This is a genomic window from Bacteroides caecicola, from assembly GCF_023337095.1.
GTDB lineage: Bacteria > Bacteroidota > Bacteroidia > Bacteroidales > Bacteroidaceae > Phocaeicola > Phocaeicola gallinarum.
The window spans coordinates 57,672-115,342 of the sequence record NZ_JAMBLM010000007.1 but is presented as its reverse complement, the minus strand read 5'-3'; the positions used below and the strand labels follow the sequence as shown (position 1 = coordinate 115,342).

The window sequence follows — 57,671 nt, the reverse complement described above, 5'->3', positions numbered from 1 at the left end:
ATTGTTATTTCCCGCTTGAGGTGTTTCCCTATGCGCGAACGTTGGTACACGCACTCATTCCGGAGGGGCAGACATTGAACAGAGTAAACAAGGCGTTAAGTGATATCGGTTGGAATGATGGAGAGCAAAAAATATCGGTTGAGGCTTCTCCGGTGAGCGGACAGACAGGCACGTTGCTTGCTAAATATTTGGTTCTTATTCTTGCTTCCTTGATTCTGGTATCGGGACTGATTAATTTTCTGAAATTCACATTTCAGATGTTCTATGCCCGTCAGCATGAGCTGGCTTTGCGCAAAAGTTTGGGTTCGGATATGAAAGGAGTCTTTGGGTTACTTTCTACGGAGGTGTTTTGTATGCTGTCTTTTGCATTCCTGCTATCGCTGGTATTACTGGAAAGTATGCTGCCTTTAGCTTACCGTTATTTGCCTGAAGAAACTACCGACTGGTTTATCGCGAAAGATTGTTACCTGACGCAAGCTGCACTTTATCTGATGGTTCTGTTGGTCTGTTTATGTATTGTTATCTATCCGGTGTGGCGCGTACGCGGAATCAATCTTATGAACCGAATCCGGACAAACGGACAAAAACATAGCTTCCGCGCCGTAATGATTTGCATTCAACTGTTTGTTTCAATGGGCTTTTTGGGTGCGGTAATTATCATTCATCTGTCATACGGTGAGTTGCGAGGCAGATTGTATTACCCCGAAAAGGTAGAAGAAAACAGAATTGTCTCGATAGATATGAATACGGATGCCATTCGGAAGAACTGGGACGTAATACATTCAGAGATTAACAGCATGGCAGAAATAGAAGGGCAAACTTTTGTCAATGAAGAATCCAACAATGGCTTGCTATCCTATCAGTTTACTACTTTCTTAAAACATGATAGTGCGGAAGTCAATCTTAAAGTAATGACCGGAAATCCCGACTATTTCCGTTTCTTTCACATTCCGTTGCGGGGAAAAATATTAGAGGCAGAGATGGAAGGGGTTGTTTATATAAGCCAAAGTTTTGCCGACTTGCTTCGCCATGAAAATGCAGAAGGAATGGTTAAGTTGGGCAATCGTACTTATCAGATAGCCGGGGTATATGAAGACTTGTATCGGAATATGACGGGTAACGATGAATTTGCCGGTTCTGTGTTTTTCCCTACGAGAGACTTCAAGGTATGGTTACTGAAAGTTGCTTCCGGAAAAGATGTAGATGAAGTGATGAAAAAGATTAAGGCGGTTTGTCGGAAATATGTTCCCGATACATTGCCTTTGGATGTATATAAATATGGGAAACGGACTGTGTACTCATCAATGCAAATACTGGAAACTATGATGTGGATATTGGCAGCGGTCAGTTTGTTACTGGTAGTCCTCAGTGTTTATTCCTCCATATCAATGGATAGCGTGGCTCGTCAGAAAGAGGTGGCTATCAGGAAGATAAACGGAGCTTCGCGTAAAGATATTGTTATGCTGTTTGCTCGGTCGTATATAGCAATGTTTCTTCTTATGTTTTTGTTTGTTTATCCGATACTGAGACTGACAATGATTAATGCGTTAGAGGGTTCTTCGCTGAAATCTGTTTATGGTTGGGAATGGGGCATCATTCTATTTGTTGTCATGGCACTGCTGATAACATTGGCAGTAGGATGGCAGATAATAAAACTGATGAAGGTAAATCCGGCGCAGGCGATAAAGAAAGAATAAATAATTAAACTGATAATATGATGATTAAAACAACAAATTTACAGAAAGTATTCCGCACGGATGAGGTGGAAACTTGGGCGTTGAATAATGTAAGCATTGAAGTGAAAGAGGGAGAGTTCGTGGCCATAATGGGACCTTCGGGATGCGGTAAGTCGACACTGCTGAATATCCTCGGCTTGTTAGACAATCCTACCGGCGGTGAGTATTACCTGAATGGCGTGGAAGTTTCGAAATACACCGAAGCACAGCGCACTTCGCTCCGCAAGGGCATTATCGGCTTTGTCTTTCAGAGCTTCAACCTTATTGACGAACTGAATGTGTATGAAAACATAGAACTGCCGCTGCTTTATATGGGTGTGTCTGCTTCGGAGCGCAAACGGAGGGTAGAGGAAGCGATGAACCGCATGTCGATAGTACATCGTGCGAAGCATTTCCCACAACAGCTTTCGGGCGGACAACAGCAGCGTGTGGCGATAGCGCGTGCCGTAGTGACAAATCCGAGGCTGATTCTTGCCGATGAGCCGACGGGTAACCTCGACTCGAAGAACGGTAAGGAGGTGATGGCGTTGCTCACCGAACTGAATAAGGAGGGAACTACCATCGTGATGGTTACTCACTCGCAGCACGATGCGGGGTACGCCGATCGAATCATCAACCTGTTTGACGGACAAGTAGTAACGGAAATAACCATGTAAACTTATGTCATTCTATCATTTATTACGTTTGATAATACGCGGCTGGTGGCACGACAGACTGTTTACCGTGGTTTCGTGGGGCAGTTTGGTTATCGGTATCCTGTGTGCGTCATTGCTCGGAACTTTTGTGTTGCATGAGTATAACATCCATGCCGATATACCCGACGGAAATCGTATTTTGCGCCTTACCCAATCTGTTTCGATGGGAAAGAAGGCGGAATCATCTTTTATTTACGGACCGGATGTGCCGCGGATTGTTGCCGCGTTTCCGGAAATAGAAACCGCTCTGCGCACGAGGGTAAGAGACAATGTACAGGCTGTTTACCGAAATGAAAGTCTTCCGATAGGCAAATTCGTGCAGGCCGATTCTACTTTTCTGATGTTTTTTCCCTTAGAGACCGTTGCAGGCAATCTGCATGAGACGCTGATACGTACCGATGCTTTGGCTTTGGAAGAAGCCACGGCAGTCCGGATATTCGGCTCAACTGATTGCGTAGGAGAGGTATTGAAGATAACGGCAGACGGAAATGCCTCTTTGATGGTGGTTGGTGCAGTGTTCCGCAACCCGTATCGGGGGATGCTGCCGGTCAATATGTTGGGCGGATTTGCAGATGCGTCTTTCGGCGAATCCTGTTTCATCAAGCTCCGTGAGGGGACAGATGTGGCTGCGTTCCGCCGCAAGTTTTCTGAAACTTCTCTCCCTACGGTGTTGGGTGAGGGACATTTGGGTACGCTGACTTTGCAGGAATCTTATTTTGATACCGATTTGCAGGATTTCGTATTGCTTCACCGCTCGTCTGTTGTGCTTGCTATGGGAGGAATCATCGCCTTGCTTGTGCTGTTGGTAGCTTGTTTCAACTACATCAATTTGGGACTTGCCCGCTTGCTGAGGCAGGTTCACACCCTCCATATTGAAATATTTGCCGGAGCGTCGAGGAAAGACATTTACAGACGCCTGTTTTGGGATACTTGTCTGTTGATTGGCTTTGCTTTTCTCTGTGCGTTCCTGCTGATGAACGATGTGTTACCTCTGTTTAACCGGTTAATGGCAGCCCACCTGACGATGGAATACCTGCTTTCTGCCCGTGTGTTGCCGTGGCTGCTGTCAGGCGGTGTGATACTTGCCGTTGTTCCGTCTGTTTATATCAGTGGCAGGTTGCAGTCGCTTACCGAAAGCGATTACCGCTTGTTCTATCGGGGAAAGATGCGCAGGCTGATGGTATCGTGCTTCCAAGTGGGACAACTTGTGGTTACGATGGCTTTGCTGTCTGTTTTCTTTATTATCCATAACCAACTGGATTTGGTGGAGAAAGACAATAAGCGGTTTGAGAATGTCATTGACGTGTTTGCCGAAAAAAGTTGGGGAGCGCCTGTCTCTTCATGGATGGACAAAGTAAGCGCCTGTCAGGAGGTAGAGGCTGTAACCTTGTCGGAAACCGGTCTGTTTGAGGAGTCGATGGCTGTGGTAGGAGAGTCTGGTAAGCCGGAAGATTTGGTTTGGATGGATATAGTAAGAGGTTCTAAAAGCCTGTTGGACTTTTACCGGATGGAGCTTGTTGACTCTGCTGAGACAGCCCGATTGCTCCCTACCGTTCCGCATCCGGTGATTGTCAATGAAACATTCATAAAACAGTTTGTTCCAGAGTCAGACAATCCGGTAGGCAAGCCTGTTTCCCACTATATTCCCGATGACTCCGATATGGAAGGGAAAACCATCGTAGGCGTGATTCGTGATTTCCGCAAGCGTTCGCTCGGAGAATCGGTATGGCCTTTGCTGATGCAGGTAGAAGATGTGGCGGGCAGCGATTACCAGACGCTTTCCATCCGCGTAAAAGAAGGAGAGACAGCCCGATTCCTGAAACGTTTGGAGCAGATTTGGACAGAGAACTATCCGGAACAGCCTTTCTTGTATCTGGATATCGGCATGATTCTGAAAGAGACCAATAAGGATGTGTTTATGCTGTCCGATATGCTGACTTTCTATGTCATAGTCAGCCTGCTGATGACCTTTTTCGGATTATATAGTTTGGTGCGTTACACCATACGTCTGCGTTTGCGCGAGATAGCGTTACGCAAAATTCATGGGGCTACATCCGGACATCTGCTGAAACTTTTACTGAGCCCCTATCTTATCTGTCTGGTAGCGGCATTCGTAATAACGGTTCCTAGCGTATATGCCTTTATGTTGTTTTGGCTGGAACAATTCGCATACAGCGTGCCTATCTCGGCGATGGACTTTGTATTGCCCTTGTTGGTTACGTCAGGCATTACCCTGCTGACTGTTGTGGAAAATGTGTATAAAGCGGTGAAAATGAATCCGTCAGAGGTCATTAAGATAGAATAGGGGATAATGCCTTGCCGATTGCTGCGGAAACCCGTAGGCAAGCCTTTGCAGCCCTATGATATCCCCCGAAAAACGCTTCGGTTAGAAATTTTATTTTAAGCCGAACAGTCTCCCTGTTCTATTCGGAAGACTGTTCGGCTTATCGGGTAGTATTTTCAGTCATCAAATTAATCAGAAAACAACCTGTTCGGGCAATGTGCTCTCGATACGTTTTTCGATGCTGTCGGGCACTTTCGGGAAGAAATCCAGTCCGGTTTCTTCTTCCACCTTATCCACTGTAACCATGTAATTTTTCAGGTCTTGATGGTTAGCCTTGTTCTCGAAGAGGAATCCCATAGCCATCGGATTCTTTCGGTTATATACAAGCACTACTTTAAAGAAGCGGTCGGGCACAGCCACGCGACTTTCTCCGATACGCTTAGGCGATTTAGAATCGTAGATTGGTCCGCACGCAATGTAGATAGTACCGTATTTGTCTGCCCATTTGCGGCATGACTCCTCCAAATCTCCCCAGTCGTCACGGTTCAACTTCCGGTTTTGCGGGCAAATGTTGCTCATGTAAAACGATTCTTTCATTGCCTGCTTGCTCCACTTCATATCGGCAGCCGGAGCCATGTGTCCGCGGTCGTATCCCGAATTGGTATAATCGGAAGTCACCACGCGCGGTTCCGGCAGTTCGGGGTCGGGGAGGAACTTGTTGGTACGTCCTTCATCGCCCTCCGTTTCTTTGCGAGTCAACTCCCATGCCACCCAGTTGGGCGTCTTATAGAAATTGTTGTATGATACTGTATATCCCAAGTGCTTGATTACGATTTCCTCCCGTTCTTTGATGGTTTTGGGGATTTCCAAGTTCAGGGATAAGCCCGTATCCGTTTCGGCATCCTTAGCCTCTACGCTTGCTTTCGCTTTCGTCTTGTTAGCGATAGCCTGAATCCTTTCGGGCGTGAATATCTGTTCTGCATTCTGATAGAGGTAGAGTACCCCCACGGTAAGGACAATCAGCAGGATGAATCCCCTCATTCCGCCCGTCGATTTCTTTTGTTTCCGTCGTGCCGTCATAATCAGATCAGTTTAAATCGCATACGGAAAATCCCGTCCTTATAGTCGGAACTGATAATCTTGAACGTCCCGATTTCGGCGGTATTGGCTACGTGCAACCCGATACACAAACATTCATCGTAATCGCCCACTTTGACCACCCGCACCGTATCGGAAGCGCCTTCAGGCAATCGCTTCATGTCGAAACGTTCGGATGCCTCTTGCTGAGTGATAAATTCGGTAGTCACGTCCAAGTGTCGGGCTATGGTATCATTGACTGTCGCCTCAATGCGCTCGATGTCTGCGTCTGTCGGAGCTTGCGGTAGCGCAAAATCCAGTTTGCTTTTCTTGCGCTCAATGTGAGCCGATACGGCACGCCCGCACCCGAAAAGGTTTACCATCGTGCGGTTTACGATATGCTCACACGTGTGCATGGGCGGATATTCTTGCTTGTTATGCTGGTTCAGTTGAATTTCTTGTTCCACGATACGTATTTCATTAAGTTATTCAGAATGACACCTGCCTTTGCAGGAAAGAACGCAGGCAGGTGTTCAGGGTAATTACAGTACTTTCATCAGGATTTCTTTGGCTGTTTTGCCGTCTATTAATCCGTCCTCGCCGAAATGTACGTCACGCTCGGTAAAGCGTCGCTCTATCTCATCGACAATTTCCATGCCTATATGTTCTTCTCCCAAGCGGGTGGTAAGACCTAACGAGCGGAAGAAATCCTCCGTCCGGCGGATGGTTTCATCGATACGTTCGTCATGCGTACCCTCGGTTACGCCGAATACACGTTCACCCATCTGTATGATTTTGTCTCCCTTTTCTTTACGCAAAACCTGCATAGTGCCCGGAAGCACAATGGCAAGCGTATGTCCGTGCGTCAATCCGGCGAGAGCCGTCAGCTCATGTCCTATCATGTGAGTAGACCAGTCTTGCGATACTCCCATGGCGATGAATCCGTTCAGTGCCATCGTAGCCGACATCATAAAGTCTGCCATCAGTTGATAATCTTCCTTATTCTCACGGATTTTCGGGGCGATTTCTACCAACGTCTGCAAAATACTTTCCGCCCAGCGGTCCATCAGCCGCGATTCTCCGGTCTTGGTGAGGTACTGTTCGATAACGTGAACAAACGTGTCGGCAATACCGCAGGCTATCTGGTGAGCCGGAAGCGTAAACGTTACCTGCGGGTCGAGGATAGAAAATACCGGGAAATTGGCATAGAAAGGATATTTCTCTTTCGTTTCGTGGCAAGAGATAACCGCGCCGTTGTTCATCTCTGAGCCTGTGGCGGGAAGCGTAAGCACGGTAGCCAGCGGAACAGTGAGTGCAGACGAACCTTTTTTCACCAAATCCCATGCATCCCCCTCGTACAGCAGTCCTGCGGAAATCAACTTCGTGCCGTCGATTACCGAACCTCCGCCCACTGCCAGAAGGAAGTCTACTTTTTCTTCCTTGCCCAGCGCGATGGCTTTGCGCAAAGTTTCGATGGCAGGATTAGGCTCGATGCCCCAGAACTCAACCGTCCGGAAGTCTTTCAGTGCTGCTTTGACTTGGTCATAAACGCCGTTTTTCTTCACACTTCCTCCGCCGAAGGTTATCATTACTTTTTTACTGGCAGGTATTTCTTTTCCCAGTTCGGCAATAGTGCCGCGACCCATGATTAATTTAGTGGGGTTTTGAAAGCTGAAATTATTCATCATAATCGTAAATGTTTATTCCGAAGCAAATTTAGGGAAATTTTTGAATACCGTGAGCAATTACTGTTGTTTCATTGTTTATCTTTGTCAGGAGAGGTAAGAAAGAGAAAATTACCTACAAATAGTGATTGTAAAATTTGTGACATTTCCCTTATTTTGTACTCGTAAAAAATGAAGAATTCGATACTTATGTGTAAAAATACCCGAACTTATAAGCCTACCGACAAGATGAGCGACCTTATCTGTGAAAATTACGCACTGCTGCAAGTCTTGAGTCGCTTTGGCGTATCGTTGGGTTTTGGTGACAAGTCTGTGCAGGAAGTTTGCGAAATGAATGGCGTAGACTGTAGTACATTTCTTATTGTGGTTAATTTCTTGGTCGAAGGAAATAACCTTATCCAAGATCATCCCGAAGGACTTTCCGTTCCGGCTTTGATGAGCTACCTGAAGCAAGCCCATCATTATTTCTTGGATTTTCAGTTGCCTACCATCCGACGGAAGTTGATTGAAGCAATCGACTGTTCTACCGAAAACAAGGTAGCCTTTCTGATTATCCAGTTTTTCGATGCCTACGTTCACGAGGTGCGTAAGCACATGGAATACGAAAACGAGAAAGTGTTTACGTACGTCGACCAACTGTTACGCGGAGAGCATCCTACCGAGTATAACATCGGCGTGTTTGCCCGTCATCACGACCAGATAAATGCAAAGCTCACCGAACTGAAGAATATTATCATCAAATATTATCCGGCGGGTGCCGACAATCAGTTGCTGAACGCCACGCTGTTTGATATATTTAGCTGTGAAGAAGATTTAGACTCGCATAACCGGGTAGAGGATTACTTGTTTGTGCCTGCCATTATGGAATTGGAAAAAGAAATAAAATGAAATCGCAGGAAACCATACATGTAGCCATAGCCGAAACGTCGTTGATAATCCGGGGAGGACTGGCCGTGGCATTGAAACGTTTGCCCGAACTGAATGTCCAGACCGTCGAAATTACATCGAAGGAAGGAATTTTACATTGCATGGAGGCGCATCAGCCCGATATACTGATTATCAATCCGCTGTTCGAAGGCTGGTTTGATGCGGAAGATTTTAAGGCGCAATATCCCCATTCGGAAATGAAATTAGTGTCGCTGATATCCACGGTAGTCGACGCCAACCAGTTGAAAGGCTATGATGAAAGCATCAATCTGTTCGACGACATCGACTCTTTGGAACATAAGATAGCCTCATTGATGAACGTCGATAACGAAGAGGATAATGACCAGAACTCGTTAAGCCAACGTGAAAAAGAAATCGTGGGCTGCATCGTGAAAGGAATGACGAATAAAGAAATAGCAGAAAAGCTTTTCATCTCGGTACATACCGTGATAACCCACCGGCGTAACATTACGCGCAAGTTACAGATACATTCTGCCGCAGGTCTTACTATTTATGCGATAGTAAATAAGCTGGTAGAACTGAATGAGGTGAAGCTAAATGAGTAAATACCAAGATTTAGGTATTGCGCAATACGCCCGAACCCCTTAACTTTGCAGTGTTAGTCATATAGAAATTACGTAAACCACAAAAAGTAAAAGAAGTTAGTTATTAGTTGGGTACGCCTTGCGAAGTGATTCGCGAGGCGTACGCATGTTTATCCGTTAGTTTTTTATTTTCATCCCATAGAAATACGCCGTAAAACGCTACCCGTAGCGTTGCCTGTTTCTAACGGTAGGACTTACCAATTCATGCGGTAAGACCGGGCAGTCCTACCGCATGTGTTTCTCCGCCTTTTCGCAGGCATTTTAAAAGCAAATTTTTTCCGTTTTTGATTTTAATGCCTACTTTTGTGCTACCGCATGTAATGTAAACCGAATTTAAACAAAAAAGCACATGAAACATTTATTCTTTATTCTACTATTATCCTGCTGCATCGGGTGTTGGGCAGCGCAAGAAATAACCATTATTCCGAAACCCCTCCGCCTCACCGTAGAGCAAGGTAAATTCTTGCTTCGCCCCCAAACGGTTATCAGTTACGAAAAAGAACTGTATCCGCAGGCAGCATACTTGCAAGAGGTCATCGCCGGATCTACCGGTTGGGACTTGAAATTGCAGGAAGGTACTGCTGAGGGAAGTGCCATTCATCTGGAGACGGCCGATAAGATACGCTGTGCCGAAGGTTATGAACTGACGGTACAGCCCTCCGGAGTACGGATAACGGGGGCAGACGCGGGCGGCGTGTTTTACGGAATCCAAACCCTGTTACAACTGTTCCCGTCAGAAATATACAGTCCTTTCCGCCAGAAAAACATCGTTTGGGAAGCTCCCTCAGTGAGTGTTTATGATGCTCCCTCCCATCCGTGGCGCGGGATGATGCTCGACGTGGCACGCTATTTCTTCGATAAAGATTTTGTAAAGAAATACATTGACATGATGGCGATGTATAAGATGAATAAGTTCCAATTCCACCTGATAGACGATTCCGGCTGGCGGTTGGAGATTAAGAAATATCCGAAACTAACCGAAGTAGGGGCGTGGGCTGGTAAAGACCAGAACCGTTTGGGCGGATATTATACACAAGAAGACATCAAAGAGATTATAGAATATGCCAAAGTAAGAAACGTGGAAGTCATTCCTGAAATAGAGTTTCCTGCCCACATGCTTTCGGCAGTGGCGGCTTACCCGTGGCTGAGCTGCAAGGGCGAACCGCGCGAAGTACCCACCCAGCACTTCATCAGTCGCGATTTGATTTGCGTGGGAAAAGAATCTTCTTTCCGCTTCCTGCAAGATGTGTTAGACGAAATGGTGGCGCTTTTCCCTTCTCACTACATAAACATCGGAGGCGATGAGGCGGTTTACGATAATTGGGAGAAGTGTCCCAAATGTCAAGCCGTAATGAAAGAAAACGGACTGAAAGAGGCTTCACAGCTGCAAGGCTATCTGACTAACCGTGTGCTTCAGATGATGAAAGCAAAAGAGCGTACGGTAATCGGTTGGGAAGAAATCATCAAGCGCGGCGATTTGGACGGGCAGGTGGTTGCACTGATTTGGCACAATGAAAAAGACACTGTGATGGCGGTGGAAAAGAATCACTTGGCTATTCTTACGCCTGCCACCCATGCGTATCTCGACTTTCCGGAAGGTAAAACTCCGGGAGAAGTGAAAGCTGCTACGTGGATGCCTCCTATTTCGATAGAGAAAAGCTATTCGCTGGCAGCCAAAGACTATTCGGAGGGGTCGCATGTACTGGGAGTGCAAGGCTGTATGTGGTCCGACCAGTTTATCCACGGAACCATTCTGCAAGAGATTGTGCCGATTAACGAAAACCGCTCAGAGAATTATGTGGAATACTTCACCTTCCCAAGAATGTTGGCTCTGTCGGAAGTTGGTTGGACGAAAGAAGCCAATAGGGACTACGGTGATTTTGCGCATCGCCTGACTTACCATTACGCGCGTTTAGACCGGAAGGGGTGTAACTATCGCGTCCCCGAACCGTTTATAGCGTCGATGAAAGAAACGCCTGAAGGTGTTACATTCACGCTGTCGGAAAGCGTGAAAGGAGCTTCCATCCGTTATACTACCGATGGCAGTTATCCCACCATACATTCTCCGCTTTATACATCACCGGTAACCGTTGATACAAAGAATAATTTCCACGCCATAACGGTAGTCTCTAACCGTCATTATTCGTTACCCATACATTTTGCATATAATTATGAAGACTATAAGCAGTACGGCGAGTTTGCAGCAGAATGGAAACCGGCGCTTGTATCTGTTGAGAAACCAGCTCCGTGGAAAGTAGACGTAACCGGAAAGATTTCGGGAAATGGAACTTACGAAGTTACTTTTGTTCAAACAGAAGGTAACCACGGTTTGGAGGTGAGCGGCATTAATGTATTCAAACGTGACGAACGGTTAGTGCATATTGCTCAGACGCAGACGGTAAAGAAATCGCAGGTAGCTGCCTTCCGTTTTAAAATCGATTCGTTTGAGGCAGGTACTCCATTTTATTTAGACGTGCAAATGGCAGGCGTAGGAGGTACTAACACAAATGGTGCGGTATTTATTAGAAAGATATCCGAAGAATGATGTCAAAGGATATTTAAAGAAGCGAAACAAGTTTTCATACAGTAAGAAAGCAAATCCCGCTATGCCGGGGTTTGCTTTCTTTGTAAATGAATGTCTCAACCAATAGTTTTCTTATCGTCCATAGCCAGTTCTTTAGCTATGTGTTTGGCTTGTACTTCCGCCAGTTGCTCACGGGTAAGTCGTTGTTTCCTGTTTTGCGCCGATGCTGCGCCGATGAAAGCTGTAAATGAAATAACGAACAGCAATAATCTGATGATATGTTTCATATTTCTTTTTTTATTCGTTTATGAATACGTCTTCTTGATAGACTTCAAGCAGATAGGTCTGGTCCTCATGACTGAGGTTGGCGAAAGCCTGTTCCACTTGAAGAATTGCTTTATGTTGATAATGAACTTATTATGAATTTTATCCGGCTTGTTCCGGAGGCTGAAAAACGCTTGCGGTAGAACAGGTTAACGCTATGGGAAGAAATGGTCAACACATCCGCATGGGATGAGTGACGCTAACGGTAGCGTTTTATGTTGTAAAATAGGGCATCTCAGAAAGCCTTCTGAAAAAAGTGTATTATATGTGATTTGGGTAGATTTTGCTTTGATTTGGGTAATTTCTTTTCAAAATAAAATCCCGAACTTTGCAATGTGTAATAATAATAAAATAGAGAACCGTAATGAATAATAAGTCTTTTCTTTTAACATTTATAACTGTAGCAATGTTTTCCGGCGGTGCGTCGTGGGCACAAAGTGATACAACCCGCATTACCCGTAACTTTTCGCTTGACGAAGTGGTGGTTACCGGTACACGAAATGAAACAGACGTGCGCCATTTGTCACAAACGGTATCTGTGGTCGATCGCCTGACGATTGAAAACAGTATGCAACCGTCGCTTTTGCCTGTGCTGACCGAACAAGTACCGGGGCTTTTCGTAACCGAACGCGGCGTGATGGGGTACGGTGTTTCCGATGGAGCTGCCGGAGGTATTTCTTTGCGCGGACTGAGTGGGGGAAGTGCCCGGCTGATGGTGCTGATAGACGGGCATCCGCAGTATGCCGGTATTTTCGGACATCCCATTTCGGATGCCTACCAGTCGCTGTTGGCTGACCGGGTTGAAGTCTTGCGTGGACCCGCTTCCGTTCTTTACGGTTCTAATGCGATGGGAGGCGTTATTAATATTGTAACCCGTAAGATGCACGAAGACGGGGTGCGTACCAATCTTCACGCGGGTTATGGTTCGTATAACACGTTGGAGACAGAGCTGACTAACCGTATTCGCAAAGGGCGTTTCAATAGCGTAGTGAGCGGTTCGTATAATCGTACAGACGGACACCGCGCCGACATGGGGTTTGAACAGTATGGCGGTTATGCCAAGTTGGGTTACGACATGACAGATAACTGGAATATGTATGCCGATGTGAACGTGACGCACTTTAATGCCTCTTACCCCGGACCGGTATCGGCACCGTTGGTAGACGGTGACCAGCGCATCACGCGCGGGGTGACTTCTTTTTCACTCAATAATAAATACGAGAAAACTTCCGGTGCGCTGAGTTTCTTCTACAACTGGGGAAACCACTGGATTAACGACGGCTATACGCCCAGTGCAGGCGAAACATCGCAGGACGGACGTTTCAATTCACGCGATAACATGATGGGGGTATCGCTCTATCAAAGCACACAGTTTTTTGAGGGAAACCGTATAACGTTAGGTTTCGACTGGTTTCGTTATGGCGGTAAGGCTTGGACGGACTATGTGGCAGGAGAGAACGCAGGAACACGCAATGACTTGGTGGATAAGCATGAAGACGAAGTAGCCGGATATGTAGATATCCGTCAGGACATCGGACGCTGGCTGACGCTGAACGCCGGACTGCGTGTCGATCATCATTCGCGCGTGGGCACGGAATGGGTTCCGCAGGCAGGGCTTGCTTTCCATTTGCCACACGCCTTTGAACTGAAAGCATCAGCAACAAAAGGTTTCCGTTACCCCATCTTGCGTGAAATGTATATGTTTCCACCACAAAATCCTGACCTCAAACCGGAGTCTATGTGGAATTATGAAGTATCTTTGTCGCAGACGCTCCTGAACGGACGTTTAAGTTACGGGATAAACCTGTTTTATATTGATGGTAAAAATCTGATCGTAACATTACCTAATCCGAACGGAACGGGGATGCTTAATCAGAATACCGGCACGATAGACAATACCGGTGTAGAGCTTCAGGCGGCTTACCGCATCAATCAAAAATGGTCGGTGGATGGAAATTACAGCTATTTACACATGGAGAACCCTGTAATAGCCGCACCTGAACATAAGTTGTATGCCGGAGCAAGTTTTAGCAAAGGACGTTGGAACGTGGCTTCCGGACTGCAATACATAGCCGGATTGTATACAGCAGTGGGCGATAATCCTCAAACGGAAAATTTTGTCCTTTGGAATTTGCGCGGTTCTTTCCGTGCTGCCAAGTGGTTGGATATTTGGGTGCGTGGAGAAAACCTGCTGGCACAAAAATACGAAATCAATGCCGGCTATCCGATGCCGAGAGCAACAGTAATGGGAGGTATAAATGTCACTATTTAAAAATAATGTACAATGAAAACAACAGTAAGACTTTATGATTTAGGCTATGCCGAAGTTAGAACTTATTTGGCTGCCGTATTGTTCATCGTTGGTAATGTAGCTCTGCCGCAACTTTTTCATCTGATTCCGCAAGGGGGTGTAACGTGGCTGCCTATTTATTTCTTCACCCTTGTAGGGGCTTACAAGTACGGTTGGAAAGTGGGACTTCTGACAGCAGTCTTTTCACCGGTAGTCAATTCTTTGATGTTCGGTATGCCTGCATGGGGAACACTTCCCGCCATCGCTCTTAAATCTGTATTGTTGGCTCTTGCAGCCGGATATGCAGCCCGCAGATGGCAGAAGGTATCTTTACCGCTTGTGCTGGCTGTGGTATTGTTTTATCAGTTTTTCGGAACGTTAGGCGAGTGGATGATGCAAGGCAGTTTCTATAATGCCATTCAGGATTTTAGAATAGGCATTCCGGGGATGTTGTTGCAAATTTTCGGCGGTTATTTGTTCGTAAAATACCTGATACGCAGATAACGATGTTTGAAAGACGGATGCAATTATTTAAGTAAATCCGTACGTTTCCTGCAATTATCTCACAGATTTTATGTAAGTTTGCCGACGAAATAGATATATAAAGAAGAGATAATAACAGATGATTACAGTATCAAACGTAGCCGTACAGTTCGGTAAAAGAGTGTTGTATAACGATGTGAACATGAAGTTCACCAATGGTAATATTTATGGTATAATTGGTGCGAACGGAGCTGGAAAGTCAACTTTTCTGAAAGTAATTTCCGGAGAATTGGAACCTACAAAAGGAAGTGTTACTTTAGGTCCGGGCGAGCGGCTTTCGGTATTGAGCCAAGACCACTTTAAGTTTGATGCTCATACGGTACTCGATACCGTATTGATGGGACATACCGTTTTATGGAACATCATGAAAGAGCGTGAACAACTTTATGCCAAAGAAGACTTTACTGATGAAGACGGCATTCGCGCAGCGGAGCTTGAAGAAAAGTTTGCAGAACTGGAAGGATGGAATGCAGAAAGCGATGCGGCTATCCTGCTAGGAGGCTTGGGAATTAAAGAAGACAAACATCAGATGTTGATGGGCGATTTGAGCGGTAAAGAAAAGGTGCGTGTGATGTTGGCTCAGGCGTTGTTCGGAAATCCCGATAACTTATTGCTCGATGAGCCTACCAACGACCTCGATATGGATACTGTAACATGGTTGGAAGAATATCTTTCAAACTTCGAGCATACAGTGCTTGTGGTGAGCCATGACCGACATTTCCTTGACTCGGTTTGTACGCATACGGTGGATATTGATTTTGGTAAAGTCAATCTCTTTGCCGGAAACTACAGCTTCTGGTACGAATCGAGCCAGCTTGCTCTTCGTCAGCAGCAGAACCAGCGTGCGAAAGCCGAAGAAAAGCGCAAGGAGCTGGAAGAGTTTATCCGTCGTTTCTCTGCCAATGTAGCTAAGTCGAAACAAACTACCAGCCGCAAGAAGATGTTGGAAAAACTGAACGTCGACGAAATCAAACCGTCTTCTCGCAAATATCCGGGTATTATATTTACTCCGGAACGTGAACCGGGAAATCAGATATTGGAAGTATCGGGATTGCGTGCCGAAACAGAAGACGGGGTTGTATTGTTCAACGATGTGAACTTCAACGTAGAAAAAGGCGACAAGATTGTATTCCTGAGCCGTGACCCGCGTGCCATGACTGCTCTGTTCGAGATAATCAACGGTAACCGCAAGCCTCAGGCTGGACATTATAATTGGGGCGTAACGATAACTACGGCTTATTTGCCGCTCGATAACTCCGATTACTTTAACTGCGACCTTAATCTGGTAGACTGGTTGAGTCAGTACGGCGAAGGAAATGAGGTTTATATGAAAGGATTCCTCGGCCGTATGCTTTTCTCAGGCGAAGAGGTGTTGAAAAAAGTAAACGTACTTTCCGGAGGAGAGAAGATGAGATGTATGATAGCGCGTATGCAGTTGCGTAACGCCAACTGTCTGATATTGGATACGCCTACCAATCACCTTGATTTGGAATCAATTCAGGCTTTCAATAATAATCTGAAGATTTATAAGGGGAATATACTCTTCTCGTCTCACGACCATGAGTTTATCGAAACGGTAGCAAACCGTATTATTGAGCTTACTCCGAATGGCATTATCGACAAGATGATGGAATATGATGAATACATTACGTCCGACCACATTAAAGAGATGCGGGCACGGATGTATGGTGATAATTAAACATATAGCAAAAGCGACACAAACTTACGGCTGTATATTGGCGGTGGTTTGTGTCGCTTTATTTTTTTAATTGTCCGCTAACTTTATTCTATGGAAAACGCAAAACCTATGCTTAAACGCGAACACATCGTGTGGTTAGACGTTGTTCGTTTCGTGGCAATGTTTACGGTAGTATGTTGTCATTCTGCCGATCCGTTTAACTTTTATCCGGGAGAACCTCCCGCTAACATCGACGACATCAAGTTTTGGGGAGCAGCTTACGGCGCATTCCTGCGTCCTTGCGTCCCGCTTTTCGTAATGATAACAGGCGCATTGTTGCTTCCTGTTAAAGGAGATACTTCGGCATTTTACAAGAAGCGTATTAGCCGTGTGTTTTTTCCTTTTCTTATTTGGTCGGTTATTTACAATCTGTTTCCGTGGGTAACAGGTTTGTTGGGACTTTCTCCGCAAGTCATTCTCGATTGTTTCCCTTATTCGGGCGAAGAAGTCATGCGCCGTTCGTTGGGAGTTTCGATGGAGTACATCTCGCAGATACCTTTTAACTTCTCGTTGCTTGATGTACACATGTGGTATATTTACTTGCTGATAGGCATGTATCTGTATATGCCCATATTTTCTGCGTGGGTGGAGAAAGCAAGCCGCCGGGCAAAGCTCTGGTTTCTTGTGGCGTGGGGTGTGACGTTGTTCGTACCTTACTACCGTGCGTTTGTCGACCCTTATATCTGGGGTGCATGTTCATGGAACGAGTTTTATATGTTATATAGTTTTGCCGGCTTTAACGGCTATTTGTTACTGGGGCACTATTTGCGTAATCAGCAATGGAGCTGGGGCAAAACGTTAGGCTGGGGGATTCCGATGTTCGTAGTCGGTTATCTGGTGACGTTCTTCGGCTTTCGCCGTATGACGGCTGCTCCCGACTGTACCCCCGAAGAGTTGGAACTGTTTTTCTATTATTGCTCTCCCAACGTGGTGATGATGACGATTCCTTTCTTCATGATAGCCAAGAAAGTGCAAGTAAAGAGCGAAACCGTGCGGAAGGCATTGGCTAACCTCACTGTCTGCGGATTCGGTGTTTATATGATACATTACTTCTTTACCGGTCCTTGTGTGATGTTGGCACGCGCTTGCAGTGTTCCGGTTTCACTCCAAATCCCGTTTGCGGCAGTAGTCGCGTTCTTTGTGTCATGGATATTGGTCATCCTGCTTCGCAAACTCTTCGGAAAGTACGCCAAGTACGTGGTAGGTTGATTAAGCCGGGAGACTTTAACTTCATGCCCTGAATCCGATTCGTCTGCGGGGCATTATTTTTATCGTTGCTTTGGGTTGCAGAGTTCCGATAGCCTGTTCGATGTCACTGCGCTCGATGGTGCGGTAAAGCCCGGCGTCGCCGGAAGGCTGTTGCATGACGCGCTGTGCCATAGCCGGCAAGATGCCTGACGCAATGAATTGATTTATCCAGCGTGCATTAGAAAAACAACGGTCTTTGGCGGCTAATGTTTGGGCTACGGTTTCGCGCAACAGTTGTTCCGCTTCGTCTGATAATAGGTAATCGTTCCGTTTAAAGAATCGGGCAGCTATCTGCATCAGCTCATCGGCAGAATAATCTTCAAAGTGAAGCCGGTAAGAGAATCGTCCCTTTAGTCCGGGATTGGATTGCAACATTCGTTCCATTTCGTCTTCATATCCAGCCAGTACGATTATCATGTCGGGATGAGGCTCGGCAAGTACGGGGAGCAGTCCCTCTATGATACGGTTGCCATAATCGCGGTGGTCGTCCGAATCTGTATATAGATTATAAGCCTCGTCGATAAAGAGTACGTTACCCCGTGCGCGTTCCAACAGCTTGTTTACCTTCTCTTCCGTCTGACCGATGTAAGTTCCTACCAGTTCGTTGCGTCCGGTGGTAATGACTTCGCCTTTCGACAGGATGCCCAGTGCGTGGAATACCTTCCCCAGCAGTTGTGCCACGGTAGTTTTCCCCGTTCCGGGATTTCCCGTAAAAATAAAGTGGTAAGCACCGTGCGCTTCGGCAGGAAGTCCCAGCCGGCTGCGGTGTTCGTTAAAACGTATCCGGCAGAAAATGGCAGAGAGTGTATCTTTCAACGATTGGAGGCCTACCATTTCGTTTAGTCGGTTCATGCTTTCAGCGAATGACTGTTCGATGTCGGTACAGTTTCCGTGAAAAGCATATTCTTTTCGGTTGGCTAACCATGCATCCAGCGATATGTCTGCTGCGCTTAATACCCCCAAGTTGTTTTGCTTTATTTCCTTACCGTTTATGAAATGCGTATAAATGCGCTGCCTGAGCTGTTTTACCATTCCTTGCATGACGAAACACCGCATCTCCTTTTGTGTCCATGTGTTGATGTTGTCAATATGGCGGTAAACCTGCAACGCCAGCCGGTTTTCGGCTTCGGAATCCAACGAGATACCTGCTTCACCTAATTGGTCTTGCATGAGGTGTACCACTTCGGCTGCCGAGGGAAGCCCGATTTGGATGCGGTATTCCGGACAGACATACTGCTCTAAGGTGGGGGAGATGGCGAATAGGCGTTTGATTTCATCCGCAGTGCCGCAAAGAGTCAGTGCCCAGTACACACCGGTTTCTTTTACGGCACTCTCTAAGGCAGCCAAACATCCGGCTCCTTTTTCGGAGCAGAGGATTCCGATGTTGTACAGCGTAAAAGCAACTTCCTTGCGCGATTCCAACAGGCTTTCCGGTGCCTCGTCCTTCACCCATTGGGCACAGTCTGTTTGTTTATATTCGCTTATCTGGTATCCCGACAGTTTGGGAAGGCAGAAAGCTACTTGCTTGGCGCGAAAAGTAGTCAGTGAGCTGATGCTCACGTAAGGATTTACTTTCAGTGCCGCCAACTGTTGATTTTCGCAAAACCGGTTGTATTCGCTTATGCGCAACAGGTTGGTCAGGTAAGGAGTCAACCGGGCGAGACCGATACATTTATGTAATAACTCCGGCGTGTTGCCGTCCGTTGCCCGATTATTTTTGGCAACATGATAAGCGACATCCTGAGCAGAAAGAGGACGACACGTGCAGGGGGTAACCGTTTTACCCTGATAGCTGAAATCGATGGCGGCAAACGGTTCGCGGTTATACATCAGGATAGCCGTATAGCGTCCCGCCATCCAGATTTTGCTCCAGCGGAAACAAAAATGCCGTGTCGTTTGGGAGCATTTACGAGGGGTGACCAGCCGTTTGTCGCAAGCTACAAACTCCCAGTCTTCGGTATAACAAATGGCGGTCAGTTCGTGCATTTCCCGGATAGGGTGAGCCAGTTGGAGCTGCAATCGCAACGCTCCCGAAGTATAACCCTGCGTCCGGCATTCATCTTGCGGGCGGACGGCTTTCGCTGTTTCAACGGCAGGAAGTGTCGACTTGTCTCTGCTTTTCAGGATAAAGAACGGAAGAAACAATCGTCCGTCCTGCCATTCAAGTGTCAGGTCGTTATCCTCTAAAGCCGCATCAAACAGTAAAAAATAAGCTCCTGCATCCAATGGCTGTGTCAGTGGCGGAAACTTGGCTTCAAAGTAATATCCGGTTTGCATCGCTTCGGTAACCGTCAGCACGGGCAACTCTTCTCCTACACGGTAAATGTGGAATGTTACCTCGTAAGTAGCGTTTAAGTCATCCCCGCAGTCGGTTTCGTCCATTCGGATAGAGAGTCTGCAATCATTGTCAGCATCCGAAACGATAAACATCCGTTCTTCATGTTCGCTTCCCGAAAAAGACTGCTCGCCTGATTCTAATTTAAATCCTGAAAAACGGATGGTGGGATTACTGTTGCAGCAGGCAGGAATAAGGTAAGAATAACCTTTGTAAGTAAAAGAATCATGGTTTGTTGTCATAGCTTCAAATGTTTTAGGTGAATAAAAAAGCATTCCGAACGGAATGCGTACTAATGAGCGATGCGTCATCAAGACTCATCGGGGCAGAAAAGATGCCCGGCTTTCCGGCTGCCATGATTCATAAGGTCACACTAAACCCATGAATTGCCGGGGCTGTTCAATGATTCAAAGAACATCGTGCAATGTAAAAAAAGAGTAGGGCGGAACAGCCTATATTCCTCCTTCACGCATTGCATGTAGATTCTTTGAATTATGAACGAAGCTATGATTCATATATATAATTATTGTGTTGCCATTCCTACGGCGGTCAATGTTGCAAATATAAATGGTTGGTTTGGATTGTGCAAATTTTGTGTATAAAAATTGATAATAAAAATACCTTGAGTCGCATCAAGCCCCTCTTCAAACGCTACGAATAGAACCTCCTTACTTATGCGGTAGTGTAAGGGAAAACTACCGCATGAGTAAGGACATTCTACCGCATGAATTTTTTTCGATGAACAGCTAAATGGAATTGTTTGATTATAAACTGTTTATCCAATTTGCGATATCTGAAAGCACTTCGGGCGAACATGTTTCCTCTATCTTGTAATAATCCAGCGCATTGTTAAGTTTACAATGCTGGAACAGATGGTTCAGTTCCGGATATTCTTTAAAGAAGTTTTTCTCGTTTTTGCTTTTCAATAATCCTTTAATGACGGTCAGGTTGCTCGTGGGCAGCACTTGCATGTCGTGGCTGCCGTTGATAGCCATTACGGGGATGGTTATTTTTGCGATGGCGGTGGTAGGGTCGTAATTCAGAAAGTAATCCAACCATGCGTTTTTAGGCTTCGCAGCAATTTCTTCCCTAACCTGTTCCACTGTGCGGTTTGCAGGCATTCCGTTGATACGCAAGATGGCATTCTGCTGTTCGGCAATCAGCGTATCTCCTTTGATGGCAGACCCTGCCATGCTGACTATGAAGTCGGCTTCCTTGTCTGCTCCTATCATGAAAGCTATCATGCCTCCCTCGCTGTGTCCCAATATTCCTACTTTCCCGAACTTCTTGCTGCTTCTGAGCCATGCCAGTCCCGCTTTTGCATCGTTGGCAAAGTCGGCAGAAGTACAAGCCGACGGGTTTCCGGTAGATTTTCCTACCCCTCGGTCATCGTAACGTAACGAAGCGATACCCTGTTTGGCAAGGTAATCGGCGATAACCAGAAACGGTTTGTGCTCAAACAGTTCCTCGTTGCGGTTTTGTGCACCGCTGCCTGTCACCATTAAAACTACGGGTACCTGTTTCCCTTCGGTATATTCCGTGGGGTAAGTCAAAGTACCGGCTAATGTCGCATTGTCGGCAGCGTTAGTAAATGTTACTTCTTCCGTTTTATAATCGAAAGGTTCTTTAGGTTCTTGGGGGCGGTTGGCTTTTTTAGCTTCGCCCGATATCAGGTTAAGCGGTAAAGTCATTCCGTTTTGTTTGAAAGTGCCTTTCAGCGTATCGTTTTCCAATGTAGCGGAGTATGCAAGGTTTATGGCGGGGATTTCTAAGCTGACGGAACTTTTGGTCAGTTGCGACAGGTTAACCGGAATATTGCGTGCGCCTTGCTCCGGAATGTCCATCTTGCAAGAGTTCTTTCCGTCATCCGTTTTGCCGAAATGGAAAATGATTTCCAGTTGTTGTCGTCCGGCATTTAATTTACCGTGCCATGTCCCGGTAATTTCTTGTGCATACGATATGGTCGGATACATTAAAGCGACAAGTATCCATAGTAAAGTGTTTTTCATAGAAAGTATGTAATTATAGTTTGTTTGATAGCAGTATATTGCGAATATACGGAAAAAATATGAAATCTGTAATTCTTTCTTCTATTTCTTAACTGTATCTTCATGATTGTTTTGCTATTGTAACATCGTTAATTGCATTGTAACTTGGCTGTATCCCTCTTTTCACGGGGTTGTTGTTTTTGTGTAACCGGAAAAGTAGACTTTTGCTACCGAAAACAAAAGACCTGTTTCAGATGAAGAAAGCAAAACTATGGATTGGAGCTGCGGCGTTTATGTCGGTCATTGCAACAGACCTGTTTGCCGCAGATTTGAATGTAAATGTAAGAGGACGTGTTAAAGATTATGAGTCGAAAGAACCTTTGATTGGAGCTACCGTGCGGATTGTTGGTAGTAGCATTGGTGCCGTGACGGATATAGATGGTAATTTTCAGCTTTCAGGCGTGGAAGATGGAATTTATGATATAGAAATTAAATATGTGGGTTATAAGACCGTTGTTAAACGGCAGATTAAAATAGAAAACAGCCAAGTGACTACGCTCGACTTTGAGTTACATTCGGATGCACAGATGCTATCAGACGTAACTGTTGTGGCAAAAGCGAACCGCGAATCGGAAAGTGTTACGTTGATGGAACAGAAAAAATCGGTGGTGGCCATCCAGTCGGTAGGAGCGAGAGAGCTTTCCCGTAAAGGGGTAGGCGATGCACAAGGAGCTGTGACAAAGATTTCGGGTATTTCAAAACAAGAAGGTGTTAAGAATGTGTTTGTACGCGGGTTGGGCGACCGTTATAATATTACTACGCTGAACCGATTCCCGATTCCTTCGGAAGACCCGGAATATAAAAACATTGCGTTGGACTTTTTCTCGACCGATATTATCCAGTCGGTAGATGTCAATAAAACCTTTGGGGGAGGTATGTTGTCTGATGTGGGCGGAGCCAATATCAATATCTCTTCGAAAGAACTGGTAGGAATGGGCGAACTGAATGCAAGCGTTTCGGGAGGTGTAAACACAAATGTCGTGTCGTCAGATTTTATGAAGATGGACGGTGTGAATGCTTTCGGATTTGCCGACAGCAAACAGCCGGGAGACGATTTGGGCGTGTACGGTTTCCGTAATAAGTTGGATCCCTCGCGCAAGAGTGCGCCGGTTAATCAGAGTTACACGCTGTCGGGCGGAAAAGAAATCATGCTGGGCGATAATCCTTTCTCGTTCTATCTTGTTGCAAATCACAATAAAAACTATTCTTACTACGATGAGGAGGTGCGTAATTCGATTACTTCCGGCGATTTGTCGCAAGATATGCAGGGCGAGATATCAAACGTAGAGACATCGCAGATTGTGATGGCAGATTTGGGTTACCGGCACAACAACAAACACCACATACAATATAACTTCATGATGGTACATGCCTCGCGTGAGTCGGTGGGCGATTATTTGGGTATGGATGCCGATTATCAGTCGTCTGATACCTACGAGGGCTTCATGCGTCGTCAGCAGGCGAACGACAACCTGTTGTTTGTCAATCAGCTGAGAACGCAATGGGAACTGTCGCCTCGTTGGAACTTGGATGCCGGTGTATCTTATAATAAGATAAAAGGACTTGAGCCGGACCGTAGAATTAATAATCTGGTTAAGACAGACGAAGGCTATGTCCCGATGCGCGGTACGGGTGTGCAGCAACGTTATTTCTCTGAACTGCATGAGGATGACATTAACTTGCGTGCCGGACTGACTTATAAGCTCCTGGATAAATACGACCAATTATCGAACATCAGTTTTGGATACATGGGACGCTTGGTCGATGATAGTTTTTCGGCAACCGAATACGACTTGTCGGTAGTGCGCCGTTTGCCTTTTGATATATCAGATTTGTCATTCGATGAATATTATAACCAGACAAACCTCGACGACGGTGTTTTTACTCAAGATAAGAATGTCGACGAGTATGGAGTGAACAAAAATATCCATTCGGCATACGTAGAAGCTACTTACCAGCTGACCCACGGACTGGTGGCAAACGTCGGTGTAAAGTATGACAACGTAAATATAGATGTAAACTATAATGTGAATCGCGGAGGAACACAGGGCGAACGGAGCATTGATAAAAACTATGTACTGCCCAGCCTGAATTTGCGCTATAATTTTAATGATAAACATGCGCTCCGTCTGGCAGCCAGCAAAACATACACCTTGCCTCAGGCTAAAGAAATATCTCCTTTCCGTTATGTCAGCGTCAGTTTCAAGAGTCAGGGTAATCCCGATTTGAAACCTTCCGACAACTATAATGTGGATTTGAAATGGGATTTTTATCTCTCGAACAGCGAACTGCTGTCGGTGGGCGGATTCTATAAATACATTAAAAACCCAATTTCGCGCATTGAAATAGCCAGTGCCGGAGGTTTCCTTTCTTATGAAAATATTGCCGACCACGCAACGGTGGCAGGTGCAGAAATCGAGTTCCGGAAAGACTTGTTTTCGCGCCAGATAACTGACGGGGTAAACAAGCTGTCTTTCGGCTTGAATGGCTCTTATACCTATACTCATGCCAAAGTGCCTTTGGCTACCGACCCTACGGGCTCTCAGTTAGAAGGTGCTGCGCCGTGGATTGTGAATGCTGATTTGAGTTATCGTTTGCAGAAAAAGAAATGCGACCTTACAACCACGTTGGTGTTTAATTACTTCAGTGACCGCATTTACACCATCGGTACCGAAGGTTTCCAAGACATCATAGAAAACGGAATCCCGACACTCGACTTTGTGGCATCGGCAAAGATAGGAAATCACTTCGGACTTTCACTGAAAGCACGCAACCTGCTTAATTCTGCCCGCCAGCTTACTCGCACCGGAAATGATACCAACGAGGAAGTAATTCTGAGTAAATATCGCAAAGGAATGGAATTGAGCCTCGGCGTAACGTATGAATTTTAAGAATGAAGAAATTATAATGCTTTTTTAAACCCAAATTATTAATCAGATGAAAAAGTTATTTATGACAGCTATGGCGTTTGCTGCATTGATGAGCGCGCCTGTTTTGACTTCTTGTAGTGACGATAACGAACCCGCCAACGGAGGTGAAGGAGGCGGCGATACTACCGTTGAGACTGTTGAGCTGAGCGGCTCGGTAGAAGGGACGCTTGATTTGGATGCTACGAAAGAATATATCCTGACAGGTACGCTGACCGTGCCCGATGGAGCTACGCTTAATATCCCTGCCGGAACTACGATTCGGGCTCAAAAAGGTTTTGATAAATACATTATCGTGGCTCAGGGTGGTACAATCAATGCAAACGGAACGGCTGGAAACCCGATTATATTTACGGTAGACGATGAGGCGAATGCAGAACCGGGCTACTGGGGTGGCTTGATTATCAACGGTAGAGCACCTATTTCAGGCGAAAGTGCAGGAACTACTGCGGCTGCCGAAGTTGACAATGACCAGATGTATGGAGGTACAGATGCTGCCGATAATAGCGGTACGATACAATATGTAGAATTGTTGTACACCGGAGCTCGCTCAAGTGCCGATATCGAACACAATGGATTGACATTGAACGGTGTGGGTAGCGGAACAACCATCAACAATGTTTACATATCTGAGGGTGCTGACGATGCCATCGAGTTTTTCGGAGGTACGGTAAATGTAAGCAATGTGTTGGCTGTAAACTGCGACGATGATATGTTCGACTTTACGCAGGGGTATAGCGGAACACTGGATAACTGCTATGGCGTATGGGAAGAAGGATTCACCAGCACGGAAGAAGACCCGCGCGGGGTAGAAGCCGACGGTAACTTGGACGGTGATTATCCGGGACATACTCCGCAGTCGAATTTCCACATCCAGAACATGACCATCGCTACGTATGCTACCGGTCAGGAAATGCAAGACGCTATCAAAGTGCGTCGCGGCGCTACGGCTACCATCGAAAATGCGTTGGTTACCGGAAACGGTGTAGTGGCAGACTTTATTGACGTGACCGACGGAAACGGAGCTGCTGCGGAAGCTACGGTCATGAGCGTAACAAATCAGCTTGCTGCGGCGATTACGGGTTCGGAAGTCCACACTCCGGAAGGCTCGGCTTACGACGGCATACAGGTAGAAGCAGGAAATACGGGTGCCGACCAGTCTGCTTTCGCATGGACAGGATATGCTTTCTCAGGAACAACTGAAACTCCGGCTACTGAAACTTTGCCGGCAAGCATCGACGAGGATATGACGCTGAACGCAAGTACCGAATACATTATTTCGGGTTCGGTGATTGTTAATGACGGTGCTACACTTACAATTCCTGCCGGAACTACGCTTCGCGCTACGAAAGGTTTTGCCAGCTATCTGTTGGTGGCTCAAGGCGGACGAATCATGGCTGAAGGTACGGAAGAAGCTCCCATTACGTTTACCGTCGATGACGAGTCGGCTGCCGAAGCAGGTTATTGGGGTGGCTTGATTATCAACGGTAGAGCACCTATCTCCGGAGCAAGTGCAGGTACCACTGCGGCTGCCGAGGTAGACAATGACCAAATGTATGGCGGTACGGATGCTGAAGACAATTCAGGTTCGTTGAAATACGTGAGACTGCTTTACACCGGAGCACGCTCAAGCTCTGACATCGAACATAACGGATTGACCCTGAACGGTGTGGGAAGCGGTACTACGATTGAAAACATCTATGTGGCAAATGGAGCAGATGATGCCATCGAATTCTTTGGCGGTACGGTAAACGTAACCGGACTGTTGGCTGTGAACTGCGATGACGATATGTTCGACTTTACGCAAGGATATAGCGGAACACTGAAAGATTGCTACGGAAGATGGGAAGACAGTTTTGTCAGCACAGAAGAAGACCCGCGTGGCGTGGAAGCCGACGGTAACTTGGACGGTGATTATCCGGGACACACTCCGCAGTCGAATTTCCGTATCGAAAACATGACTATCGAAAACCTGAGTACCGATGGTGAAATGCAGGATGCTATCAAGATTCGTCGCGGAGCAACGGCTACGGTTACCAATGCGCTGGTAAAAGGTGCAGGACTGATTGGCGACTTGGTTGACCTGACCGACGGAAATGGTACTGCTGCTAACGAAACCACGATAAGCGTTACAACCGAAAATGAAACCAACAGCGTAAACCGTGGCGAATGTACTGCCACCGTAACCGTTGAAGACGGAAACACCGGTTGTACCCTTGATTTCGGCTGGACCGGTTATACACTTTGATAATGAGTTATTTGCTTTAGGTTACAATATAGTTTAGTGAATTTTTCTTTAAAACTAAAATCCTCTTTTAGTTTTGCGGTAGTATGATTGGAGCCGTCTGCCTTGCGAAGGGCGGACGGCTCGCTTTTTTATTCTAACGCAGTGAATGGGCTATGCTGCTCATAGAAAACCTTGGTTGTTTGGGTAGAAATCCAAGATTCTGTGGGTAGAAATAAAAGGTCGGCAGAAACTTATTTGTTTTATATCTATTTTTTCCGTTACTTTGCACGATAAAAACAAACGAAGACCGTGAATTTAGTAATAGATATAGGTAATACGGTGGCAAAGTTGGCCGTGTTCGATGGTGATGAAGTCGTGGAAGTTTTGCGCGGTTCCAATCATTCTTTAGATTGGCTTTCCATGCTCTGCCATAAATACCATATAGAAAGAGGTATCATTGCTTCGGTGATTACGCTTAGTAATACGATTAGGAGGCAGTTGAAAAGCGTGAATTTCGATATCATGGAATTAGACTATCGAACCCCCGTACCTATTCGTAATTTCTATAAAACCCCTCAAACGCTTGGCATGGATCGGCTGGCAGCCGTTGTGGGAGCCAATTATTTATGTCCGGGCAAAAACTTGCTGGTCATTGATGCCGGTACTGCACTTACTTATGAGTTTATCGACGCGCAAGGACAATACTGGGGAGGCAATATCTCTCCCGGCATTTACACTCGCTTTAAAACGCTGAATGCTTGTTGCGACAAACTCCCCCTGATAGAACGAAATGGCGATACGCCAGAGTTTGGATATGATACCGAAACGGCGATACGTTCGGGCGTAATCAAAGGTATGGAGTTTGAAATAGCAGGCTATATTACGCTCATGCAAAAGAAATATCCCGATCTTTTGGTTTTTTTAACTGGCGGAGATAAATTTTCTTTTGATACAAACTTAAAAAGTATCATATTTGCAGATAGATTTTTAGTATTAAAAGGTTTAAACAGAATATTGAATTATAATGTTAAGAAATAGAGCACTCATCAGCGCGTTGTTTGCTGCCGGGGTTCTTACCGCCGGTGCGCAAAGCTCTGATTCTTCTCCAAGTACGAATTCTCCTTATACGCGGTATGGATTAGGCGACTTGTCGGATATGGTATTTACCAACAATGCAGCGATGGGAGGTGTAGGTTATGCCCTCCGTACCAGTGAACATATTAACCCGATGAATCCGGCGTCGTATACGTCGGTTGATTCTCTGTCATTTATGTTCGACGTGGGCATGACCCTGAAAAGTTCTAACTATCAGGAAGCGGGTGTTAAATCGAATGCTAAAAATTCAAGTTTTGATTATATCGCAGCCCAGTTTCGTCTGCATCCACGCTTGGCCATTGCGGTAGGTTATATACCTTATTCTACGGTAGGGTATAGCTTCAGCCGTTCGGCGGAGATAGAAAACAGCGGCGGGGTTACAAATACCAATACCTTTTTTGGCGAGGGAGGTACACAGCAGATATTGGGAGGCTTAGGCTTTAAAATATTGGATAACCTTTCGATAGGAGCTAATATCAGCTATCTGTATGGAACGTTTGATTATCAGTCTGCCGCGATTCCGAGTAATGGGGGTGACCGTACGGTGGTATACAATACGCTGTCGGTAAAAAGCTATAAGGCTGATTTTGGTTTGCAATACACGCATCAGATCAATAAGAATAACAGCCTGACGTTGGGACTTGCTTACAGTATGGGGCATCAGTTGAACTGTACCGATACGTATGGAACGCAGGTGATAGGAAGATCGGAGGAAACAACAAGCAGCGGAATCACAGATAGTTATGTTGTGTTGCAATCCAGCGAGTCTTACGCACGTGACGGGTATGGAATCCCACATGTTTTCGGAGGTGGATTGGCTTGGAACTACTCAAAGAAGTTGACGGTAGAAGCTGATTATACTTTGCAGAAATGGAGTAGCGTAAAATATAACAATCGCACCGGTATGTATAAAGACCGTTCGAAAGTGGCGTTCGGCGCGGAATATTTGCCCAACGAAATCGGACGCAGCTATTTGGCTCGTATGAAATACCGGGTAGGTGCATATTATTCTACCCCGTATGTGAAAGTGCCTTATCAGGGAAACATGATTGACGGCGCGACAGAGTTTGGCGTGAGTGCAGGATTTGGTTTGCCGTTGCAGTTGTATCAACGTAACAGCATCCTTAGTATTACAGGACAGTATGTTCGTGTAAAGCCCTCTGTTACGGGAATGCTTTCAGAAAACCGTTTTGTTATTAAATTGGGGCTGACGTTTAACGAACGCTGGTTTATGAAATGGAGAGTGAATTAAACGATAAAAGGCCCAATGAACAATAAATCTTATATACGATGAAAATGAAGATGTTTACAATGCTGTGTGTGCTGTCATTCGGTGCAACAGCTTCTTTTGCTCAAAAAGGAGTGGAAGACGGTTCCAGATTTGGACATGGAGAAGATAGTGTCCGTTGTCTGCAGAATATCAGTATTTACAGCGAATATGTAAAGACTGATAATTTCCAAGATGCTTATAAGCCGTGGAAAGCAGTATTTACCGAAGCTCCCGTGGCTCAGGTAAGTACGTATACTAACGGAGCTAAGATTTTACGTGCATTGATTGCCGCATCGAAAGATGGAGCGCAACAAAAGGCGTATCTTGATGAATTGATGGCTGTTCATGATCAGCGTATCAAGTATCTCGACCAGTTGAACAAGTTGGTTAAAACTCCGGCTACCAAAGGATCGATACTTGGCATGAAAGCTCATGATTATATTGTTTTTTCTGGTGCAAATGCAGATGTAAACAAAGCCTATGAAATGGTAAAAGAAGCCGTGGATTTGGAAAAAGCTAATTCAGACTATTTTATGTTTCAAGACTTGATGGATATATCATCTCGGAAACTGAAAGTTGACAATGCACATAAAGAACAGTTTATCCAAGATTATCTGACGGCATCATCGTATGCCGATGAGGCTTATAAGAAGGCTACCAAGAAAAGAGACCAGCAGTTGCTTAAAACCGCAAAAGATAATGTAGACGCTTATTTCATTAACAGCGGAGCGGCTACATGTGGAAACCTGCAAGCCATTTATGGTCCGAAAGTAGAACAGAACAAAACAAATTTGGATTACCTGAAACAGGTGATTACGGTTATGCAGTTGCTGAAATGTACTGAAGAAGAGGCTTATTTCGCTGCTTCTGAAGCTGCTCATGCCATTGAACCTACAGCGGCTACGGCAGCGGGTTGCGGTTATATGTATTTCAAAAAGGGGGATATCGACAAGAGTATAACTTACTTTGACGAAGCAATCAATCTGGAACAAGATGTGGCAAAGAAAGCCGATTATTGTTACAGTGCTGCGATGGTTATGTTCAGTAAAAAACAGTTGAGCAAGGCAAAACAATATGCTAATAAGGCTATTTCGTTTAAGAATGATTGCGGTAAGGCATATATTCTGATTGCTCAGATGTATGCGTCAAGCCCTAACTGGACGGACGAACCGGCATTGAACAAATGTACTTATTTTGCTGCCATCGATAAATTGCAGCGTGCGAAAAGTGTTGATCCCAGCGTAGCGGAAGAGGCACAAAAACTGATTAATACTTATTCTGCCCACACTCCCGGTGACGAAGATTTGTTCTTCTTGGGATTGAAGAAAGGTAATTCTGTGACCATTGGTGGCTGGATAGGCGAAACAACAACCATCAGATAACTTATGTCAGAAAGACAGATTAATCTGTATAGAGGAATAATTAGCATAACAGTCGCTGTATGGGCGGCTGTTATGCTTCTTTTTTTGCCGGGTTGTGGAGGCAAGGATAAAAACATGGCTGAGGCAATCAATGAAGATGACTCTCTGCCGGATATGCGTACTTTAGGTGTGACGAGCTGGGTGTCAGACTCCGGTATGATACGTTATAAGATTGTTACGGAAGAATGGTTGGTGTATAGTAAGCGGAATCCACCTTTCTGGGCATTTGAAAAGGGTGTTTATTTGGAGAAATTCGATACTCTTTTCCATGTAGACGCCAGCATCAAGGCAGATACGGCGTATTATTACGAGCAGAAAAAAATATGGGAGCTGCGTGGAAACGTACATATACAAAGTCAGCGCGGAGATAAGTTTGATACGGAACTGATGTATTGGGATCAGGATAGGGAAAAGATATATTCCGATAAGTTTATCCGTATCGAACAGCCCGAAAGAATACTTACCGGTTATGGATTTGAATCGAACCAAGAAATGACCGAGTACCAGATATTTAATAATGCCGGTATTTTTACCGTGGAAGATACTGCCCCTACTGATACGGCTGCCGTAGGTTAGTATAAAATATGCGATGATGGAATTTGTTACACAATTAATTATATCCATAGTTTTTTCAGCTTTCTTCTCAGGCATGGAGATTGCTTTTATTTCTTCCAACAAATTGCGTTTTGAAATGGGGAAGGGAAAAGGGTTATCGGGGAAAATTTTATCTGTTTTTTATCGTAATCCTAATGATTTTATTTCCACCATGTTGGTGGGCAATAGCATTGCACTTGTTATTTACGGCTTTTTAGTGGCGCAAATTCTCGAAAACTATTTCTTGGCAGGAATCGTTACAAACGATGCGGTGATGCTTATTGTTGAAATTCTCATTGCTGCTTGTCTGATTCTGATTACCGGAGAGTTCTTGCCCAAAATCTTATTTAAAATCAATCCGGAGGTGATGCTTCGGGTTTGTGCATTGCCTGCTTATTTTTGTTACCTGATACTTTATCCGGTCAGTCGCTTGTCCGCTCGATTGTCAGCAGGCGTATTGCGGTTTGTTGGTGTGAGAGTGGATAGAGAACATTCTGAAAAGGCTTTCACGAAGATCGATTTAGATTACCTTATTCAAAGTAGTATAGATAATTCTGCCAATGACGATGAAATCGACCCTGAAATAAAAATATTTCAAAACGTACTTGATTTTTCGAATGTCAAAATACGCGATTGCATGGTTCCTCGTACCGAGATTATTGCGGTTGATATGGATGTGGAATTAGATGAACTGAAGAATGCTTTTATAGCGCACGGCATCAGTAAGGTAATCGTATATAAAGGGAGCATAGACCAGATAATAGGTTATATACATTCATCCGATTTGTTTAAGAATCAGAGCGATTGGCATAAAAGTATACGTCCGATTCCCATTGTGCCGGAAACGATGAGCGCCCACAAGTTAATGCAGCTTTTTTTGCAGAAGAATCGTTCGTTGGCTGTGGTTGTTGATGAGTTTGGCGGTACGTCGGGAGTTGTTTCTATGGAAGATTTGATGGAGGAAATATTGGGTGACATTGAAGATGAACACGATACAAATTCGAACATAGCGAAAGCCATAGGGCCGGACGAATATATTTTATCAGGCAGGTTGGAAATAGAAAAAGCGAATGAAGAATTTGATTTGGATTTGCCCGAAAGCGATGAATACCAAACCGTGGGCGGACTGATACTGAATGAATATCAAAGTTTCCCGAAAGTCCATGAAGTAATACTTGTCGGCGGCAAGTTTAAGTTTACAATAATCAAGGTTACAGCAACAAAAATCGAACTTGTTAAACTGAAAATCGAGAAATAAACGTTTTTTTCGGCATAAAGATAGTGACTGAACGGCATTTTTTGTATCTTCGTGCGCTAAAGTGCAAACTAATAAAAAACAATAAACAAAAAATAATAACTTTAAATGGCAACTTTACAAACAATCAGAAGCAAAGGACCTTTATTGGTCATTGTAATTGGTCTCGCCCTTTTTGCCTTTATAGCAGGCGATGCTTGGAAGATACTCCAACCGCATCAGGGAGCGCAGAACGTTGGAGAGGTAAACGGTGAATCACTATCCGCCCAAGATTATCAGAAAATGGTGGAAGAACTCAGCGAAGTGTATAAACTTACAAGCGGTTTGAACTCTTTGTCTGACGAACAACTAACCGGCGTGAAAGACCAAGTATGGAGAACGTATGTAGAAAATCAGCTTATCGCAGCACAGGCCGAAAAATTAGGCTTGACGGTTACGAAGGCAGAAATTCAGGCTATCATCGATGAAGGTACTCATCCGCTGTTGGCTCAAACCCCGTTCCGTAATCCCCAAACCGGAGCTTTTGATAAGGATATGCTGAAAAAATTCTTGGTAGATTATGCAAACTTAGGCAAAAGTCAAATGCCTGCTCAGTATGTAGAATACTATCAGAAATTAGGTACATTCTGGCAGTTTGTGGAAAAAACACTGGCACAATCTACATTGGCTGAAAAATATCAGAACTTAATCGTAAAATCTTTGATTTCAAATCCTGTTTCGGCAGAAGATGCTTTCAAGTCACGTACAGAACAAAGCGATATGTTACTTGCCGGAGTTCCTTATACTTCTATTAATGATTCTACGATTCAGATAACCGATGATGAAGTAAAAGCACTGTATAACGAAAAGAAAGAACAGTTCAAACAGTTGGTTGAAACCCGTGACATCCGTTACATTGACGTACACGTAGTTCCGTCGGATGCCGACCGTCAGGCTGTGTTGGAAGAAGTAACAACTGCCAGCAATCAGTTGTCAGAAACAAACTCCGATTATGCAGCATTTGTTCGTGCTAACGGTTCTTCTGTAAATTATTCAGATATTCCGGTAAACAAGTCTGTATTGCCGTTGGATGTAGCTGCACGCTTGGATTCGGCTTCAGTTAATGAAGTGTATGGTCCGTATTACAATCAGTCTGACGATTCTTACAATACTTTCAAGATTATCGCCAAGACTACGGCCCCCGATTCAATTCAAGTACGCCAGATTCAGGTATATAGCGAAACGATAGACAAAACAAAAACATTGGCAGACAGTATTTATAATGCACTGAAAGGCGGAGCCGACTTTGCTGAAGTGGCAAAAATTTACGGCCAGCCGGGTGAAGCAGCTTGGATAAGCGCACGTAGCTGGGAAGGTGCGGATTTAGACGCAGAAAATGCCAAATATGTCAGCACATTGATTTCGCAGCCGGTAAACGAACTTGCTAATCTTGAAATCGGACAGGGACGCTTGATTCTTCAGGTAATGAATAAGAAGAGTATGCAGCCTAAATATAAAGTGGCAGTAGTAAAACGTCCGGTTGAATTCAGCAAAGAAACTTATAACGCTGCATATAACAAGTTCAGCCAGTTTGTAGCTCAAAATACTACATTGGAGTCGCTTGAAAAGAATGTAGAAGAAAGTGGTTACTCATTGATTCCGCGTTCGGATTTCTCAAGTGCAGAACATAATGTAGGCGGTATAAAATCTACTCGCGAAGCTTTGAAATGGGTGTTCGATGCTAAACCGGGTGAAGTATCTCCTTTGTATGAATGTGGAGAAAACGACCACCTGATGGTAGTAGCTCTTGAAAGAGTAAACAAAGCCGGTTATCGCAACATCAACCGTGTAGCAGACATGTTGAAAGATGAAATCCGTCGCGACAAGAAAGCTGAAAAGATAATGGGCGAAATGAAAAACTTTAATTCTGTTGCTCAAGTAAAAGAAATGAAAGATGCTGTCAGCGATACGGTAAAACATGTAACCTTCTCTGCATCGGCTTACATTGCCGCTACCGGAAGAAGCGAACAGGCAGTTAGCGCAGTAGCTGCAAAAACAGCGGTAAACCAGACCAGCGCTCCTATCAAAGGCAATGCAGGAGTCTATATGATTCAGGTTTACGGCAAAGAGAATGGCACAGAAGAATTTGATGCAAAGAAAGAAGAAGAAACCCTGTCAAATACAGCTGCAAACATTGTAGCACGACAGCTGATCAATGATTTGTATCAGAACGCAGGTGTGGTAGATAATCGTTATCTGTATTTCTGATGCTGATTTTATAAAGTCAGATTTTTTTAGAAAAATAGTGAGCCCGTCCTTCAAATGAAGCGACGGGCTTTTTTATGACTTGTCTTGAAGAAGACGGCGGCACGTTCTTTCAGGAACTAAAGTTATACGTGTCCGTTCGAAAAGCCTGTTTTTGTAACAGCTTGTTTTATTATTTTAAACTGTCGGAATACAATATTCTCAATTATTATGCGTATTTTTGTTCCAAAGAAAACATTTTTACTTTAATAGAAAATACCTTAAAATTATGAAAGAGAGAATTTTGGTTACAGGAGGAACCGGATATATCGGTTCACACACTGTCGTTGAACTACAAAATAGTGGTTATGAAGTTGTTATTGTAGATAATCTTTCAAATTCCCGCGCCGATGTAGTTGACCATATCGAACAAATCACCGGAATCCGTCCGGCTTTTGAAAAAGTAGACTGTTTGGATTATGCAGCGTTGGATGGCGTATTTGCCAAATATCCGGGAATTAAAGGTATTATTCATTTTGCAGCAAGTAAAGCAGTTGGTGAGTCGGTTCAGAAACCTTTGCTGTATTATCGGAATAATATTGTTTCACTGATTAACTTGTTGGAATTGATGCCGAAACACGAAGTGAAAGGCATTATCTTCTCTTCTTCATGTACCGTTTACGGACAGCCGGACAAACTTCCGGTAACCGAAGAGGCTCCGATTAAGAAAGCTGAATCTCCTTATGGAAACACGAAACAAATCAATGAGGAAATTATCCATGATACGATTGCTTCGGGAGTTCCGGTTCAGGCTATCCTGTTGCGTTACTTTAACCCGATAGGCGCACATCCTACGGCGTTGATTGGTGAACTGCCGAACGGGGTTCCTCAAAATCTTATTCCGTATCTTACTCAGACTGCAATGGGTATCCGCGAAAAACTGAGCGTGTTTGGCGATGACTATAATACACCCGACGGTTCTTGCATCCGCGACTATATTTATGTAGTGGATTTGGCTAAAGCACACGTTACGGCGATGAACCGTATCTTGGAAGACAAGCAGAAGAGCAAGGTCGAGGTATTCAATATTGGTACGGGTCGCGGACTCTCTGTGCTTGAGCTGATTAAGGCTTTCGAGGCTGCAACGGGAGTGAAACTGAATTATCAGATTGTGGGTCGCCGTGCAGGAGATATCGAGCAGGTGTGGGCAGACCCCACATACGCAAACGAAGAGCTGGGTTGGAAAGCCGAAACTCCTATCGAAGAGACTTTACGCTCGGCATGGAACTGGCAGTTACACTTGCGCGAAACAGGAGTAATGTAAAAAATTAAAGAATAGTTGAACAAAAACGTTTATCAAAACGTTAGTATCATGCAGCGCATTTAGAGCATTCGCACGTATGTGAATATAGGCTAATGCTTTCTGCCCCTGTAAAACAGGGACGGAGGGTGCTGATTGCATAGTAGTTTTGTCGTGTTTTATTTTGTGTTTGTGTTGTGGCTGTTCTCCGGCGTGAGCCGGGGAACAGTTTTTTTATTTGCGGGTATATGGTGTTGATTTAATTTATACATTTGCATCCGAATAGCAAACAAATAAAACATTATGGAACCGATACATAAGATTAATAAGGTAGAGTTGCGCAATCTTCAGATGGAGGATTATGCACAACTTTCCCAATCGTTTACGCGCGTGTATGCCGATAAAGATGTGTTTTGGACGAAAGAACAAATCAAAAAGCTGATAACCATCTTCCCCGAAGGTCAGATAGTAACCGTGGTAGATGACAAAATCGTAGGCTGCGCGCTGTCTATCATCGTAGATTATGACATGGTGAAGGGCGACCATACCTATGCGAAAGTTACCGGAAACGAAACTTTTAACACGCATAACCCGAAGGGAAACATCCTGTATGGCATCGAGGTGTTCATTCACCCCGAATACCGTGGGCTGCGTTTGGCACGTCGTATGTATGAGTATCGTAAAGAGCTGTGCGAAAAGCTCAACCTGAAAGCCATCATGTTTGGCGGGCGAATCCCGAACTACTACAAGTATGCCGATAAGATGCGCCCGAAGGAATACATTGAAAAGGTGCGTTCGCGCGAGATTTACGACCCCGTGCTTACCTTCCAGCTTTCGAACGATTTCCACGTGCGCCGTGTGATGCGCAATTACCTGCCCAACGATGAAGAGTCAAAACATTGTGCCACGCTGCTCCAGTGGGATAACATCTATTATCAGCCGCCTACGGATTCTTACGTCGACCGCAAGACGACGGTGCGTGTAGGGTTGGTTCAGTGGCAGATGCGTTCGTATAAAACGCTTGACGACGTGTTTGAACAGGTTGAGTTCTTCATTGATGCCGTGTCCGGTTACAAAAGCGACTTCGTATTATTCCCCGAATACTTCAACGCTCCGCTGATGGCGAAATACAACGACATGGGCGAGGCGCAATCCATCCGTGCGCTGGCGCAGTACACCGAGGAGGTGAGAGACCGCTTCATAGCCCTTGCCATCAAACATAACATCAACATCATCACCGGCAGTATGCCGTATGTGAAGAAAGAAGACAATGCGCTTTATAACGTAGGTTTCCTCTGCCGCCGTGACGGAACGTATGAGATGTATGAGAAAATTCATGTAACGCCCGATGAAGTAAAGAGTTGGGGACTGAGCGGCGGAAAGCGTGTGCAAACCTTCGATACCGACTGTGCGAAAATCGGTGTGCTGATTTGTTACGACGTGGAGTTCCCCGAACTGTCGCGCCTGATGGCAGATCAAGGGATGCAAATCCTTTTCGTTCCTTTCCTTACCGATACGCAGAACGGTTATTCGCGCGTAAGGGTTTGTGCGCAGGCGCGTGCCATCGAAAACGAATGTTTTGTGGTGATAGCCGGTAGCGTGGGCAACCTTCCGCGCGTGCATAACATGGATATCCAGTACGCCCAGTCGGGAGTGTTTACGCCGTGCGATTTCGCTTTCCCCACCGACGGACGCCGTGCGGAGGCCACTCCGAACACCGAAATGATTCTGGTTTCAGACGTAGACTTGGATTTGCTGAGCGAGCTGCATACGTATGGCAGTGTGCGTAACCTGCGCGACCGCCGGAACGACCTCTACGAACTGAAGATGAAAAGAACGAATTAATAGTCTTAACTAATTGATTGGTAAAGATATAAGGCGATAAGATTTTTTACCTTGTCGCCTTTTTCATTTTGTCAATTTAAACAAGTCGCTAAAAATAGGCAGAAGATTGACTTATCTTGAAAAATGCTACATTAAAAAACTACGATTAAGTATAATGAAAGGTTTGGTGTTTGTTACATTATTATTGTTGGTTTCGGCCTGTGTAAAAGAAAAGAAAGCTATTACGCAAACCGAAAAGGTCTGGAATTTAGATATAGAGAATGCTGATACTTTGTTGCGGCATTATATTGACAGCATTACTTTTCTTCCATTGGAAGACAAAGCGGATGCGATGTTATACGGGGTTGATAAATTTGTAGTCCGAAATGGTCTGTTTTATTTGGCTGACTTCCGTGCCGGGAAAATTGTGGCATACGATGCGAAAGGTCATTTGAAGTTTGTGCTGGCGAGCCGGGGAGGTGGACCGAAAGAATACTTGGAGATAAAAAGTTTTGCTGTGGACAGTTCTTTTATTTACGTAGTAGACAATTACCGGCATAAAGTTTTGGTCTACAATGGGAAAAATGGGCAGTACGAGCGTACGTTAAATCTTCCGTTTGTAGTATGGGATATGGAGATATTACCGGATGGAAATTTCATATTTGCCTATATACCGTATAAAGATGGAACTCCGAATATAAAACAAGATAAATATAAAATTTTTATAACTGACAAGGAGTTGAATGTGCTGAATAAACTATTTGAGTATAAAGAAGGACAGTTCGACTTTATCGGCAGACCTTGTTATTTTACGTCATCGGAGCAAGGAGTAGTGTTTACTTCGGCTTCCTCAGATAATTTGTATCTCTTTGCGGGGAAAGATTCGGTAAGGCAAATTGAAGTGAAATTTCGTAAAGGAATACCTGAACAGCAAAGGCAGAATTTAGAACTGATAGATGAAAACGGTTATAACTATTGGGCAAATACTCCTATATGGTATAAAGATTATATTATTTTTATGGTTTCGCACGACGGTTTCTTGTTTGATTATGTCTATAATACAGAGAATGGACAGCTTTCTAAAAATGATAGTGTTAATGCGTATAAGGGTCTTTTAACTCCCGTTGGAACCGATGGGAAACATTTGTTTAGTTATTTAAATGACTATTTGACGTATCAAGAATTGATAGAGCATGGCTTTACCAGAGCGGATAAAGAAGCGGAGCAACATTTGGAACATGAAGGAGCGTTGCTTGTAGTTTATACTTGGCATTGAGCAAAATTTAGACGACAGGCTCTAAAGATGACAATTTACTTTATTCGGCTTTGTGAGGAGCTTGAAAAATTCTTCCCATAGAACGCCCCGGTTCTATGGGAAGAATTGGTAAACGCTACCGCATGGGATGAGTTACGCTAACGGTAGTGTTTTAAGGGAATATAAATTCTTATTTCCCAATCTCCTTACAACTGACCTATATAAAACTTAGGGTTGATCGCACAAAATGAAAGCTGATTTTTAATGACCGATTGGATTAAATAAGCTCAAATAAAAATCAAAAAAGTAAGTAAAAATTTGTTTATGTAAAAGCGTTTCTTTATTTTTGAAGTAAAGAATATTTTTCTATTGGCGGAAATTCCTTTTATACTATAAAACTAATTTCTCTGTATTATTAACTTCTAAATCTGTAGTATTATGAAAAAAGTTCGATTTCTTGCCCCGGTAATTTGTTTTAATGATGACTTTTAGTTGCAACAATTCTGTACTACGAATCAAAGCGCAACTACTTCACAAGAGATAGCTACCGCACCGGCTCTTTATCTTGACGGCTGTCTGATAGAACCTATCTCAGAGCCTAAGACAGAAGCCGAAGCTATTTTCGGACAACAAATATTGATACCATGAAAGTGAAAACAAAGATAAGATTGAAGCGTATTGTGGTTATTCTTTTGTTTCTTTCGTATTGTTTTTGGGTTGAATACAGCGATTATGGAAAGGCACACCATGAGATGTTGGCTAGTATTCGGTTTATACTGATGATATTATATCCTATCTATCTTTATTTCGATGAAAGGAAATATAAAGATGATAAGTCTAAGTGATGAGTTGTTTAGCGAAGTGAATCAGTTTTTTATTTGTGCCATGAAAGTAAAAACCAAGTTAAGGTTAAGACAAATAGTACTCTCCCTTTTGTTCATTGTTTATGTTTATTGGGTTGAGTATAGTGACTTTGGGAAAGCACATTATGATGTGTTTGGCAACACTCGGTTTCCATTAATGGTGTTGATTAGTATCTATTTTTATTTCGATGAGAAAAGATATAAAAAGAATAAAGGTTAAGATGGTCGGTTGACGGAATGTTTATGCGTTCTGTCAACCGACTGTATTGTCAATCAAACAGCCATTCAGCGTCTTTCAGCAGCGGATGGTGCTTGTCTTTCTCTGAAAGAATAACCTTGTCGGCGGGAATACGCCAATCGATGCCCAATGCCGGGTCGTTCCACGCGATGGCACCTTCGCTTTGAGGCGCGTAAAAGTTATCGCATTTGTATTGGAAAATGACCTCGTCGCTTAATACGCTGAAACCGTGGGCAAAACCATGCGGGATGAATAGTTGGCGATGATTGTCCTCGGTCAATTCTACCGCCACGTGCTGCCCGAACGTGGGCGAACTCTTGCGGATGTCTACCGCCACATCCAATACCGCTCCCTTTACCACACGTACCAGTTTGCTTTGCGCGTATGGAGGCTTCTGGAAATGCAGTCCGCGCAACACGCCGTAACTCGACTTGCTTTCATTATCCTGCACAAAACGTACCGTGCCTACTTTTTGGTCGAAATCGCGCTGCGAAAACGACTCAAAGAAATATCCCCGCCCGTCGTTAAACAAGCGAGGTTCGATGATAACTACCCCCTCGATGGGAGTTTTGATTACTTCCATATAGCTTATAATTCTGTTGAGTATTCTTTTTGGTTACGATTCAGTTCGTCTATCACTTTCAGCAGATACTGTCCGTATTGGTTTTTCAGCATCGGCTGCGCCAATTCACGCATCTTCTCCTCGGTAATCCAACCTTGCCGCAAGGCGATTCCTTCCAAACACGCCACTTTCAGCCCCTGACGCTTCTCGATTACTTCAATGTAAGTCGAAGCCTCGGCAAGCGAATCGTGCGTACCCGTGTCGAGCCACGCGAATCCTCGTCCCAATGTCTGCACCTTCAGTTCGCCATCGGCAAGAAAACGCTGGTTGACAGTGGTTATCTCCAACTCGCCGCGAGCAGACGGTTTGATATGTTTCGCTATATCTACCACCTTGTTCGGATAGAAATAAAGTCCCGTAACGGCGTAATTCGATTTCGGATGCGCAGGCTTCTCTTCGATGGAAAGACAATTCCCGTTGCGGTCGAACTCTGCCACTCCGTAACGTTCCGGGTCGCTCACCCAATAACCGAACACCGTAGCCTTGCCTTCCTCCTCTGCTGTGCGGACCGCCTCTTTCAGCATGACGGTGAAACCGTTTCCGTGAAAGATGTTGTCGCCCAATACAAGGCAGGCAGCATCGTTGCCGATAAATTCTTCGCCGATAATGAAAGCCTGAGCCAATCCGTCGGGCGACGGCTGCTCGGCATATTCAAAGCGGACTCCGAAATCGCTTCCGTCTCCTAACAGGCGGCGGAATCCCGGCAAGTCGTGCGGCGTAGAGATTATCAGGATGTCCCGTATCCCGGCAAGCATCAACACCGAAATCGGGTAATATATCATCGGTTTGTCAAAAATAGGGAGCAACTGCTTTGATACTCCTTTGGTGATGGGGTAGAGGCGTGTGCCCGACCCTCCGGCTAAAACAATGCCTTTCATAAGTGTCGTGAGTTAATGATTTATTGTCGCAAAGTAATAAGTTTTTTCGGAAATTACAATGTTTTATCGGCTAAACTCGTGAAAGTAAGCCTGTGTTTCAGCTAAAAGTTTGTATATTTGGGCAGGTGCTACTTTGATTATGTAAAGAAAACATAAAAGGATATGAAAAAAGTTGTGATGGCTCTTTTTATGATGTTGAGTTTCGCTTCACTTCAGGCACAAGAAAAGTGGAGCCTCAATTTATCCGGCGGTTACGAGAACTTTCCGGAGAATCCTTATAATAAAGACGGTTACCGCTTGGGCGGAGAAGTGCGTTGTTATTTAAAAAGTCAGCTATATGCACTGTTTGATTTCTATGTTGGTTCTAATCAAGGAAGCAAAACGCTGTCTTATCTGGATTTGAATTCAGAAATGCAGCGGGGTAAACTTGATTGGAAGCGGCGTGAATATGGTATCGACTGGGGCTTTGGTTGGGAATTTATGCAGCTTTACCAGCATTCGCTTTATGTACAAGGCTCGTTGGGCGTACTGATATGTAACGAGCATCGTCCGAAGCAAGACTGGAACGGAAACTTGCTTAGCGAGGTGGAAAAAGGCAGAGAGGTACATACTTCCATTGGTTTGTCGTTAGGCTATGACTACTATCTGACCGATCATTGGTTAGTGGGGGTGAATTATACCGGTTATTTGCATTGGGGCGGGTTAGATAAAGTGGTATCACTTTGGATACTGGATAACTCTACTTACTTTCAGCATACGATAAATGCCCGCATTGGCTGGGTGTTTTAACCAATTTATATCATCCGAAGAAGAACAAAGAAAGATTATATGAACAAGAAAAGTTTTTTGGCAGCGGCAGTCTGTTTGATGACGCTTGCCGGTTGTACACAGAAGACGGAACTTCCGGAAAACCCTCAAGATAAGGAGGAATATCGTGATAGTCAGGGAAACAGTTGGATTTACAATGCAATGCTGATGCGCTGGGCACTGATGCCTTCGCCTATGAACGGATTAACCACTACGCATTATTATTATCCGCAGTCCGGTTCGTGGACCGATGCCAACGGTCAGCGTGTCAGTGCTCCCTCGAAAGTGAATGTCAGCAGAAGTACATCGTCAAAATCGAGCGGCAATGTATTTGGTACTACGCGCCGTTCAAATTCTATTCATGCTTAATGTATCTGCAATATGGAGCGTATATCAATTTCGCCTCGCCGTGATTACCAGACGAAGATAGAGGCATTGGGATTTGATTTTCACGGAAGTTATTGGCGCGAAGAAGCCTATTACCGTTTATCGCCTGAAGAAACCGAACGCTTGGAGACGGCTACCGTAGAAGCATACAGGATGTATTGCGATGCTGCACAATACATCATCGAAGAGAAGCCGGAGTTTATGGAGCGTATTTTAAATCTTCCTCCGGAAATCATCGAGCGCATCCGTCAGTCGTGGAATGATGACGAACTGAGTCTTTACGGACGTTTCGATTTCATGTTTGACGAAGAGGGGACACCGAAGATATTGGAATTCAATGCCGATACTCCTACATCGCTGTTAGAGGCTTCCGTCATCCAGTGGCAATGGAAAGAAGATGTATTCCCGGAACTCGACCAATATAACGGCATCCATGAAGGGTTGGTACAATCGTGGAAAGACATCTTCCCGCAAGGCAGTGACATACATTTTGCCGGAGCATTGGAAGAATCGGAAGATACGGGTACGTTACAATACCTTGCCAGTACGGCAATGGAAGCCGGTTTCTCCACGCGCGTGCTGGATATCAACGCACTTAACCTTCAAAATGGGAAATTTACCGACCCTTCGGGGGAATTGGTGAAGCGTTGCTTTAAACTCTATCCGTGGGAATGGATGGCTGATGAAAGTCCCGATGGTTGTCTGGCAGACGTGGTATGGCTGGAGCCGATTTGGAAGTTGGTTATGTCGAATAAAGCAATTCTCTGTACACTATTCGAATTGTTTCCGGATTCTTCCTATGTGCTTCCCTGCTTCTTGTCACGTCCTAAAACGGGAACATTCTGCAAGAAACCGGTGTTCTCCCGCGAGGGGCATAACGTAAGTATTGTAGATATTCGCGATTGGGAGGAACATTTCCTGCTTCCCGAAACCGAGGGCGATTATAATACGGGGGCTTATGTTTATCAGCAATATGTGAAGCCAACCACTTACGCCGGGCGCTACCCTGTTATAGGTTCATGGGTGATAGGTGGCGAACCGGGCGGAATCGGCATCCGTGAGAATCGTACGGAGATAACAGACAATCTGTCTGAGTTCGTTCCGCATGTAATAGCCGGATAATGATAAGAAGATTCAGCGAGTAATACAAACGAAAAAGGCTGCCCTTTCAGTGAGCAGCCTTTTCTGTGTTATTATGTGAAGTGAAGATTTATTTCTTTCCTTCCAATTGTTCTTTCAATGCAGCCAGAGCATCGATGTCTCCCAGCGTAGTTGAAGCAGCTTGGTTTTGAATCATCGGAGTATCTTCTTTCTTAGAAGCCTTCTTAGCTTTCTTTTCTGCCTTTTCTTCTGCCTTAGCAGCATCTTCGAAAATACGGCTGTGAGAAAGGATGATACGTTTAGCATCTTTGTTGAATTCGATAACCTTGAACGGTAATTTTTCGTCCAACTGAGCTTGTGTTCCGTCTTCTTTAACCAAGTGTTTCGGAGTAGCGAAACCTTCAACGCCGTAAGGCAATGCTACAACAGCACCTTTATCCAACATTTCGATGATAGTTCCTTCGTGGATAGAACCTACTGTAAATACAGTTTCGAATACATCCCACGGATTTTCTTCCAACTGTTTGTGACCGAGGCTCAAACGACGGTTTTCTTTGTCGATTTCCAGAACTACTACTTCAATGTCAGCACCGATTTGAGTGAATTCAGACGGGTGTTTGATTTTCTTAGTCCATGACAGGTCAGAGATGTGAATCAAACCGTCAACACCTTCTTCGATTTCTACGAATACGCCGAAGTTAGTGAAGTTACGCACTTTAGCGGTGTGTTTAGAGCCAACAGGATATTTCTCTTCGATAGTTTCCCATGGATCCGGTTTCAGTTGTTTGATACCCAAAGACATCTTACGTTCTTCGCGGTCAAGAGTCAGGATAACAGCTTCGATTTCGTCGCCTACCTTCATGAAGTCTTGAGCTGAACGCAAGTGTTGTGACCATGACATTTCTGATACGTGAATCAAACCTTCAACGCCCGGAGCGATTTCGATGAATGCACCGTAATCAGCCATCACAACTACTTTACCCTTCACGTGGTCGCCAACCTTCAAGTTCGGGTCAAGGCTATCCCACGGATGCGGAGTAAGTTGTTTCAGACCCAAAGCGATACGTTTCTTTTCGTCATCGAAGTCAAGGATAACAACGTTCAACTTCTGATCCAACTGAACTACTTCATGCGGATCGCTTACGCGGCCCCATGACAAGTCGGTGATATGAATCAAACCGTCTACGCCGCCCAAGTCGATGAATACGCCGTAAGATGTGATATTCTTGACAGTACCTTCCAGTACCTGACCTTTTTCGAGTTTGCTGATGATTTCTTTCTTCTGTTGTTCCAGTTCTGCTTCGATAAGTGCTTTGTGAGAAACAACAACGTTCTTAAATTCTTGGTTGATTTTAACAACCTTGAATTCCATAGTTTTACCTACGAATACATCATAGTCGCGGATAGGTTTCACATCAATTTGAGAACCCGGCAAGAATGCTTCGATACCGAATACGTCAACAATCATACCGCCCTTCGTACGGCATTTGATGTAACCCTTGATAATTTCTTCGTTTTCAAGCGCAGCGTTTACGCGGTCCCAAGAACGAGTAGCGCGTGCTTTCTTGTGAGACAAAATCAGTTGGCCTTTTTTGTCTTCTTGGTTTTCGATGTACACTTCTACTGTGTCGCCAACTTTCAAATCCGGATTGTAACGGAATTCGCTCAACGGAATGATACCGTCTGATTTGTAGCCAATGTTAACTACAACTTCGCGTTTGTTCATTGCGATTACAGTGCCGTCTACTACCTCACGGTCGCTTACTTTGTTCAGCGTGTTGTCATAAGCCTTTTCTTGTGCTTCTTTGCTTTCGGCAGTTGTTGAATCGCCTTTTTCATAAGCATCCCAGTTGAAATCTTCAATGGGCTTTACGTCTTTTAAGTTTTCCATTAAATTGATTAATTGTTTGTAAATAACTAATTGTGTTAGACTTTATATTGATCTAATTCGGGCGCAAAGATACGATAAAAAGTTGATAACTAAAAAAAATGCCCGATTATTTTGTCTCATTCTGTAAAGTTATTTGTTGTATGTATCGGTAGACGGTTTCTGAAATATCGGCTATGATTTGCGCCGTGGCTTCGGGTGTTTCTTCCGAGTCTTTTACGAATACGGCGATGGTGTATCGCTGTCCGTTGGGGAGGACGACGAATCCGGCATCGTTGATTCCGATGATTTGCCCGCGGGGGTTGCGGTCGCCTGTTCCCGTTTTGTGTCCGATGATTGCTCCGGTGTTTTCCAGCGGGCGGAAGAGGCGGTCTTTTCCGGTTTGGCAGGTGACGAGGGTCTGTCTGACAAACGCACGATAACCGTCTGCGGGGAGGCGGTTGAGGAAAATTTCAAACAGACGTGCTGCCGCGAGGGGAGTGGTCCAGTTTTCGTAACAGTGGCTTAAATCTTGGTGCATCTCGTCTTCGGTCATGCGGATGGAAAAGTCGGTCACACCGAGGCTGCGGATATAGCGGTCGGTTTCTTGGGGACTGACAAGACGGTGGAAAAGGATGTCGCAAGCATTGTTGTCGCTCAGTTGCAGCGTGTAAGTCAGCAGTTCTGCCACCGACAGGCTTACTGTGTCATTGCCTGCATACTTGTCGCGCAGCGGACTGTACGTGTCGGGTTTCAATTCTTCGTTGCCGATGGTTATCAGGCTGTCGAGCGAACGGTTGTTTCGCCGTAAGTAATCCGTAACGGCAAGTGCCTGATGAAATTTGAATACGCTCATCATTGGATAACGGCACTCGTTGTTCACGGTTATCGTGTCCGTTCCGTTACGTATCACGGCTACGCCCACTTCCGCCTTCCGTTGGTTGGCGATGTGTTGTATTTGTTCCTCCAGACTCACTTGTTGAGCGGTTGCGGCGATGGGCTGTAAAAAGATACCTCCCCAGAGGAGTATAGCGATGCGGAAAATTTTTCTCATGATTCGGGTTCTGTTTGGGATTACTGTCAGGCAAAGTTACAGATTTTTATTCTTCGTTCTGTCAGAAACTGTTTTGAATTTATCGCCCAAAGCACACACGAAAAGGGAATGCATCAAGGCGAGAAAAACTTTTTGGAGAAATTCAAAACAGTTTCTCAGTTTAGTCGGGAAAAGCCTGCGTTATGTACCATCCGTTCCGGCGAATCATCTCCGGCGGGCGGCGTGAACCAGTGAAAGTACCGTCAGCAAAATGCCCAGTCGGTAGTGCCACAGCCCGATACCGGAGTTCGCCCCGCTTACATACGCCAGCAGCATGATACCCGTAACCGTTACTGTCAGGAAAGTTGCCGACAAGAAAAGGGTTGTCTTGCTTTTTCTGCCGATGCCTTTTCGGGCAAGGGATTTATACCAATACCGGTGTCGCTTTACGTGAAAACTTACAGACGCGAGCCAGAGCAGGCTGGCTGCTACGTGTGCCACGCTCCAAATGTGCCATGCCTCGTGGTCGGTTCCGTGCCCGGCAATATGCAGGCCGATGCCCGTAACTGCCGACATTACAAATGCCAACGGCAACAGCCGCTTCATGTAAAATGATGTCTTTCCCATTTCTTCTTTTTTTTACTTCGGAAACAGCGAACAGGAAGCAAAGAAAAAAGCGGAAAAATTCATGCGGTAGCGATGCTGCTCCCTTGCGGTAGAAAGTGTTGTCACATGCGGTAATGTAAGGCAACGCAAGCGGTAGAATTTTACGGCGGATACAAAAAAGTTACCGCCTCTGCCGAATGTTCTCTTGCTCAGGTTGTTAGCAGAAAATCGGCAGCGACGGTAGCTGCAACTGAAAAACGGTTATTCCTTCCAGCCTCCTCCGAGTGCTTTATAGAGGTTTACCATCGTAATTTGTTTGTCGCGGATGGCATTGCTCAGACTGATTTGTGCATCTAAATATCCACGTTGCGCATCCAGCAAATCCATGTAACCGATAACCCCGTTCATGTATTGCAGTTGGGCAAGCTCAAGCGTACTTTTCGACGATTGCTCCAATCGTAGGCGGGTTTCGTAGATTTCTTTTATCTTATTAAATTCGGCTATTGCGTTATAAGCATCCTTGAACGCATTCAGCACCACTTTCTCGTAGGCATACAGCGCCTGTTCGTAAGCGGCTTTGGCTGCTTTCAGGCGGGCGCGGTTTTTCCCCATTGCAAAAATAGGCTGGGTCAGCGTACCGGTAATCAGGTGATGAGGCGATTTAAGCAGTTCGCTCAGCAGTTCGCTTTCCGCCCCGTAAGTAGCCGTCAGCGCAATGTTGGGGAACAGGCTGGTGTAAGCCACGCCTACCGAAGCATTGGCAGCTATCAGCGCCTGTTCTGCCTGTCGCACGTCCGGACGGCGTTCAAGCAACGCCGAAGGCAATCCGACCGGAAGGCTGACCGGAAACATTACGTCTTCGGGTAAGACCGAACGGTTGATGTGGTGCGGATATTCGCCGGTAAGAAAAGCGATTTCGTTTTCTTTCAGTGTGATTTGCCGTTCCAAATCGGGGACGAGGGTGGCAGTACGCGCCAACTCCACTTGTGCCTGACGGAATGCCGTTTCGGAAGTCAGACCTCCTTCGTAGCGGATGCGAGCCAGATGAAGGCTCTCGCTGCGGGCATCCACCGTCTTTTTTACAATCGAGAGTTCGTTATCGAGTGCTACCAATTCAAAATAAGATTGCGCCACTTGTGCGATAAGGCTCATCTTCAAGGCACGCTGGTTTTCTACCGAACCCACAAATTCCGCTACGCTGCGGTCTCTTGCCCAGCGGAGTTTCCCCCACAAGTCGAGTTCCCATGCCACAGTACCTTTCAGGTCAAACTGGTCGTCCATGCTTACATGGTCGCCTCCGTAGTTCTCTCTTTCACGTTCTCCGTACACCCGTAAGCCTACCTGCGGAAACATGCTGGCATAATCGATGCGCTTTTGTGCAGCCAGTTGTTTTACCCGCGCCGCAGCAATCAACATATCCTTATTATATGTCAGCGTTTTGCGAATCAAGGCTTGCAGGGTCGTATCGGTATAAAGCTGTTCCCATGCATAATCGCCGATGGAGGTAGTGTCAACGCTCAGGCTGTCGAGTGTCTCGGGTAATTCGAGTTGGGGGCGCGTATAATGTTTTCCTAACTTACAGCTTCCCAAGAGAAGCGAAGCTGCAAACAGGAAAAATAAAAAGCGATATCTTAATAAAGTTTGTATCATGACACACATATAATATTAGTTAGCATGTTTTGCTTTCAGTTTGTTTTTAGCTTTATAAATCATCACGAAGAAGAACGGAACAAGGAAGATTCCTATCGTAACCGCCGCTATCATTCCGAAGAACAAACCTGTACCGATGGCCTGACGGCTGGCAGCTCCCGGGCCTGTGGCGATGACCATCGGAACCATACCGAGGATAAAGGCAAGCGAGGTCATCAAAATAGGACGGAAACGCAGGTGGGCAGCGTGAAGCGTGGCTTCAATCAAATCTCGTCCGGCATCTACTTCATCTTTGGCAAACTCTACGATTAAGATGGCATTCTTTGCCGCCAACCCCATCAGCGTAACCAGACCAATCTGGAAATAAGTATCGTTTTCCAATCCGCAGAGTGCAACTCCGGCGTATGCTCCTAACGCGGCAACGGGCAGTGAGAGCAATACGGCGATGGGGATGCTCCAGCTTTCATAGAGAGCGGCAAGGAAAAGGAATACGAAAAGGAACACCAGCGACATAATCATGCCCGTTTGTCCGCCTGCCTGTTTTTCTTGGTAAGACAGACCACTCCATTCTACTCCGATGTTATCGGGCAGATGCTCGCGCGCCACCTGTTCGATGGTCTCCATAGCCTGTCCCGAACTGTATCCGCTTGCAGCGGTTCCGCGTATCACTGCCGTATTAAACATATTGAAACGCTTGATGCTTCCCGGACCTGTGGTATATTCGGTTGTTCCGAGTGCGGTAAGCGGAATCATCGAACCGTTGCTTCCACGTACGAAAAACAGATTGATGTTATCTCTGTGTTCGCGGTAAGGAGCTTCGGCCTGAATGTATACACGGTAAATACGGTTAAACATGTTGAAGTCGTTTACGTATACCGAACCGGTATAAGCCTTCATCGTAGCAAATACGTCCGACATCGGTACACCCGATAATTTAACTTGGTCGCGGTCTACATCAAAGTAAAGTTGCGGAATGGCAGCCTGTAACGAAGATGACAACCCGCTTAACTCTTCCCGCTGCGAAGCATAATACATCAGCGTGTCGGTAGCTTCCACCAAGTCATCGTAGTTGGCATCTCCACGCGCTTCAAGCTGCATCTCAAATCCTCCCGAAGTACCCAATCCCGGAATAACGGGTGGGGTAGAGAGGTATACCTTACATTCCGGATATTGTGAAAATTCCCGTTGAACGTCTGCCATAATCTCCTCAATGGTCGTATCATCGCGTTCGGTCCACTCTTTCAATATAACGGTAAGCTGGCTTCGTGCCTGACTTGTTCCCACGCGCGGACTTGTACCTGTAACATTCTGTACATATTCCACTGCCGGGTTTTTCATTAAATAATCTATGGCACGATTGGTCACGATGCGGGTTCTTTCCAGCGTGGTTCCCTCCGGCAGCTCTAATTCCACAGTGAAATATCCTTGGTCTTCCGTGGGGAGGAAGCTGGTCGGGATGAGGCGGTATAACAAGAAGATAAATACGATAACCATTCCAAATCCGGCAGTTACTCGTTTGGGATTCTTTATAATGCGTTTGATACCCGCTACGTATTTATTGTTTCCCAAATCCAGCCAGCGGTTTATTGTCCGGAACACCCGGTTCTTGGGTTTATTAGGGTCGTTGGGTTTTAATATCAGCGAACACATTACCGGACTCAGCGTCAGAGCTACCACGGTAGAGAGCAATACGGAAATGGCAATCGTAACACTGAACTGGCGATATAATTGTCCTGTAATTCCCGAAAGGAAACTTACCGGAACGAATACGGCAGCAAGCACCAAAGAAGTGGCAATCAAGGCTCCCGTCAGTCCGTCCATCGCCTTTTTGGTAGCCTCGTAAGGGCTGAGGTGTTCTTCTTCCATGATACGCTCAACGTTTTCCACCACCACAATGGCATCGTCTACCACCAGTCCGATGGCAAGAACCAATCCCAACAGAGTTAATATGTTGAGTGAAAATCCGAAAATAAGCATAAATCCGAATGTACCGATCAAAGAGATTGGCACGGCAATGGTCGGGATAAGCGTGGCACGCCAGTTCTGTAATGAAAGAAATACCACGATGATAACCAATATCAATGCCTCGAACAAAGTTTTATATACTTCATGAATGGATTCGGAAATGTAATTCGTCATATCGAAAGGAATCTCATATTTTAATCCTTCCGGGAACGTTTTACTCATTTCCTCCATTGCTTTCTTAACATTTTCTGCCACTTCCATGGCATTGGCTCCCGGTAACATATAGATACCCAATACAGCAGCATTTCCATCGTTGATACCACTTTCTGTATTATATGATTGAGCTTCCAATGATACACGTGCTACATCGCGCATACGAATAAGCGACCCGTCGGCATTAGCGCGAAGTACTATTTCTTCGAATTGCAATGCACTCGATAAACGTCCCTGCGCAGTGATGGGTATCGTAATGTCTAATCCCGTGACAGGCTGTTGTCCCAATACACCAGCAGCCGACTCCCGGTTTTGGTCTTTCAACGCATTCTGTACATCCTGTACCGTCAGTCCGAAATTGGCAAGGCGGGCAGGGTCTACCCATATCTGCATGGCATAGTAACGGCTACCGATATTTGATACACGGCCCACTCCCGGAATACGGCGGAGAAGGTCGAGTACGTTGATTGTAGCAAAGTTACTCAGATAAATTTCATCAAATTTAGGGTCGTTTGATGTTAAGCAGATTGTCATTAACTGGCTGGCTGCTTGTTTCTCGATTTCGATACCGTTTTGGATAACCTCGGCCGGCAATCGAGACTCTGCCAGCTTGATACGGTTCTGGATTTCTACCGCAGCCAAATCAGGGTCGGCAGAGATATCAAACGTTACGGTTGCCGAGAATCCTCCGGAGTTCGAACTGTTTGACTCCATATACAACATGCCCGGCGTACCGTTCAACTCTTGTTCGATAGGAGTAGCCACAGCCTGCGACACTGTTAAAGCGCTTGCGCCCGGATACGACGCACTGATTCTTACCACAGGGGGAGTTATCTGCGGATATTGGTCGATGGGAAGCATTGTTAAGCCAATGATACCCACGATAACGATAAGTATAGAGATAACAGCCGAAAAGACCGGTCTGTCAATAAAGAAATTTACTTTCATGAGATATTTTGATTTGCCGTTGCTTTATTATAGGCTGTCTTTGCCATCTTTGTTTTCATCTTCGGTAAGAGCTTCTGCTACCTTTACTTTAGCTCCCGGAGTTAATTTATGGTATCCCTCACTAACAATCAGTTCACCGGGGATAAGTCCGCGTTCTACCACTACATCGTTACCAAATTCAGGACCCAATTCGATGAAACGTCTTTCTACGGTGGAATCTTTACGCATCACAAAGATATGTGCGCCTCCTTTTTCAATAATGAGTGCCTTTTGCGGAACTACCGTGGCATGTTCGCGCACATCTAATAATAAGCGTACTTTGGTAAATTGTCCCGGAAGCAAAACATGGTCGGGGTTGCTCATTTCCGCACGTACTGAAAATGTTCCGGTTTTCGGGTCTACTTGCGGAGAAGCAAAATCCACCAATCCTTTATAAGGATAAACGCTGTTGTCCGGCAAAGTAATGGTTACGGTAGGCTGCCATGAGCGGGTTGAGTCTTTCTGTCCCAACGTAACGTTACGCTCCTTGCTTTTCAAGTAATCGAGTGCAGTCATGCTGAAGTCCACCTGTACGGTGTCACTCTTTACGATGGTGGCAAGCAATGACTTTCCGCTCGTTCCTACCAGTGTACCGAGGTCAACGTAGCGCTCACTGATTTGTCCGGATATCGGAGAACGTACTACCGTATACCCTAATTCTTGTTCAGCTTGGTCTAAATCGGCTTGGCTCATGCCTACACTTGCGATGGCCGTTTCGTAAGCGGCTTCTGCGTTGTCTAAATCCAGACGGCTGGCGGCATTTTGTTCGTAAAGCGGACGGATACGAGCCAAGTCGCGTTCTGCTTTGCGCGCCGACGCCTCGTCTTTCTTCAGTTGCGCACGGGCTTTATCCACTTTTGCCCGATATTGGTCTTGGTCAATAACGAAAAGCACTTGGTTACGTTTTACCTGTGTTCCTTCTTCAAAGAGCATTTGTTCGAGAAAACCTTCCACACGCGCCCGTACTTCGACGAATTGCTGTGCGCTGATGCGTCCTACGTAATCGCCATAGATTTCCACATCCTGCTGTTGTGCCGGGGTAACACAAACGACAGGTAGTTCTGGCGTAGGAGTAGGTTTGCGTGTCAAAAACAAATACAATACGATAATTACAATCACGCCAATTCCGGCATAAATGGTTTGTTTTCTTTTTACCTTTAATTCCTTCTTTGTTAAAAAACGTCTCATACTTTTTCGTTTAATGGTTTAGATGCCATTGGCTTTTCATAACAATATACGTGCCAAAGGTACGGATTTTTATTTTAATAGTGATAATCAGCAAAGTAATACTTTAAGCCAAAACGTGTTTATTGAGGATTTTTTTTATACAGTGTGGAAAAATTCCTCACTTTATCTCGTTCCAAATATGTTTTATGGCGATGACGGGATGTAAAAATAACATACGTACCCCTGCGTAACGCATTACGTTTTGCATCTTCTTTTTCATTTCCGGCTTGTAACAGTGAACCGGGCAAAGGCGACATGTTTTTTTCTCTGCTCCAAACGGGCATTTGGATAAGCGGATATGTGAATATTCCAACAGTTCTTTGCAAGAAGGGCATAGTTCGGCATTCCCCTCTTTGTATCGGCAGTAAAGCCGAATCATGGTTTCAACCGTTCGTTTTTCTTCTTCTATCTTTTTCGATTTATTCATTGGTGTTTGATTATCAGCAGGATGGCAGTTAAAACTTAACTTTATCCCTCTTCGGTTTATTGTCTTTTTTTATTTCTGTCGTCAACTTTAGCAGGCAAAGTTAAAAATTAATGGGGATATTTTTTTACCTTTGCGCCCCGAAAACATTTTTGAATAAAATATGGCGTTAAACGAACATTTAGAATCGACGGTAAAGGCCCACGACCAGCAGTTGCATCGCAGGGTAGACCTTTTATTGCGTACAGGAAAACTTTTAGTGGAGAGTTTGGCAGATACCAACCGTATCGTGAGAAACATGAAGTGTACGGCTGCTTATTTAGGTATCCCTGAAGAAAAGCTTCATATAAACGTCAGTTTCACCATGCTGATGGTTAACGTAAGTGACGGGGATTATTCGTTTACCAAGTTCCAGCGCATCGATGGGCATGGAGTTAACATGACTGCCATTTCGGAAGTGAGCAAACTTTCGTGGAGAGCGATTGAAGAAGATTACTCACTCGACCGTTATGAAGAAGAGTTAGAGAAGATACGTACCAAGAAACGTAATTATACTCCGTGGCAGGTGGCTATCGGTGCCGGATTTGCCTGCGGAGGATTCTGTATTCAGTTCGGTTGCGACTGGATGGCGTTCCTGTATGCTTCCATTGCTGCCATCATTGGTATGCGTGTCCGCGCCAAATGTAACGAATCGGGATTAAACCATTATATGGGGATTGCAATAGCTGCATTTATATCTACGTTAATTGCGTGGACATCTACTTTGCTTCCTGCCGAATGGACTGATACTCCGTGGCATCCGCTATTGGCATGTGCATTGTTTATTGTGCCCGGCGTGCCTTTGATAAACTTTGTCGACGATATGCTCGATAATTATATTCAGGTAGGTATTGTCCGCGCCGTCAATACGTTGCTGATGGTTTCGGCGATGGCGTTCGGTATTGCTTTTGCTGTGAAACTTTGTCATATTGAAGACTTTTTCCCTACCATAAGCATGGTTCCGCATCATGAGTATTGGGAATATGCTTTGGCGGCGGCAATCTCGGCTATGGGATTCTCGATGATTTTTAACATCCAGCGCCGTCTGTTATGGGTAGTAGCCATTGGCGGTATCCTTGCGGTATGTACCCGTAACTTTGTCAACCTCGGTCCGAGTACCGATAACATCGGTCTGGATATGGGACTGGTTATCGGTTCGTTCTCAGGTTCGGTATTAGTCAGCCTGATAGCAGTGAAGGCAGTTCATTGGTTTCATGTCCCCAATCACGTACTAACCATCCCTTCGGTTATTCCGATGATTCCGGGAGTATTGATGTATCGGATGCTGTTCGGGCTGATAAACATGAATGTTACTGACATCGATAAAGTAACCACGCTGATGAAAGCCATTGAGTGTGGGGTTAATTCAGGGCTGGTTATCATGTGTATTTCTGTGGGTGTAGCTATCCCTAATATTTTTGGACGTAAATATATAGCATCTTCCAAGAATAAACATTTGGCAGAAGTGCTGAAAGAACGCAGAGCACGAGGTAAATTCGTGGAATGGTAATTTGAAGTCGTTTTGTTTTCGGGTTTTTAAACCCAGCCATTAAATACGTAAAAGTTCATGCGGATAGGCCGTGAGGTTTGTCCGCATGTTTTTTTATCCCCACCGGCGATGCAAGCCTGTTTGAACGTTACTGTCCGGTGGAAATCATTCATCGGGATGACCCTGAAAACGCTAACGGTAGTGTTGCCGTGTCTTTGCGGTAGCGTTGCCCGGTTCTACCCATAGAATCCACGGGTTCTATGGGTAGAATTTTTCCAAGCCCCGGATAGGGCGGAATAGCGTTGGAACAGGCTTTACATAGCTCTCTTATCGACTTAAAAAATTATAGAAATTTATTAATCTGCCTTTCAGATATATTCAATATTCAATTTAATTTGTATTTTTGTCGCCACTATGAGCAGAATATTAGCGATAGATTATGGAAAAAAGCGAACCGGCATAGCGGTGACAGACCCTATGCAGATTATAGCGAGTGGTCTTACTACCGTGGCGACCACTGAACTGATGGACTTTCTGTTAAAGTACACGTCGCAAGAAAAAGTAGAGCGTATTGTGGTAGGTCATCCCAAACAACTGAATAACGAGGATTCGGAAAACATGAAACGCATCGTTCCTTTTGTAAACCAGTTGAAGAAAAAACTGCCGGACATACCGATAGAGTGGGTTGACGAACGTTTTACCTCCGTGTTGGCACATCAGGCAATGATAGACGGTGGACTGAAAAAAACAGCACGTCAAAACAAGGCGTTGGTTGACGAGTTAAGCGCAACCATCATCTTGCAGTCTTATTTGGAATCGAAAAGATATAAATTATAAATTAAAAAAACAGAACGTTAAAAATGATTTTACCTATTTATGTATACGGCCAGCCGGTGTTAAGACAAGAGGCTGAAGATATAACTCCGGATTATCCGAATTTGAAAGAACTGATTCAAAACATGTTTGAAACGATGGACCGCGCCGACGGGGTGGGACTTGCTGCACCGCAGGTGGGATTGCCTATCCGGGTAGTGGTAATTAATTTAGACGTATTGTCTGACGACATGCCCGAATTTAAAGATTTCAGACACGCCTATATCAATCCTCACATTATCGAAACAGGCGAAGAAATGGTTTCGATGGAAGAAGGGTGTTTAAGTCTGCCCGGCATCCACGAAAGTGTGAAGCGTCCCGACCGGATTCATGTAACTTATCTTGATGAAGATTTGAAACCTCACGATGAATGGGTGGAAGGTTATCTGGCACGTGTGATGCAGCATGAATTCGACCATTTGGACGGAACCATGTTTATCGACCACTTATCTTCATTACGCAAGCAAATGATTCGCGGCAAACTCAATAACATGCTGAAGGGGAAAACACGTTGTTCTTATAAGGTGAAAACGGTAAAATGATTAAACGTTTTTTATACATAGTGCTGGCAGGTCTGCTTTTGCCATTGTCTTTATTTTCTCAGATTAATGCGGAGAGAGTAATGACAATCGGCAAAAACGCACTGTATTTTGAAGACTATGTACTTTCTATCCAATATTTCAATCAGGTAATCAATGCCAAACCCTATCTTGCCGAACCGTTTTTTTTTCGCGGGCTTGCAAAGTTGAATCTCGATGATTTCAGGGGGGCGGAGTTGGATTGCTCGGAGGCTTTGCAGCGTAATCCTTTCGTTGTCAATGCCTATCAGGTGCGTGGCATTGCCCGTATCCAACAGAAAAATTATAAGGATGCCATTGAGGATTATCTCAAAGCGTTGAAGTTAGATCCGGAAAATATCAGCTTGTGGCATAATTTGGCTTTATGCCGTATG

Annotated in this window: 43 protein-coding genes and 1 pseudogene (2 of these 44 cut by a window edge); 29 read left to right on the top strand and 15 right to left on the bottom strand. The window is 45.0% G+C overall.

The genetic code is table 11. The features are described from left to right. The 3 genes in view from M3085_RS08695 to M3085_RS08685 are tightly spaced (at most 20 nt apart) and all read left to right on the top strand, a layout consistent with a single transcriptional unit that may run on beyond the window. On the top strand, positions 1–1,697 hold the 3' portion of the coding sequence (locus M3085_RS08695) for an ABC transporter permease (RefSeq protein WP_249052817.1). Its footprint begins 598 nt before the window's first position; only the last 1,697 of its 2,295 coding nucleotides appear in the window; its start codon lies beyond the left edge, outside the window; its stop codon occupies positions 1,695–1,697. Between the two features lie 20 nt (positions 1,698–1,717). Then, a complete protein-coding gene (locus M3085_RS08690) occupies positions 1,718–2,392 on the top strand; it encodes an ABC transporter ATP-binding protein (protein WP_178256845.1) in 675 nt (224 codons plus the stop codon). 4 nt (positions 2,393–2,396) lie between these two features. Continuing rightward, positions 2,397–4,736 carry an ABC transporter permease gene (locus tag M3085_RS08685; RefSeq protein ID WP_249052816.1) on the top strand — a complete coding sequence of 780 codons (2,340 nt, stop codon included), beginning with the start codon at positions 2,397–2,399 and terminating at the stop codon, positions 4,734–4,736. Positions 4,737–4,907: 171 nt separating this feature from the next. Here the strand turns inward: M3085_RS08685 and M3085_RS08680 are convergent, their stop codons facing one another. From M3085_RS08680 to M3085_RS08670, 3 genes are all read right to left on the bottom strand, one after another. Then, positions 4,908–5,795, bottom strand: coding sequence for a DNA/RNA non-specific endonuclease (locus tag M3085_RS08680; protein ID WP_249052815.1), 888 nt, complete (start codon positions 5,793–5,795; stop codon positions 4,908–4,910). A gap of 2 nt (positions 5,796–5,797) precedes the next feature. Beyond that, positions 5,798–6,259, bottom strand: coding sequence for a hypothetical protein (locus M3085_RS08675; RefSeq protein WP_249052814.1), 462 nt, complete (start codon positions 6,257–6,259; stop codon positions 5,798–5,800). A gap of 75 nt (positions 6,260–6,334) precedes the next feature. Then, positions 6,335–7,477, bottom strand: coding sequence for an iron-containing alcohol dehydrogenase (locus M3085_RS08670; protein WP_249052858.1), 1,143 nt, complete (start codon positions 7,475–7,477; stop codon positions 6,335–6,337). 189 nt (positions 7,478–7,666) lie between these two features. Here M3085_RS08670 and M3085_RS08665 point away from each other — a divergent pair, with 189 nt between their 5' ends. The 3 genes from M3085_RS08665 to M3085_RS08655 all read left to right on the top strand — a co-directional run bounded on the left by M3085_RS08665 (position 7,667) and on the right by M3085_RS08655 (position 11,554). Then, a complete protein-coding gene (locus M3085_RS08665) occupies positions 7,667–8,365 on the top strand; it encodes a hemerythrin domain-containing protein (RefSeq protein WP_191709827.1) in 699 nt (232 codons plus the stop codon). Continuing rightward, positions 8,362–8,970 carry a response regulator transcription factor gene (locus M3085_RS08660; protein ID WP_178256833.1) on the top strand — a complete coding sequence of 203 codons (609 nt, stop codon included), beginning with the start codon at positions 8,362–8,364 and terminating at the stop codon, positions 8,968–8,970. Before M3085_RS08665 ends, M3085_RS08660 begins: the two co-directional genes overlap by 4 nt. Positions 8,971–9,358: 388 nt before the next feature. Next, a complete protein-coding gene (locus M3085_RS08655) occupies positions 9,359–11,554 on the top strand; it encodes a beta-N-acetylhexosaminidase (RefSeq protein ID WP_249052813.1) in 2,196 nt (731 codons plus the stop codon). Between the two features lie 95 nt (positions 11,555–11,649). Here the strand turns inward: M3085_RS08655 and M3085_RS08650 are convergent, their stop codons facing one another. Continuing rightward, positions 11,650–11,820 (bottom strand): hypothetical protein, encoded by a 171-nt coding sequence (locus M3085_RS08650; RefSeq protein ID WP_249052812.1) that lies wholly within the window; start codon positions 11,818–11,820, stop codon positions 11,650–11,652. A 443-nt stretch (positions 11,821–12,263) separates the two neighbouring features. Here M3085_RS08650 and M3085_RS08645 point away from each other — a divergent pair, with 443 nt between their 5' ends. The 4 genes from M3085_RS08645 to M3085_RS08630 all read left to right on the top strand — a co-directional run bounded on the left by M3085_RS08645 (position 12,264) and on the right by M3085_RS08630 (position 17,637). Further along, positions 12,264–14,129, top strand: coding sequence for a TonB-dependent receptor (locus M3085_RS08645; protein ID WP_249052857.1), 1,866 nt, complete (start codon positions 12,264–12,266; stop codon positions 14,127–14,129). Positions 14,130–14,141: 12 nt separating this feature from the next. Then, a complete protein-coding gene (locus M3085_RS08640) occupies positions 14,142–14,651 on the top strand; it encodes an ECF transporter S component (RefSeq protein ID WP_178256829.1) in 510 nt (169 codons plus the stop codon). A gap of 118 nt (positions 14,652–14,769) precedes the next feature. Beyond that, positions 14,770–16,389, top strand: coding sequence for an ABC-F family ATP-binding cassette domain-containing protein (locus tag M3085_RS08635; RefSeq protein WP_178256348.1), 1,620 nt, complete (start codon positions 14,770–14,772; stop codon positions 16,387–16,389). Positions 16,390–16,479: 90 nt separating this feature from the next. Then, the gene (locus tag M3085_RS08630) at positions 16,480–17,637 is read left to right on the top strand and encodes an acyltransferase (protein ID WP_410554474.1); all 1,158 of its coding nucleotides are present in this window, start codon (positions 16,480–16,482) and stop codon (positions 17,635–17,637) included. A gap of 21 nt (positions 17,638–17,658) precedes the next feature. Here the strand turns inward: M3085_RS08630 and M3085_RS08625 are convergent, their stop codons facing one another. Beyond that, positions 17,659–20,253, bottom strand: coding sequence for an AAA family ATPase (locus M3085_RS08625; RefSeq protein ID WP_249052810.1), 2,595 nt, complete (start codon positions 20,251–20,253; stop codon positions 17,659–17,661). A gap of 522 nt (positions 20,254–20,775) precedes the next feature. Continuing rightward, positions 20,776–22,020, bottom strand: a complete 1,245-nt coding sequence (locus tag M3085_RS08620) for an alpha/beta hydrolase family protein (RefSeq protein ID WP_249052809.1) — start codon at positions 22,018–22,020, stop codon at positions 20,776–20,778. A 233-nt stretch (positions 22,021–22,253) separates the two neighbouring features. Between M3085_RS08620 and M3085_RS08615 the strand changes: the two genes are divergently transcribed. The 12 genes and pseudogenes from M3085_RS08615 (at position 22,254) to M3085_RS08560 (ending at position 40,295) form a co-directional block, all read left to right on the top strand. Further along, positions 22,254–24,950, top strand: coding sequence for a TonB-dependent receptor (locus M3085_RS08615; protein WP_249052808.1), 2,697 nt, complete (start codon positions 22,254–22,256; stop codon positions 24,948–24,950). A gap of 46 nt (positions 24,951–24,996) precedes the next feature. After that, a pseudogene (locus tag M3085_RS08610) lies at positions 24,997–26,178 on the top strand (hypothetical protein); the annotation flags it as partial. A gap of 1,344 nt (positions 26,179–27,522) precedes the next feature. Then, positions 27,523–28,251 carry a type III pantothenate kinase gene (locus tag M3085_RS08605; RefSeq protein WP_178256343.1) on the top strand — a complete coding sequence of 243 codons (729 nt, stop codon included), beginning with the start codon at positions 27,523–27,525 and terminating at the stop codon, positions 28,249–28,251. Beyond that, positions 28,238–29,560, top strand: coding sequence for an OmpP1/FadL family transporter (locus M3085_RS08600; RefSeq protein ID WP_249052807.1), 1,323 nt, complete (start codon positions 28,238–28,240; stop codon positions 29,558–29,560). Before M3085_RS08605 ends, M3085_RS08600 begins: the two co-directional genes overlap by 14 nt. A 38-nt stretch (positions 29,561–29,598) precedes the next feature. After that, on the top strand, positions 29,599–30,960 hold the full coding sequence (locus M3085_RS08595) for a tetratricopeptide repeat protein (protein ID WP_178256341.1): 1,362 nt from the start codon (positions 29,599–29,601) through the stop codon (positions 30,958–30,960). A 3-nt stretch (positions 30,961–30,963) separates the two neighbouring features. Then, the gene (gene lptC, locus M3085_RS08590) at positions 30,964–31,575 is read left to right on the top strand and encodes an LPS export ABC transporter periplasmic protein LptC (protein WP_178256340.1); all 612 of its coding nucleotides are present in this window, start codon (positions 30,964–30,966) and stop codon (positions 31,573–31,575) included. A 16-nt stretch (positions 31,576–31,591) separates the two neighbouring features. After that, positions 31,592–32,851, top strand: a complete 1,260-nt coding sequence (locus M3085_RS08585; RefSeq protein ID WP_191709828.1) for a hemolysin family protein — start codon at positions 31,592–31,594, stop codon at positions 32,849–32,851. Between the two features lie 105 nt (positions 32,852–32,956). After that, the gene (locus tag M3085_RS08580) at positions 32,957–35,095 is read left to right on the top strand and encodes a peptidylprolyl isomerase (RefSeq protein WP_178256339.1); all 2,139 of its coding nucleotides are present in this window, start codon (positions 32,957–32,959) and stop codon (positions 35,093–35,095) included. Positions 35,096–35,360: 265 nt separating this feature from the next. Then, entirely contained in the window at positions 35,361–36,395 is a 1,035-nt protein-coding gene (gene galE, locus M3085_RS08575) for a UDP-glucose 4-epimerase GalE (RefSeq protein WP_178256338.1), read from the top strand. Positions 36,396–36,674: 279 nt separating this feature from the next. Beyond that, positions 36,675–38,216, top strand: coding sequence for a carbon-nitrogen hydrolase family protein (locus M3085_RS08570; RefSeq protein WP_178256337.1), 1,542 nt, complete (start codon positions 36,675–36,677; stop codon positions 38,214–38,216). 154 nt (positions 38,217–38,370) lie between these two features. After that, entirely contained in the window at positions 38,371–39,471 is a 1,101-nt protein-coding gene (locus M3085_RS08565) for a 6-bladed beta-propeller (RefSeq protein WP_249052806.1), read from the top strand. 623 nt (positions 39,472–40,094) lie between these two features. Beyond that, complete coding sequence (locus M3085_RS08560) at positions 40,095–40,295, top strand: hypothetical protein (RefSeq protein ID WP_249052805.1); 201 nt, start codon at positions 40,095–40,097, stop codon at positions 40,293–40,295. A gap of 287 nt (positions 40,296–40,582) precedes the next feature. On the opposite strand, the gene rfbC is transcribed toward M3085_RS08560, so the two are convergent. Continuing rightward, positions 40,583–41,134, bottom strand: coding sequence for a dTDP-4-dehydrorhamnose 3,5-epimerase (gene rfbC / locus M3085_RS08555; RefSeq protein ID WP_178256336.1), 552 nt, complete (start codon positions 41,132–41,134; stop codon positions 40,583–40,585). A gap of 5 nt (positions 41,135–41,139) precedes the next feature. Continuing rightward, the gene (gene rfbA, locus M3085_RS08550; RefSeq protein WP_178256335.1) at positions 41,140–42,051 is read right to left on the bottom strand and encodes a glucose-1-phosphate thymidylyltransferase RfbA; all 912 of its coding nucleotides are present in this window, start codon (positions 42,049–42,051) and stop codon (positions 41,140–41,142) included. A 162-nt stretch (positions 42,052–42,213) separates the two neighbouring features. On the opposite strand from rfbA, the gene M3085_RS08545 reads away from it, so the two are divergent. The 3 genes from M3085_RS08545 to M3085_RS08535 are packed head-to-tail and all read left to right on the top strand — an operon-like array spanning position 42,214 to position 44,367. After that, positions 42,214–42,840: an outer membrane beta-barrel protein gene (locus M3085_RS08545; RefSeq protein ID WP_249052804.1), complete on the top strand. Its 627-nt coding sequence runs from the start codon at positions 42,214–42,216 to the stop codon at positions 42,838–42,840. A 39-nt stretch (positions 42,841–42,879) separates the two neighbouring features. Next, positions 42,880–43,227, top strand: coding sequence for a hypothetical protein (locus M3085_RS08540; RefSeq protein ID WP_178256333.1), 348 nt, complete (start codon positions 42,880–42,882; stop codon positions 43,225–43,227). Between the two features lie 12 nt (positions 43,228–43,239). Then, positions 43,240–44,367, top strand: a complete 1,128-nt coding sequence (locus M3085_RS08535) for a glutathionylspermidine synthase family protein (RefSeq protein WP_249052802.1) — start codon at positions 43,240–43,242, stop codon at positions 44,365–44,367. Positions 44,368–44,455: 88 nt separating this feature from the next. On the opposite strand, the gene rpsA is transcribed toward M3085_RS08535, so the two are convergent. From rpsA to M3085_RS08500, 7 genes are all read right to left on the bottom strand, one after another. Continuing rightward, the gene (gene rpsA, locus M3085_RS08530; RefSeq protein ID WP_178256331.1) at positions 44,456–46,237 is read right to left on the bottom strand and encodes a 30S ribosomal protein S1; all 1,782 of its coding nucleotides are present in this window, start codon (positions 46,235–46,237) and stop codon (positions 44,456–44,458) included. A gap of 106 nt (positions 46,238–46,343) precedes the next feature. Continuing rightward, positions 46,344–47,270 (bottom strand): class A beta-lactamase, encoded by a 927-nt coding sequence (gene bla, locus M3085_RS08525; RefSeq protein ID WP_410554500.1) that lies wholly within the window; start codon positions 47,268–47,270, stop codon positions 46,344–46,346. Positions 47,271–47,471: 201 nt separating this feature from the next. Further along, complete coding sequence (locus M3085_RS08520; protein ID WP_249052800.1) at positions 47,472–47,873, bottom strand: hypothetical protein; 402 nt, start codon at positions 47,871–47,873, stop codon at positions 47,472–47,474. 240 nt (positions 47,874–48,113) lie between these two features. Next, the gene (locus M3085_RS08515; protein WP_249052798.1) at positions 48,114–49,502 is read right to left on the bottom strand and encodes an efflux transporter outer membrane subunit; all 1,389 of its coding nucleotides are present in this window, start codon (positions 49,500–49,502) and stop codon (positions 48,114–48,116) included. A 15-nt stretch (positions 49,503–49,517) separates the two neighbouring features. Next, the gene (locus M3085_RS08510; protein ID WP_249052797.1) at positions 49,518–52,628 is read right to left on the bottom strand and encodes an efflux RND transporter permease subunit; all 3,111 of its coding nucleotides are present in this window, start codon (positions 52,626–52,628) and stop codon (positions 49,518–49,520) included. Positions 52,629–52,655: 27 nt separating this feature from the next. Further along, positions 52,656–53,855 carry an efflux RND transporter periplasmic adaptor subunit gene (locus tag M3085_RS08505; RefSeq protein ID WP_178256325.1) on the bottom strand — a complete coding sequence of 400 codons (1,200 nt, stop codon included), beginning with the start codon at positions 53,853–53,855 and terminating at the stop codon, positions 52,656–52,658. Positions 53,856–54,012: 157 nt separating this feature from the next. Further along, complete coding sequence (locus tag M3085_RS08500) at positions 54,013–54,321, bottom strand: nitrous oxide-stimulated promoter family protein (protein ID WP_178256324.1); 309 nt, start codon at positions 54,319–54,321, stop codon at positions 54,013–54,015. 160 nt (positions 54,322–54,481) lie between these two features. On the opposite strand from M3085_RS08500, the gene M3085_RS08495 reads away from it, so the two are divergent. From M3085_RS08495 to M3085_RS08480, 4 genes are all read left to right on the top strand, one after another. Continuing rightward, positions 54,482–55,867: a threonine/serine exporter ThrE family protein gene (locus M3085_RS08495; protein ID WP_249052796.1), complete on the top strand. Its 1,386-nt coding sequence runs from the start codon at positions 54,482–54,484 to the stop codon at positions 55,865–55,867. 393 nt (positions 55,868–56,260) lie between these two features. Beyond that, positions 56,261–56,683 carry a Holliday junction resolvase RuvX gene (gene ruvX, locus M3085_RS08490; RefSeq protein WP_178256322.1) on the top strand — a complete coding sequence of 141 codons (423 nt, stop codon included), beginning with the start codon at positions 56,261–56,263 and terminating at the stop codon, positions 56,681–56,683. A gap of 23 nt (positions 56,684–56,706) precedes the next feature. Further along, positions 56,707–57,261 carry a peptide deformylase gene (gene def / locus M3085_RS08485; protein ID WP_178256321.1) on the top strand — a complete coding sequence of 185 codons (555 nt, stop codon included), beginning with the start codon at positions 56,707–56,709 and terminating at the stop codon, positions 57,259–57,261. Then, positions 57,258–57,671 carry the start of a tetratricopeptide repeat protein gene (locus tag M3085_RS08480; protein WP_204498769.1) on the top strand. It continues 1,590 nt past the right edge of the window, so only the first 414 of its 2,004 coding nucleotides appear in the window; the start codon lies at positions 57,258–57,260; its stop codon lies off the right edge, out of view. The genes def and M3085_RS08480 overlap by 4 nt, the downstream gene beginning before the upstream one ends.

What these genes read in the sequence shown, in the direction of transcription:
- M3085_RS08690 (WP_178256845.1), top strand. Translation starts at nt 1,718, where the DNA reads ATGATTAAAACAACAAATTTACAGAAAGTATTCCGCACGGATGAGGTG.
- M3085_RS08685 (WP_249052816.1), top strand. Translation starts at nt 2,397, where the DNA reads ATGTCATTCTATCATTTATTACGTTTGATAATACGCGGCTGGTGGCAC.
- M3085_RS08680 (WP_249052815.1), bottom strand. Translation starts at nt 5,795, where the DNA reads ATGACGGCACGACGGAAACAAAAGAAATCGACGGGCGGAATGAGGGGA.
- M3085_RS08670 (WP_249052858.1), bottom strand. Translation starts at nt 7,477, where the DNA reads ATGAATAATTTCAGCTTTCAAAACCCCACTAAATTAATCATGGGTCGC.
- M3085_RS08665 (WP_191709827.1), top strand. Translation starts at nt 7,667, where the DNA reads ATGTGTAAAAATACCCGAACTTATAAGCCTACCGACAAGATGAGCGAC.
- M3085_RS08660 (WP_178256833.1), top strand. Translation starts at nt 8,362, where the DNA reads ATGAAATCGCAGGAAACCATACATGTAGCCATAGCCGAAACGTCGTTG.
- M3085_RS08655 (WP_249052813.1), top strand. Translation starts at nt 9,359, where the DNA reads ATGAAACATTTATTCTTTATTCTACTATTATCCTGCTGCATCGGGTGT.
- M3085_RS08650 (WP_249052812.1), bottom strand. Translation starts at nt 11,820, where the DNA reads ATGAAACATATCATCAGATTATTGCTGTTCGTTATTTCATTTACAGCT.
- M3085_RS08645 (WP_249052857.1), top strand. Translation starts at nt 12,264, where the DNA reads ATGTTTTCCGGCGGTGCGTCGTGGGCACAAAGTGATACAACCCGCATT.
- M3085_RS08640 (WP_178256829.1), top strand. Translation starts at nt 14,142, where the DNA reads ATGAAAACAACAGTAAGACTTTATGATTTAGGCTATGCCGAAGTTAGA.
- M3085_RS08635 (WP_178256348.1), top strand. Translation starts at nt 14,770, where the DNA reads ATGATTACAGTATCAAACGTAGCCGTACAGTTCGGTAAAAGAGTGTTG.
- M3085_RS08630 (WP_410554474.1), top strand. Translation starts at nt 16,480, where the DNA reads ATGGAAAACGCAAAACCTATGCTTAAACGCGAACACATCGTGTGGTTA.
- M3085_RS08625 (WP_249052810.1), bottom strand. Translation starts at nt 20,253, where the DNA reads ATGACAACAAACCATGATTCTTTTACTTACAAAGGTTATTCTTACCTT.
- M3085_RS08620 (WP_249052809.1), bottom strand. Translation starts at nt 22,020, where the DNA reads ATGAAAAACACTTTACTATGGATACTTGTCGCTTTAATGTATCCGACC.
- M3085_RS08615 (WP_249052808.1), top strand. Translation starts at nt 22,254, where the DNA reads ATGAAGAAAGCAAAACTATGGATTGGAGCTGCGGCGTTTATGTCGGTC.
- M3085_RS08600 (WP_249052807.1), top strand. Translation starts at nt 28,238, where the DNA reads ATGTTAAGAAATAGAGCACTCATCAGCGCGTTGTTTGCTGCCGGGGTT.
- M3085_RS08595 (WP_178256341.1), top strand. Translation starts at nt 29,599, where the DNA reads ATGAAAATGAAGATGTTTACAATGCTGTGTGTGCTGTCATTCGGTGCA.
- lptC (WP_178256340.1), top strand. Translation starts at nt 30,964, where the DNA reads ATGTCAGAAAGACAGATTAATCTGTATAGAGGAATAATTAGCATAACA.
- M3085_RS08585 (WP_191709828.1), top strand. Translation starts at nt 31,592, where the DNA reads ATGGAATTTGTTACACAATTAATTATATCCATAGTTTTTTCAGCTTTC.
- M3085_RS08580 (WP_178256339.1), top strand. Translation starts at nt 32,957, where the DNA reads ATGGCAACTTTACAAACAATCAGAAGCAAAGGACCTTTATTGGTCATT.
- galE (WP_178256338.1), top strand. Translation starts at nt 35,361, where the DNA reads ATGAAAGAGAGAATTTTGGTTACAGGAGGAACCGGATATATCGGTTCA.
- M3085_RS08570 (WP_178256337.1), top strand. Translation starts at nt 36,675, where the DNA reads ATGGAACCGATACATAAGATTAATAAGGTAGAGTTGCGCAATCTTCAG.
- M3085_RS08565 (WP_249052806.1), top strand. Translation starts at nt 38,371, where the DNA reads ATGAAAGGTTTGGTGTTTGTTACATTATTATTGTTGGTTTCGGCCTGT.
- M3085_RS08560 (WP_249052805.1), top strand. Translation starts at nt 40,095, where the DNA reads ATGAAAGTGAAAACAAAGATAAGATTGAAGCGTATTGTGGTTATTCTT.
- rfbC (WP_178256336.1), bottom strand. Translation starts at nt 41,134, where the DNA reads ATGGAAGTAATCAAAACTCCCATCGAGGGGGTAGTTATCATCGAACCT.
- rfbA (WP_178256335.1), bottom strand. Translation starts at nt 42,051, where the DNA reads ATGAAAGGCATTGTTTTAGCCGGAGGGTCGGGCACACGCCTCTACCCC.
- M3085_RS08545 (WP_249052804.1), top strand. Translation starts at nt 42,214, where the DNA reads ATGAAAAAAGTTGTGATGGCTCTTTTTATGATGTTGAGTTTCGCTTCA.
- M3085_RS08540 (WP_178256333.1), top strand. Translation starts at nt 42,880, where the DNA reads ATGAACAAGAAAAGTTTTTTGGCAGCGGCAGTCTGTTTGATGACGCTT.
- M3085_RS08535 (WP_249052802.1), top strand. Translation starts at nt 43,240, where the DNA reads ATGGAGCGTATATCAATTTCGCCTCGCCGTGATTACCAGACGAAGATA.
- rpsA (WP_178256331.1), bottom strand. Translation starts at nt 46,237, where the DNA reads ATGGAAAACTTAAAAGACGTAAAGCCCATTGAAGATTTCAACTGGGAT.
- M3085_RS08520 (WP_249052800.1), bottom strand. Translation starts at nt 47,873, where the DNA reads ATGGGAAAGACATCATTTTACATGAAGCGGCTGTTGCCGTTGGCATTT.
- M3085_RS08515 (WP_249052798.1), bottom strand. Translation starts at nt 49,502, where the DNA reads ATGATACAAACTTTATTAAGATATCGCTTTTTATTTTTCCTGTTTGCA.
- M3085_RS08510 (WP_249052797.1), bottom strand. Translation starts at nt 52,628, where the DNA reads ATGAAAGTAAATTTCTTTATTGACAGACCGGTCTTTTCGGCTGTTATC.
- M3085_RS08505 (WP_178256325.1), bottom strand. Translation starts at nt 53,855, where the DNA reads ATGAGACGTTTTTTAACAAAGAAGGAATTAAAGGTAAAAAGAAAACAA.
- M3085_RS08500 (WP_178256324.1), bottom strand. Translation starts at nt 54,321, where the DNA reads ATGAATAAATCGAAAAAGATAGAAGAAGAAAAACGAACGGTTGAAACC.
- M3085_RS08495 (WP_249052796.1), top strand. Translation starts at nt 54,482, where the DNA reads ATGGCGTTAAACGAACATTTAGAATCGACGGTAAAGGCCCACGACCAG.
- ruvX (WP_178256322.1), top strand. Translation starts at nt 56,261, where the DNA reads ATGAGCAGAATATTAGCGATAGATTATGGAAAAAAGCGAACCGGCATA.
- def (WP_178256321.1), top strand. Translation starts at nt 56,707, where the DNA reads ATGATTTTACCTATTTATGTATACGGCCAGCCGGTGTTAAGACAAGAG.